Annotated in this window: 56 protein-coding genes (2 of these 56 running past the window's edge); 36 read left to right on the top strand and 20 right to left on the bottom strand. The window is 57.4% G+C overall.

Features of this window, described 5'->3' with window-relative positions:
• Positions 1 to 392, top strand: the 3' portion of a protein-coding gene (locus tag NAC44_RS11080; protein ID WP_250940768.1) for a type II toxin-antitoxin system RatA family toxin. Its footprint begins 61 nt before the window's first position; 392 of the gene's 453 nt are visible here — the last part of the coding sequence; its start codon lies beyond the left edge, outside the window; it ends in the stop codon at positions 390 to 392.
• On the opposite strand, the gene NAC44_RS11085 is transcribed toward NAC44_RS11080, so the two are convergent.
• The gene (locus tag NAC44_RS11085; RefSeq protein ID WP_250940770.1) at positions 377 to 883 is read right to left on the bottom strand and encodes a CinA family protein; all 507 of its coding nucleotides are present in this window, start codon (positions 881 to 883) and stop codon (positions 377 to 379) included. The two genes, NAC44_RS11080 and NAC44_RS11085, sit on opposite strands and share 16 nt — an antisense overlap.
• Positions 880 to 2,100 (bottom strand): bifunctional 2-C-methyl-D-erythritol 4-phosphate cytidylyltransferase/2-C-methyl-D-erythritol 2,4-cyclodiphosphate synthase, encoded by a 1,221-nt coding sequence (locus NAC44_RS11090; protein WP_250940772.1) that lies wholly within the window; start codon positions 2,098 to 2,100, stop codon positions 880 to 882. Before NAC44_RS11090 ends, NAC44_RS11085 begins: the two co-directional genes overlap by 4 nt.
• A gap of 176 nt (positions 2,101 to 2,276) precedes the next feature.
• Between NAC44_RS11090 and dusB the strand changes: the two genes are divergently transcribed.
• The 9 genes from dusB to NAC44_RS11135 all read left to right on the top strand — a co-directional run bounded on the left by dusB (position 2,277) and on the right by NAC44_RS11135 (position 14,099).
• Positions 2,277 to 3,266 carry a tRNA dihydrouridine synthase DusB gene (gene dusB / locus NAC44_RS11095; RefSeq protein ID WP_250940774.1) on the top strand — a complete coding sequence of 330 codons (990 nt, stop codon included), beginning with the start codon at positions 2,277 to 2,279 and terminating at the stop codon, positions 3,264 to 3,266.
• Entirely contained in the window at positions 3,266 to 4,402 is a 1,137-nt protein-coding gene (locus tag NAC44_RS11100; RefSeq protein ID WP_250940776.1) for a two-component system sensor histidine kinase NtrB, read from the top strand. Before dusB ends, NAC44_RS11100 begins: the two co-directional genes overlap by 1 nt.
• Entirely contained in the window at positions 4,399 to 5,850 is a 1,452-nt protein-coding gene (gene ntrC, locus NAC44_RS11105; protein ID WP_250940778.1) for a nitrogen regulation protein NR(I), read from the top strand. The genes NAC44_RS11100 and ntrC overlap by 4 nt, the downstream gene beginning before the upstream one ends.
• A 256-nt stretch (positions 5,851 to 6,106) precedes the next feature.
• Positions 6,107 to 8,329, top strand: a complete 2,223-nt coding sequence (locus NAC44_RS11110) for a sensor histidine kinase NtrY-like (protein ID WP_420839926.1) — start codon at positions 6,107 to 6,109, stop codon at positions 8,327 to 8,329.
• Positions 8,319 to 9,683 carry a nitrogen assimilation response regulator NtrX gene (gene ntrX, locus NAC44_RS11115; RefSeq protein ID WP_250940782.1) on the top strand — a complete coding sequence of 455 codons (1,365 nt, stop codon included), beginning with the start codon at positions 8,319 to 8,321 and terminating at the stop codon, positions 9,681 to 9,683. Before NAC44_RS11110 ends, ntrX begins: the two co-directional genes overlap by 11 nt.
• A gap of 157 nt (positions 9,684 to 9,840) precedes the next feature.
• A complete protein-coding gene (gene hfq, locus NAC44_RS11120) occupies positions 9,841 to 10,083 on the top strand; it encodes an RNA chaperone Hfq (protein ID WP_250940784.1) in 243 nt (80 codons plus the stop codon).
• A gap of 154 nt (positions 10,084 to 10,237) precedes the next feature.
• Positions 10,238 to 11,575 carry a GTPase HflX gene (gene hflX, locus NAC44_RS11125; protein ID WP_250940786.1) on the top strand — a complete coding sequence of 446 codons (1,338 nt, stop codon included), beginning with the start codon at positions 10,238 to 10,240 and terminating at the stop codon, positions 11,573 to 11,575.
• Between the two features lie 126 nt (positions 11,576 to 11,701).
• Positions 11,702 to 12,739 carry a tRNA dihydrouridine(20/20a) synthase DusA gene (gene dusA / locus NAC44_RS11130; RefSeq protein ID WP_274706862.1) on the top strand — a complete coding sequence of 346 codons (1,038 nt, stop codon included), beginning with the start codon at positions 11,702 to 11,704 and terminating at the stop codon, positions 12,737 to 12,739.
• 166 nt (positions 12,740 to 12,905) lie between these two features.
• Entirely contained in the window at positions 12,906 to 14,099 is a 1,194-nt protein-coding gene (locus NAC44_RS11135; RefSeq protein ID WP_250940788.1) for an MFS transporter, read from the top strand.
• A gap of 57 nt (positions 14,100 to 14,156) precedes the next feature.
• Here the strand turns inward: NAC44_RS11135 and NAC44_RS11140 are convergent, their stop codons facing one another.
• The 4 genes from NAC44_RS11140 to folE form a co-directional block, all read right to left on the bottom strand.
• Positions 14,157 to 14,369, bottom strand: coding sequence for a cold-shock protein (locus tag NAC44_RS11140; protein WP_250940789.1), 213 nt, complete (start codon positions 14,367 to 14,369; stop codon positions 14,157 to 14,159).
• Between the two features lie 367 nt (positions 14,370 to 14,736).
• Positions 14,737 to 15,690, bottom strand: coding sequence for a patatin-like phospholipase family protein (locus tag NAC44_RS11145; RefSeq protein ID WP_250940791.1), 954 nt, complete (start codon positions 15,688 to 15,690; stop codon positions 14,737 to 14,739).
• A gap of 224 nt (positions 15,691 to 15,914) precedes the next feature.
• Complete coding sequence (hisI, locus tag NAC44_RS11150; RefSeq protein ID WP_250940793.1) at positions 15,915 to 16,370, bottom strand: phosphoribosyl-AMP cyclohydrolase; 456 nt, start codon at positions 16,368 to 16,370, stop codon at positions 15,915 to 15,917.
• Between the two features lie 73 nt (positions 16,371 to 16,443).
• Positions 16,444 to 17,049, bottom strand: coding sequence for a GTP cyclohydrolase I FolE (gene folE / locus NAC44_RS11155; RefSeq protein ID WP_250940795.1), 606 nt, complete (start codon positions 17,047 to 17,049; stop codon positions 16,444 to 16,446).
• Positions 17,050 to 17,437: 388 nt separating this feature from the next.
• On the opposite strand from folE, the gene NAC44_RS11160 reads away from it, so the two are divergent.
• The 3 genes from NAC44_RS11160 to thrS all read left to right on the top strand — a co-directional run bounded on the left by NAC44_RS11160 (position 17,438) and on the right by thrS (position 20,482).
• On the top strand, positions 17,438 to 17,881 hold the full coding sequence (locus tag NAC44_RS11160) for an iron-sulfur cluster assembly scaffold protein (RefSeq protein WP_250940797.1): 444 nt from the start codon (positions 17,438 to 17,440) through the stop codon (positions 17,879 to 17,881).
• Positions 17,881 to 18,306, top strand: a complete 426-nt coding sequence (yidD, locus tag NAC44_RS11165) for a membrane protein insertion efficiency factor YidD (protein ID WP_250940799.1) — start codon at positions 17,881 to 17,883, stop codon at positions 18,304 to 18,306. Before NAC44_RS11160 ends, yidD begins: the two co-directional genes overlap by 1 nt.
• 172 nt (positions 18,307 to 18,478) lie before the next feature.
• On the top strand, positions 18,479 to 20,482 hold the full coding sequence (gene thrS / locus NAC44_RS11170) for a threonine--tRNA ligase (protein WP_250940800.1): 2,004 nt from the start codon (positions 18,479 to 18,481) through the stop codon (positions 20,480 to 20,482).
• A 68-nt stretch (positions 20,483 to 20,550) separates the two neighbouring features.
• On the opposite strand, the gene NAC44_RS11175 is transcribed toward thrS, so the two are convergent.
• The 3 genes from NAC44_RS11175 to NAC44_RS11185 all read right to left on the bottom strand — a co-directional run bounded on the left by NAC44_RS11175 (position 20,551) and on the right by NAC44_RS11185 (position 22,367).
• Complete coding sequence (locus NAC44_RS11175) at positions 20,551 to 21,048, bottom strand: BON domain-containing protein (protein WP_250940801.1); 498 nt, start codon at positions 21,046 to 21,048, stop codon at positions 20,551 to 20,553.
• An 83-nt stretch (positions 21,049 to 21,131) separates the two neighbouring features.
• Complete coding sequence (locus NAC44_RS11180; protein WP_250940802.1) at positions 21,132 to 21,623, bottom strand: peptide deformylase; 492 nt, start codon at positions 21,621 to 21,623, stop codon at positions 21,132 to 21,134.
• 12 nt (positions 21,624 to 21,635) lie between these two features.
• A complete protein-coding gene (locus NAC44_RS11185) occupies positions 21,636 to 22,367 on the bottom strand; it encodes a Crp/Fnr family transcriptional regulator (RefSeq protein WP_250940803.1) in 732 nt (243 codons plus the stop codon).
• A gap of 183 nt (positions 22,368 to 22,550) precedes the next feature.
• Between NAC44_RS11185 and hemN the strand changes: the two genes are divergently transcribed.
• From hemN to NAC44_RS11220, 7 genes are all read left to right on the top strand, one after another.
• Complete coding sequence (gene hemN / locus NAC44_RS11190) at positions 22,551 to 23,915, top strand: oxygen-independent coproporphyrinogen III oxidase (protein ID WP_250940804.1); 1,365 nt, start codon at positions 22,551 to 22,553, stop codon at positions 23,913 to 23,915.
• 105 nt (positions 23,916 to 24,020) lie between these two features.
• Complete coding sequence (locus NAC44_RS11195; RefSeq protein WP_112831921.1) at positions 24,021 to 24,299, top strand: acyl carrier protein; 279 nt, start codon at positions 24,021 to 24,023, stop codon at positions 24,297 to 24,299.
• Between the two features lie 55 nt (positions 24,300 to 24,354).
• Positions 24,355 to 24,828, top strand: a complete 474-nt coding sequence (locus NAC44_RS11200; protein WP_250940805.1) for a 3-hydroxyacyl-ACP dehydratase FabZ family protein — start codon at positions 24,355 to 24,357, stop codon at positions 24,826 to 24,828.
• A gap of 238 nt (positions 24,829 to 25,066) precedes the next feature.
• Positions 25,067 to 26,272 (top strand): beta-ketoacyl-ACP synthase, encoded by a 1,206-nt coding sequence (locus NAC44_RS11205; RefSeq protein ID WP_250940806.1) that lies wholly within the window; start codon positions 25,067 to 25,069, stop codon positions 26,270 to 26,272.
• Positions 26,273 to 26,281: 9 nt separating this feature from the next.
• Positions 26,282 to 27,571, top strand: coding sequence for a beta-ketoacyl-ACP synthase (locus NAC44_RS11210; RefSeq protein ID WP_250940807.1), 1,290 nt, complete (start codon positions 26,282 to 26,284; stop codon positions 27,569 to 27,571).
• Positions 27,572 to 27,653: 82 nt separating this feature from the next.
• The gene (locus tag NAC44_RS11215; protein ID WP_250941093.1) at positions 27,654 to 28,682 is read left to right on the top strand and encodes a zinc-binding dehydrogenase; all 1,029 of its coding nucleotides are present in this window, start codon (positions 27,654 to 27,656) and stop codon (positions 28,680 to 28,682) included.
• 4 nt (positions 28,683 to 28,686) lie between these two features.
• Entirely contained in the window at positions 28,687 to 29,619 is a 933-nt protein-coding gene (locus NAC44_RS11220; RefSeq protein ID WP_250940809.1) for a lipid A biosynthesis lauroyl acyltransferase, read from the top strand.
• 132 nt (positions 29,620 to 29,751) lie between these two features.
• Here the strand turns inward: NAC44_RS11220 and NAC44_RS11225 are convergent, their stop codons facing one another.
• The 4 genes from NAC44_RS11225 to NAC44_RS11240 form a co-directional block, all read right to left on the bottom strand.
• Positions 29,752 to 30,765: a hypothetical protein gene (locus tag NAC44_RS11225; protein ID WP_250940810.1), complete on the bottom strand. Its 1,014-nt coding sequence runs from the start codon at positions 30,763 to 30,765 to the stop codon at positions 29,752 to 29,754.
• 807 nt (positions 30,766 to 31,572) lie between these two features.
• A complete protein-coding gene (locus NAC44_RS11230; protein WP_250940813.1) occupies positions 31,573 to 31,977 on the bottom strand; it encodes an NUDIX domain-containing protein in 405 nt (134 codons plus the stop codon).
• A gap of 7 nt (positions 31,978 to 31,984) precedes the next feature.
• Positions 31,985 to 33,460, bottom strand: coding sequence for a DEAD/DEAH box helicase (locus NAC44_RS11235; RefSeq protein ID WP_250940815.1), 1,476 nt, complete (start codon positions 33,458 to 33,460; stop codon positions 31,985 to 31,987).
• Positions 33,461 to 33,711: 251 nt separating this feature from the next.
• Entirely contained in the window at positions 33,712 to 34,389 is a 678-nt protein-coding gene (locus NAC44_RS11240) for an alpha/beta hydrolase (RefSeq protein ID WP_250940817.1), read from the bottom strand.
• A gap of 215 nt (positions 34,390 to 34,604) precedes the next feature.
• Here NAC44_RS11240 and NAC44_RS11245 point away from each other — a divergent pair, with 215 nt between their 5' ends.
• From NAC44_RS11245 to sufA, 9 genes are all read left to right on the top strand, one after another.
• The gene (locus tag NAC44_RS11245; protein ID WP_250940818.1) at positions 34,605 to 35,771 is read left to right on the top strand and encodes a cysteine desulfurase family protein; all 1,167 of its coding nucleotides are present in this window, start codon (positions 34,605 to 34,607) and stop codon (positions 35,769 to 35,771) included.
• 148 nt (positions 35,772 to 35,919) lie between these two features.
• The gene (gene sufB / locus NAC44_RS11250; RefSeq protein WP_250940820.1) at positions 35,920 to 37,389 is read left to right on the top strand and encodes a Fe-S cluster assembly protein SufB; all 1,470 of its coding nucleotides are present in this window, start codon (positions 35,920 to 35,922) and stop codon (positions 37,387 to 37,389) included.
• A gap of 87 nt (positions 37,390 to 37,476) precedes the next feature.
• Complete coding sequence (locus NAC44_RS11255; protein ID WP_250940822.1) at positions 37,477 to 37,818, top strand: GIY-YIG nuclease family protein; 342 nt, start codon at positions 37,477 to 37,479, stop codon at positions 37,816 to 37,818.
• A 180-nt stretch (positions 37,819 to 37,998) separates the two neighbouring features.
• Entirely contained in the window at positions 37,999 to 38,481 is a 483-nt protein-coding gene (locus NAC44_RS11260) for a cupin domain-containing protein (RefSeq protein WP_250940823.1), read from the top strand.
• Positions 38,482 to 38,494: 13 nt separating this feature from the next.
• Positions 38,495 to 39,250 (top strand): Fe-S cluster assembly ATPase SufC, encoded by a 756-nt coding sequence (gene sufC, locus NAC44_RS11265; RefSeq protein WP_250940824.1) that lies wholly within the window; start codon positions 38,495 to 38,497, stop codon positions 39,248 to 39,250.
• Between the two features lie 24 nt (positions 39,251 to 39,274).
• The gene (gene sufD / locus NAC44_RS11270; protein ID WP_250940825.1) at positions 39,275 to 40,549 is read left to right on the top strand and encodes a Fe-S cluster assembly protein SufD; all 1,275 of its coding nucleotides are present in this window, start codon (positions 39,275 to 39,277) and stop codon (positions 40,547 to 40,549) included.
• Positions 40,542 to 41,789: a cysteine desulfurase gene (locus NAC44_RS11275; protein WP_250940826.1), complete on the top strand. Its 1,248-nt coding sequence runs from the start codon at positions 40,542 to 40,544 to the stop codon at positions 41,787 to 41,789. Before sufD ends, NAC44_RS11275 begins: the two co-directional genes overlap by 8 nt.
• A gap of 9 nt (positions 41,790 to 41,798) precedes the next feature.
• Positions 41,799 to 42,179: an SUF system Fe-S cluster assembly protein gene (locus NAC44_RS11280; protein ID WP_250940827.1), complete on the top strand. Its 381-nt coding sequence runs from the start codon at positions 41,799 to 41,801 to the stop codon at positions 42,177 to 42,179.
• Between the two features lie 88 nt (positions 42,180 to 42,267).
• Positions 42,268 to 42,648, top strand: coding sequence for a Fe-S cluster assembly scaffold SufA (gene sufA, locus NAC44_RS11285; RefSeq protein ID WP_250940828.1), 381 nt, complete (start codon positions 42,268 to 42,270; stop codon positions 42,646 to 42,648).
• Positions 42,649 to 43,073: 425 nt separating this feature from the next.
• Here sufA and NAC44_RS11290 read toward each other — a convergent pair whose 3' ends face one another.
• Positions 43,074 to 43,967 (bottom strand): hypothetical protein, encoded by an 894-nt coding sequence (locus NAC44_RS11290; protein WP_250940829.1) that lies wholly within the window; start codon positions 43,965 to 43,967, stop codon positions 43,074 to 43,076.
• A gap of 164 nt (positions 43,968 to 44,131) precedes the next feature.
• Between NAC44_RS11290 and NAC44_RS11295 the strand changes: the two genes are divergently transcribed.
• Positions 44,132 to 44,776, top strand: coding sequence for a winged helix-turn-helix domain-containing protein (locus NAC44_RS11295; RefSeq protein WP_250940830.1), 645 nt, complete (start codon positions 44,132 to 44,134; stop codon positions 44,774 to 44,776).
• Positions 44,773 to 45,999: an MFS transporter gene (locus NAC44_RS11300; RefSeq protein ID WP_250940831.1), complete on the top strand. Its 1,227-nt coding sequence runs from the start codon at positions 44,773 to 44,775 to the stop codon at positions 45,997 to 45,999. Before NAC44_RS11295 ends, NAC44_RS11300 begins: the two co-directional genes overlap by 4 nt.
• A gap of 4 nt (positions 46,000 to 46,003) precedes the next feature.
• Here NAC44_RS11300 and NAC44_RS11305 read toward each other — a convergent pair whose 3' ends face one another.
• From NAC44_RS11305 to NAC44_RS11315, 3 genes are all read right to left on the bottom strand, one after another.
• Positions 46,004 to 46,255 carry a hypothetical protein gene (locus NAC44_RS11305; protein WP_250940833.1) on the bottom strand — a complete coding sequence of 84 codons (252 nt, stop codon included), beginning with the start codon at positions 46,253 to 46,255 and terminating at the stop codon, positions 46,004 to 46,006.
• Between the two features lie 5 nt (positions 46,256 to 46,260).
• Positions 46,261 to 47,523, bottom strand: a complete 1,263-nt coding sequence (locus NAC44_RS11310; protein WP_250940835.1) for a Y-family DNA polymerase — start codon at positions 47,521 to 47,523, stop codon at positions 46,261 to 46,263.
• A gap of 257 nt (positions 47,524 to 47,780) precedes the next feature.
• Positions 47,781 to 48,497: a TetR/AcrR family transcriptional regulator gene (locus NAC44_RS11315; RefSeq protein WP_250940837.1), complete on the bottom strand. Its 717-nt coding sequence runs from the start codon at positions 48,495 to 48,497 to the stop codon at positions 47,781 to 47,783.
• Between the two features lie 136 nt (positions 48,498 to 48,633).
• Between NAC44_RS11315 and NAC44_RS11320 the strand changes: the two genes are divergently transcribed.
• Entirely contained in the window at positions 48,634 to 49,890 is a 1,257-nt protein-coding gene (locus NAC44_RS11320) for an HlyD family secretion protein (RefSeq protein ID WP_250940838.1), read from the top strand.
• Positions 49,887 to 51,473, top strand: a complete 1,587-nt coding sequence (locus NAC44_RS11325; RefSeq protein ID WP_250940839.1) for a DHA2 family efflux MFS transporter permease subunit — start codon at positions 49,887 to 49,889, stop codon at positions 51,471 to 51,473. Before NAC44_RS11320 ends, NAC44_RS11325 begins: the two co-directional genes overlap by 4 nt.
• Positions 51,474 to 51,602: 129 nt before the next feature.
• On the opposite strand, the gene NAC44_RS11330 is transcribed toward NAC44_RS11325, so the two are convergent.
• Positions 51,603 to 53,138: a sensor histidine kinase gene (locus NAC44_RS11330; RefSeq protein ID WP_250940840.1), complete on the bottom strand. Its 1,536-nt coding sequence runs from the start codon at positions 53,136 to 53,138 to the stop codon at positions 51,603 to 51,605.
• Positions 53,139 to 53,289: 151 nt separating this feature from the next.
• Between NAC44_RS11330 and NAC44_RS11335 the strand changes: the two genes are divergently transcribed.
• From NAC44_RS11335 to NAC44_RS11345, 3 genes are all read left to right on the top strand, one after another.
• Positions 53,290 to 53,799 (top strand): thermonuclease family protein, encoded by a 510-nt coding sequence (locus tag NAC44_RS11335; RefSeq protein ID WP_250940841.1) that lies wholly within the window; start codon positions 53,290 to 53,292, stop codon positions 53,797 to 53,799.
• Positions 53,796 to 54,416 (top strand): uracil-DNA glycosylase family protein, encoded by a 621-nt coding sequence (locus NAC44_RS11340; protein ID WP_250940842.1) that lies wholly within the window; start codon positions 53,796 to 53,798, stop codon positions 54,414 to 54,416. Before NAC44_RS11335 ends, NAC44_RS11340 begins: the two co-directional genes overlap by 4 nt.
• A 66-nt stretch (positions 54,417 to 54,482) precedes the next feature.
• A complete protein-coding gene (locus tag NAC44_RS11345) occupies positions 54,483 to 54,971 on the top strand; it encodes an Lrp/AsnC family transcriptional regulator (RefSeq protein ID WP_250940843.1) in 489 nt (162 codons plus the stop codon).
• 56 nt (positions 54,972 to 55,027) lie between these two features.
• Here the strand turns inward: NAC44_RS11345 and NAC44_RS11350 are convergent, their stop codons facing one another.
• Both NAC44_RS11350 and NAC44_RS11355 read right to left on the bottom strand, forming a co-directional pair.
• Complete coding sequence (locus NAC44_RS11350; protein ID WP_250940844.1) at positions 55,028 to 55,897, bottom strand: NAD(P)-dependent oxidoreductase; 870 nt, start codon at positions 55,895 to 55,897, stop codon at positions 55,028 to 55,030.
• A gap of 34 nt (positions 55,898 to 55,931) precedes the next feature.
• Positions 55,932 to 56,175, bottom strand: partial view of a LysE/ArgO family amino acid transporter gene (locus NAC44_RS11355; RefSeq protein ID WP_250940845.1) — the 3' end only. Its footprint extends 350 nt past the window's final position; 244 of the gene's 594 nt are visible here — the last part of the coding sequence; its start codon lies off the right edge, out of view — the gene reads right to left on this strand; it ends in the stop codon at positions 55,932 to 55,934.

The raw sequence follows: 56,175 nt of genomic DNA on the forward strand, positions 1-56,175 counted from the left end.
TCGCGGATATCGAGCGCTATCCGGAATTCGTGCCGCTTTGTGAGGAACTGACCATCCAGTCGAAAAAGGAACGGGATGGCAAGACCCTGCTGATCGCTCATATGAGCGTCGGCTATAAGGCGATCCGCGAAAGCTTCCTCTCTCAGGTTTTGCTTAAGCCTGCGGAGCGGGTGATCGAGGTGAAATATCTCGAAGGCCCGTTCAAATATCTCGACAATCGCTGGCGCTTCGAGGAGGTCGACGGGGACAAATGTGCCGTCACCTTTTTCATCGATTACGAATTCAAGAGCCTTATCCTGAGCACGCTGATGGGCTCGATGTTCGACCGGGCGTTCCGCATGTTTTCCGAGGCTTTCGAGAAGCGGGCGGATGCGGTTTATGGGGCGTCCTGAGCGGCTTGTTTCACCATCTCCAGCGCGGTTTCAAGCGTCGCCAGCCGCACGCCCTCACGCCCCAGATCACCATAGCGCATTTGCCGGTGCAAAGTTGAGCCCTTGCGGCTCATGGCTGCGAGATGCACCAGTCCCACAGGCTTTTCCGCCGATCCACCACCCGGTCCGGCAATGCCGGTCACGGCAATGGAGATCTCAGCGCCGGAACGGTAAAGCGCGCCTTGTGCCATGGCGAGCGCCGTCTGCCGCGACACAGCGCCGTGAGTTTCAAGGGTCAGGGCAGGCACGCCCAGCATGTCCATCTTCGCCTGATTGGAATAGGTGACATAACCGCACAGCACCACAGCGGAAGAGCCGGAAATCTCGGTCAAGGCGCCTGCAATCAGGCCACCGGTGCAGGATTCTGCGGTGGCGATGGTCAGGCCGCGCCGGGTGAAGTCTTCAATAATGGCCTTGGCGACGGTTTCGATCTCTGCGGCAAACAGGCTCATGCGGGTTTGCCCTGATAAACCACCGTGGCGGTGGCAATGGCGGCAATGCCCTCGCGGCGACCGACAAAGCCGATCTTTTCATTGGTCGTCGCCTTGACCGAGCAGCGCTCCAGCGCAATGCCGAGGATTTCGGCGAGCTTTTCCCGCATGGCCTGCCGATGCGGGCCGATTTTCGGCGCTTCGGCGATGATGGAAACATCGGCATTCATGATCGTGCCGCCGGCATCGCGGACGATTTTTGCCGCATGTTCGAGAAAGATGCGCGAGGGCGCGCCGCGCCATTGCGGATCGGACGGGGGGAAATGATCGCCGATATCGCCTGCGCCGCAGGTGGCCAGCAGCGCGTCGGTCAGCGCGTGCAGGGCGGCATCGGCATCGGAATGGCCTTGCAGCGCCTGATCATGGGCCATGAAAATGCCGCAGAGCGTAACGCCGTCGCCGGGGATCAACGGATGCACGTCATAGCCATTGCCGGTGCGCACATCCGGCAGCAGGTTTTGCGAAAGACGGGCATCGGCCATGGCGAGATCTCTTTTCAGCGTCAGTTTGACATTGTCGGGTGAGCCTTCAATGAGCTTTACCGGAATGCCCGCCCATTCGGCAATGGCGGCGTCATCGGTAAAATCATGGCGACCGCTCCCTGCCGCCTGTTCATGGGCGGAAAGAATGGCGTCATACACAAAGCTCTGCGGGGTCTGTGCTGCATAAAGCTTCTGGCGCGACACCGTGTCTGCCACGAAACCCTCATCGCTTGCCCGCTTCAATGTGTCGGTGACCGGGATGGCAGGCAAAACAGCCTGGGCGCCTGCGGCAAGCGCTTGCAGAATGCGCTCCAGCATAGGCTGGTCGAAGAAGGGGCGCACGGCATCGTGGATCAGCACATGGTCCGGTTTCACATCGCTGAGCGCCTTCAAACCAGCCAGAACCGATTGCTGCCGTTCCTTGCCGCCATGGGTGACAATCAGGCCATCGCGCAGCTCAGGATAGGGTGCAAGCGCCTGCGCCAGAAGCGCTTCGTCATCGGCGTGAATAACCAGGGCAATCGTCGCATCCGGCAGAAAATCCCGATAGCGCAACAGCGTCTGCACAAGAACCGGCTTGCCGCCGATCTGCCGATATTGTTTCGGCCCTTCGCTCGATGAGCCAGCGCGTTCGCCACGGCCCGCGGCCACAATGACAATGGCGGTTGATCTTGCATCTTCCTGTCTTTTCTTCACTGTTGCGCCTCGATATAGCCATGACAGCCATGGTTCCTATCGTCGGTTTTGCCCATTTTCCAGCACCTGCCTAAAATTTCTCTGAAATCGGTCCGGAAGACCTTGGCAAGGGAGATGTTTTGTGTCTAAAAATCAGGCAAATTGATCAAATGCTTGAAAGATAGCCATTGCCATCCATGAGTCTTGAGAAAAGCTTTGCCATTGGGCCGGTTGCCATTCGCAATCGGGTCGTGCTTGCGCCGATGTCGGGCGTGACCGATCTGCCGTTCCGGCAACTGGCCTTCCGTTTTGGTGCGGGGTTGGTGGTGACGGAAATGGTGGCCAGCCGCGAGCTGGTCTTCAATGCGGCGGAAAGCTGGTCGCGGCTCAAAGGGGCGGGGCTCTCGCCGCATATGGTACAGCTTGCCGGGCGCGAGCCGCACTGGATGGCGGAGGCGGCGAAAATCGCCGAGGCCAATGGCGCCGATATCATCGATATCAATATGGGCTGTCCGGCCAAGAAGGTCATCGGCGGCTATGCCGGGTCTGCGCTGATGCGCGAGCCGGAGACGGCACTGGCCATCATTGAGGCAGTGGTGAAGGCGGTCAGCGTGCCGGTCACTGTGAAGATGCGGCTTGGCTGGGACGAGCAGTCGCTGAATGCGCCAGAGCTTGCCGCCCGCGCCGAACAGGCAGGCGTTCAGGCGGTGACGGTGCATGGCCGCACGCGGATGCAGTTTTATGAAGGCCGGGCCGATTGGGATGCGATTGCCCGCGTGCGTGAGGCCATTGCCATTCCGCTGATTGCCAATGGCGATGTCGCTAGCCCTGAGGATGCAGAGATGTGTTTACGCCGCTGCGGCGCCGATGCGGTTATGCTTGGCCGTGCCTGTCAGGGGCGCCCCTGGCATGCGGGTGTCCTGGCGGGGCATAAGGCACCCGACCCGATGGATATTCCCGCCATCGCCGTCGAACATTACCGGCTGATGATGGCGCATTACGGCGAGGCTGTCGGTGTGCGTCATGCCCGCAAACATGTCGGCTGGTATCTGGAACGCCATGGCGTGGCGTTGTCACCCGAAGAAAAGGCACAGATCATGACATCGCATGATCCTGAAGCCGTGGCGGAAAAACTTTACGCAGCGCTGCATCAGGCGTCGCTCCGTGACATGGAGGAGGCAGCCTGATGAAAGAGGGCGCAAGCGGCAATGACATGGCCATGGCCATGCTCAACGCCATACAGAACCCGGTGGTGATGGTCGATGCCGAAGGGCTGATCGTCTTTGCCAACTGGGAAGCGGAAGCCTTTTTCGGCGCAAGCGCCAGCCATCTGGCCCGCTACAAGATTTCTACCTTCATTCCCTTCGGCAGTCCGCTTCTGGCACTGATCGATCAGGTGCGCGAGCGCCGCGCCCCGGTCAACGAATACCGGGTGGATCTGAGTTCACCGCGGCTCGGTCAGGACAAGCTGGTGGATATTTATGTTGCTCCGGTGATGGGGGAGAGCGGTTCGGTTGTGGTGGTGTTTCAGGAACGCTCCATGGCCGACAAGATTGACCGGCAGTTGACCCATCGCGCCGCCGCCCGCTCGGTCACCGGCCTTGCCTCCATGCTGGCGCATGAGATCAAGAACCCGCTCTCGGGCATTCGCGGTGCTGCCCAACTTCTGGAAAGTTCGGTCTCGCAGGAAGACCGGGCGCTGACACGGCTGATCTGCGACGAAACCGACCGTATCGTCTCGCTGGTCGACCGGATGGAAATCTTTTCCGACGAGCGTCCGGTAGACCGCATGGCGGTCAACATTCATTCCGTGCTCGACCATGTGAAGGCGGTGGCCAAGGCCGGCTTTGCCCGCAATGTGAAGATCACTGAAAATTACGATCCCTCGCTGCCGCCGGTCTATGCCAATCGCGATCAGCTGGTGCAGGTCTTTCTCAATCTGGTGAAAAACGCCGCCGAGGCCGTTGGCGACCGGGCGGATGGCGAAATCCAGCTCACCACCGCTTATCGTCCCGGCATTCGCCTTTCTGTCGCCGGATCGCGGGAAAAGATTTCGCTGCCGCTTGAATTTTGCGTGCATGACAACGGTCCCGGCGTGCCGGCAGACCTGCTGCCGCATCTTTTTGATCCCTTCATCACCACCAAGACCAATGGCTCCGGCCTTGGTCTTGCGCTGGTCGCCAAGATCATCGGCGGCCATGGCGGTATTGTCGAATGTGACAGCCAGGGCAGCCGCACCACCTTTCGCGTGCTGATGCCGGTGTCGCGACAAACTGCCGACGACAGCGAAGACATTGTCCGATCCACAGGAAAATCCCGATGAAAGCCACGATCCTCGTCGCCGATGATGATGCCGCCATCCGCACCGTGCTGAACCAGGCGCTGAGCCGTGCTGGCTATGATGTGCGCATCACCTCGAATGCCGCGACACTCTGGCGCTGGATTTCCGCCGGCGAGGGCGATCTGGTGGTCACCGATGTGGTCATGCCGGATGAAAACGCCTTCGATCTGTTGCCGCGTATCAAGAAGGCGCGGCCGGAGCTTCCGGTTCTGGTGATGAGCGCCCAGAACACCTTCATGACCGCGATCCGGGCTTCTGAAAAAGGCGCTTACGATTATCTGCCCAAGCCTTTTGACCTCACCGAACTCATCGCCATCATCGGGCGTGCGCTGGCCGAACCGCAGAAAAAGCCGAGCCGTCTGGGTGATGACATGCAGGACGGCATGCCGCTGGTCGGACGTTCCGCTGCCATGCAGGAAATCTACCGGGTGCTGGCGCGGCTGATGCAGACCGACCTGACGCTGATGATCACCGGCGAATCGGGCACCGGCAAGGAACTGGTCGCGCGCGCCCTGCATGATTATGGCAAGCGTCGCAACGGACCCTTCGTGGCCATCAACATGGCGGCCATTCCGCGCGATCTGATCGAATCGGAATTGTTCGGCCATGAGAAAGGTGCCTTCACCGGCGCCCAGACCCGCTCAGCCGGTCGTTTCGAGCAGGCCGAAGGCGGCACACTGTTTCTCGACGAAATCGGCGACATGCCGATGGACGCCCAGACGCGGCTGTTGCGCGTGCTGCAACAGGGTGAATATACCACCGTTGGTGGCCGAACTCCGATCCGCACCGATGTCCGCATCGTCGCCGCCACCAACAAGGATCTGAAACAGTCGATCCATCAGGGCCTGTTCCGCGAAGACCTGTATTACCGCCTCAATGTCGTGCCGCTGCGCCTGCCGCCACTTCGGGATCGTGCCGAGGATATTCCTGATCTTGTGCGCCATTTCATCCAGACCGGCGAGAAGGAAGGGCTGGATGCCAAGCGTTTCGAGCAGGAAGCGCTGGACCTGATGAAATCCTATGCCTGGCCGGGCAATGTGCGCGAACTGGAAAACCTGGTGCGCCGTCTGATGGCGCTTTACCCGCAGGATGTCATCACCCGCGAAATCATCGAGCAGGAACTGCGTTCCGATATTGCTGACAGCCCGATGGCCAAGGCTGGCACCGCCAACGGCTCGATGACCATTGCCCAGGCGGTTGAGGAAAACATGCGCAGTTATTTCGCCTCTTTTGGCGACAATCTGCCGCCGCCCGGCCTTTATGACCGGGTTCTGGCGGAGATGGAATATCCGCTGATTCTCGCAGCCCTTACCGCAACCCGCGGCAATCAGATCAAGGCTGCCGATCTTCTTGGCCTCAACCGCAACACTTTGCGTAAGAAAATCCGCGAGTTGGGTGTCTCGGTCTATCGCAGTTCCCGCAGCGCTTGACATCGCTGCCCCGGGCGTTGCAATTTCGCCACAATGTGTTGCTCAATGGCAACCAGCGACATGGTTATACGAGCCATGCGCCTTGAGGAAGGCACATGATCGATTGTCGGTTGGGCGAGGCCGGGGAAATAGAGACAGGCATCGTCCGACGGCGCGGGGGTAGGGGCTGCGCTATCAAAGACGCCCTGGGGAACGATATATCATGAGACGACGCCATTCGGCACGACAGTCCGAACAGGAAGCAGCCGCTGCCCTGATGCAGGAACGGCAGTCGGTCTTTGCCGTGCCGGGGCTGGTTCTGGCTGGCGGCGCGTTCGTCTGCGCTGTTCTCACCCTGCCGATCCTTCTGGGCCTGACGCCGATTGCCCCGACCTCTCAGGTCCTGATCGGTTCGGCTGTGATCAATTCACTCTTCGTCCTCGGTCTGATGTTCCTCATCGGCCGAGAGGTCAGCCGTCTGGTCAAGGCGCGCCGCAGGGGGCGTGCGGCTTCAAGGCTGCATGTGCGCATTGTGGTGCTGTTTTCCATTGTGGCGATCACACCTGCCATCCTTGTCGCCATCTTTGCCAGCATCACCCTGAATGTCGGTCTAGACCGATGGTTTTCCATCCGCACCCAGGCCATCGTTAATTCCTCGATGAATGTTGCTCAGGCCTATATGCTGGAAAATGCCAGCTATTTGCAGGGCCAGACCATTTCCATGGCCACGGATCTGGAGCGCAACCGCGCGCTTTATTATCTCGACCGGGCCGGTTTCGTCGATTTGATGACACGGCAGGCCAAGGGGCGCGGGCTTCTGGGCGCGTTTCTGGTGCGCAAGGATGGTTCGGCCATCGTGCAGGCGGATATCAAGACGGAAAAGCCGCTGCCCGCCATTCCCAAGGACGCGCTGGAAAAGGCCGCCGCCGGCCAGCCGACCCTCATTCCGCCGGGGGTGACCAATCTCGTCGGGGCGATCATCCGGCTTGAGGCGATCAATGGCGCGTTTCTCTATACCGTGCGCGCTGTCGATCCCAAAGCGATGACCGCCATGCGGGAGATGGAAGACAACACCATCGAATACAAATCGATGGAAAAGGGCCGGACCACCTTGCAGATTGCTTTTGCCGTTCTCTATCTCGGCTTTGCGCTGATCGTGCTGCTGGCTGCCATCTGGACGGCCATTGCCGTGGCGGACCGGATTGTCCGGCCAATCCGGCTTCTGATCGGTGCTGCCGATAATGTTGCCTCGGGCAATCTCAATGTTGTCGTGCCGGTGCGAACCGCAGACGGGGATGTCGGCAGTCTGGCGCGCACCTTCAACAAGATGATTTCGCAGATCAGAACCCAGCGCGATGAAATTCTTGATGCCAAGGATGAGGTCGATGATCGTCGCCGCTTCATCGAGGCTGTGCTTTCGGGCGTCACGGCGGCTGTGATCGGTGTCGAGGATGATGGTCGAATCACCATCGTCAATCCGTCGGCGGAGGTGTTCCTGGCGCGCGGCCATGACAGTCTGATCGGTGAACGGCTGGAAACGATCGCGCCGGAGATCAACAGCGTCTTTGCCGAAGCAGCCATTCGCCATCGCGGCAATCTGCGTCAGCAGATCAATCTGGTGCGCGGCGGCAAGGAGCGCAAACTCTCGGTGCAGGTGACGCGCGAGGAAGCCCGCGACGCGACCGAATCCTATGTCATCACCCTGGATGACATTACCGATCTGGTGATTGCCCAGCGCTCGACCGCCTGGGCCGATGTGGCGCGGCGCATTGCCCATGAGATCAAGAACCCGCTGACACCGATCCAGCTTTCGGCGGAACGATTGAAACGCCGTTTTGGGCGCCAGATTGATGACGCCGACCGCCCGGTTTTCGACCAGTGTACCGACACCATTGTCCGTCAGGTGGAGGATATAGGTCGCATGGTGGATGAATTCTCCTCCTTTGCCCGCATGCCGAAGCCGGTGAAAAAAAAGGCCGACCTGCGCGATGTGCTGAAAGATGCCGTCTTCCTGCGGGAAATGGGCGATACCGGATGCAGCTTCATTCGTGATGTCGGCGATGAGCCGCTGGAAGGCTCGTTTGACGAGCGCATGCTGGCACAGGCTTTTGGCAATCTGATCAAGAATGCGGTGGAGGCCATCGAGGCCGTGCCGGACGATCAGCCGAAGCGGCCGGGACGCATCTGGGTCAGAGCCGGTGCGGATGAGAGCCGGGACAGTTATGTTGTTGATGTCATCGACAATGGCAGAGGACTGCCCGTCGAAAACCGGCATCGCATTCTCGAACCCTATATGACGATGCGGGAGAAGGGGACGGGTCTCGGTCTCGCCATCGTCAAGAAAATCATTGAAGAACATGGCGGTCAGCTTGAATTGCACGACGCACCGGCTGATTTCGACGACGGACGTGGCGCGATGATTCGCGTGATTCTGCCGAAAACGGCCGATGCCGCACTGACTGCCGAGGAAAATGGTAAGGAAGCAGCCTATGGCCTCTGACATTCTTGTTGTCGACGATGAAGCGGATATTCGCGATATCGTCTCGGGCATATTGAGCGATGAAGGACACGAAACCCGTACGGCTTTCGATGCCGATAGCGCGCTTGCGGCGATTTCCGACCGGGTGCCGCGGCTGATCTTTCTCGATATCTGGATGCAGGGTAGCCGTCTCGACGGTCTGGCGCTGCTGGATGAGATCAAGACACGCCATCCCGAAATTCCCGTGGTGATGATTTCCGGCCATGGCAATATTGAAACGGCGGTCTCGGCGATCAAGCGCGGTGCTTTCGATTTCATCGAAAAGCCGTTCAAGGCCGATCGGCTGATCCTGATCGCCGAGCGGGCGTTGGAAAACTCCAAGCTGAAGCGGGAGGTGTCCGAGCTTAAGCGGCGCGCCGGAGAAACCAATGAACTGGTTGGCACCTCTGTCGCTATTTCCCAACTGCGCCAGACCATTGACAAGGTGTCGCCCACCAACAGCCGGATCATGATCGTCGGCTCCTCCGGCAGCGGCAAGGAGCTGGTGGCGCGGATGATTCACAAAAAATCAACGCGGGCAAATGGTCCCTTCGTCACCCTGAATGCCGCCGCCATTACCCCGGACCGTATGGAGGTGGCGCTGTTCGGCACCGAGGGTGGCCCCGGCCAGGCACGGCGGATCGGTGCTCTGGAAGAGGCGCATCGCGGCATTCTCTATCTCGATGAAGTGGGTGAAATGCCGCGCGAAACGCAGAACAAGATCCTGCGCGTGCTGGTCGATCAGCAGTTCGAGCGCGTCGGCGGCTCGAAGCGGGTCAAGGTGGATGTGCGCATCATCTCTTCAAGCGCCTATAATCTGGAAAGCATGATTGCCGAGGGCCGGTTCCGTGAGGATTTGTTTCATCGGCTGGCGGTCGTGCCGGTCAGGGTGCCGCCGCTTTCGGAGCGGCGCGAGGATATTCCCTTTCTCGTCGATATGTTCGTCAAGCAGATTTGCGATCAGGCGGGCATTCGTCCGCGCCGCATTGCCGACGACGCCATGGCTGTGCTGCAGGCGCATGACTGGCCGGGCAATACGCGGCAATTGCGCAACAATATCGAGCGTCTGCTGATTCTGGCTCAGGGCGATGGCAATGATCAGCCGATTACAGCCGATATGATGCCGAGCGATCTGGGCGAAATGCTGCCGAAAGTCTCCGGTCGCAATGATTATCAGATCATGACCCTGCCGCTGCGTGAGGCGCGGGAAATGTTTGAGCGGGACTATCTGATTGCCCAGATCAACCGTTTCGGCGGCAATATTTCCCGTACAGCGGAATTTGTCGGCATGGAACGCTCTGCCCTGCACCGCAAACTGAAATCGCTTGGCGTGTAATATATCTATCGCATTTCAGCCGGTTTGCAGATTGCGGAACGGTTGGCAATTTGATACCACACTATATCTCAAGGGGCAGCGGGACGTAACGTCCGGAAAATCAGATAGAAAAGTGAAACCGGCATCCCCGGCCGGCAAGAAAGAAAGAAGCGGCGCCATGGCGGAACGTTCTCAGAATTTGCAGGACCTTTTTCTCAATACGGTTCGCAAGCAGAAGATCTCGCTGACCATTTTCCTGATCAACGGTGTGAAGCTGACCGGCGTGGTCACCTCCTTCGATAATTTCTGCGTTTTGTTGCGCCGGGACGGTCATTCCCAGCTTGTCTACAAACACGCGATTTCGACCATTATGCCGGGCCAGCCGATGCAGATGTTTGAAACCGAGGAAAGCGCCGCCTGATTGTCAGGCTCAAGGTGGGTTTATGCATAAGCGCTTCCCCTTTCTTCGGATCGGGGAAGACTTTTGCGTTTGAGAGACAGGGAGAAAGATCATTTCCAGCCGGGACACGAGTTCTGAGTCCATCATACCGGAGAGCGAAAAGCACCGCGACGACATGCGCGCGCTGGTGTTGGTGCCGGTGCTGAAACAGGTCAGGTCGCAGGATAAATCCGGCGATGGGTTGCGCGCGCCTGAACGAAGTCAGGAAAGCCGTCTGGAAGAGGCCATCGGCCTTGCTCGCGCCATCGATTTGGAGATTGCCGAGGGTTTGATCGTCGCCGTCAATCAGCCGCGCCCGGCCACGCTGATCGGCACCGGCAAGATGGATGAAATCAAGGCCAGGCTGGACGCGGAAAATGCCGGTCTGGTCATTGTCGATCATCCCTTGACCCCGGTGCAGCAACGTAATCTGGAAAAGGAATGGAACGCCAAGGTCATCGACCGCACCGGCCTCATTCTGGAAATTTTCGGCCGCCGCGCCTCCACCAAGGAGGGCACGCTGCAGGTTGAACTGGCGCATCTGAATTATCAGAAAGGCCGTCTGGTCAGAAGCTGGACCCACCTTGAACGTCAGCGCGGTGGTGCAGGTTTCATGGGTGGTCCCGGTGAAACCCAGATCGAGGCCGACCGGCGGCTGTTGCAGGAGCGCATTCTGCGGCTCGAGCGCGAGCTGGAACAGGTGGTCAGAACCCGTCAGTTGCATCGCGCCAAGCGCCGCAAGGTGCCGCATCCGATCGTGGCACTGGTTGGCTATACCAATGCCGGAAAATCGACTCTGTTCAATCGCATCACCGGGGCAGGTGTGCTGGCCGAAGATATGCTGTTCGCCACGCTCGATCCGACGCTCCGGCGGATGAAACTGCCGCAAGGCCGCACGGTCATTCTCTCCGATACGGTCGGATTTATTTCTGATCTTCCCACCCATCTGGTTGCCGCCTTCCGCGCCACGCTGGAAGAGGTGCTGGAAGCCGATCTGATCCTGCATGTCCGTGACATGTCCGATGCTGATAATGGCGCGCAGGCTGGTGATGTTCTGCGCATTCTCGATGATCTCGGTATCGATGAGAAAGAACGGTCGGAGCGGATTATCGAGGTCTGGAACAAGATCGACCGGCTGGAGCCCGAAGCCCACGACGCCGTGGTGCAGAAAATTGCCGGGAGAGAAGACATCATCCCGGTTTCTGCCTTGAACGGCGAAGGTGTCGACGATCTGATGGCGCTGATTTCAAACCGGCTGTCCGGGGTTTTGACCGAAGCGACGATCACCATTCCGCCGGATAAGCAGTCGATTGTTTCCTGGGCCTATGAAAATGCCGTTGTCGATGGTCGGGAAGATCACGATGACGGTTCTGTGAGCCTCGATGTGCGGCTGACGGAACGGCAGGCCAATGAACTGGAACGAAAGCTCGGGCAACAACAGGCGCGGCCAAAGGAAGACTGGGAGCGGGATTAACCTATCGAGCGAAACCTGTTGAGCGGTTTCCTGATCAAGGCAATTGTGCACAAAGTAATTGAAATAACTCTGCAACGGCATGACACGGGGTCGCACGAAATAAGCCGAACATGAAAGTCAGCCACGATGACCACGATATGTGAACAATCCGCAGATACGGGATTTTCCCCTTACACGTCTGGCAAGGTCTTTGCCGTCGCCCCGATGATCGACTGGACGGATACGTTTTGCCGCCGGTTTCATCGGTTGTTGACGCGCCATGCGCTGCTTTATACCGAGATGATCGTGGCGGATGCCATCCTGCATGGCAAGCGTGACAAGCTTTTGAGTTATGATGCCAGCGAGAATCCGCTGGCGCTGCAACTGGGTGGTTCGGACCCGGTCAAGCTGGCAGAAGCGGCAAGAATTGCGCTCGATTACGGCTATGACGAGATCAATCTCAATGTCGGCTGCCCTTCAGACCGGGTGCAGGCGGGCACATTTGGCGCCTGTCTGATGCGCGAACCGGAAACGGTTGAAGCCTGTGTCAAAGCGCTCAAGGCTGTTTCCAGCGTAGCAGTCACCGTGAAATGCCGGATCGGGGTGGATGATCAGCAGCCGGAAGCGGTCCTGCCGGATTTTCTGCGGCGCATGACCGGGGCGGGCGCGGACGCGATCTGGATTCACGCCCGCAAAGCCTGGCTGCAAGGTCTTTCGCCCAAGGAGAATCGGGAAATCCCGCCGCTGGATTATGACCTCGTTCACGCGATGAAACGGGAAAATCCCGATGTCTTTTTGGGGATCAATGGCGGTATTGCCAGTATGGAGGCCGTCAGGGCTCATCTGGCGGTCATGGATGGTGTCATGGTTGGCCGGGCTGCCTATAACAATGCCACGCTTTTGACCACGGTCGATAGCGCCGTCTATGGCGAGACAGCCCGGCCAGTCGATTGGGATGGGGTGCGTGATGCCATGATGGAGCATGCGGCGCGCCACATTGCCGAAGGCGGGCGGCTGGTGCATCTCACGCGCCATATGGTCGGCCTGTTTCAGGCCTATCCGGGCGCGCGCCGTTTCCGCCAGATTCTCTCGGCTGATGCCACGCGACCGGGCGCTGGACCGGATATCATCGCGGCGGCCTTTGCGGCTGTCGATATCGACGCAGGCCCGAAACAGGCTGCCTGAAAAGCCTCCGGCATTCTTCCGCAATCTGCAAACGCCCTATTCTATAGGGCTATGCGTGCATTGGCATGTGTGAATAGCAGGCCGCGTTTGTGCTGTCATCAAACCCATATAGTCAGAAAATATGATCACAGACTGGGATATTGTATTGCACGGATAATTCTGAAAAATGTTTGATCGCAAAACGATAATATCGCTCGCCGTTTTGTCGGTCACTCAGATCATCGGCTGGGGAACTTTATCACTTCCTGCCGTGTCCGGCAGGCAAATGGCTGCTGAAACCGGGCTGAGCTTACCTGAGATATTCTCGGGAAACTCGATCCTTTATGTGGTAATGGGGATTTGCGCACCGTTTCTCGGCACATATTTCGTTAGATATGGTGCGCGCAGGGTCATGATTCTTGGCACAATGATCATGCTGCCCGGATATGTGTTGATCTCGCTTGCACATGGACCGGTCTTTTATCTTTTAGGCTGGCTCGTCTTAGGTGTCGGTGGAAGCGCTACTCTCACGACAGCCGCCTATATTCAGCTCAATGAGATTGCCGGTGCCAAAGCCAAGAGCGCCATCGGCGCTTTGATGTTGCTGACGGGGTTGTCCAGCAGCATCTTCTGGCCGATAAGCTGGACATTGTCCGAGCATTTTGGCTGGCGCGCCACAGCGCAGATGTTCAGCCTGACGCTTCTGGTTTGTTCGCTGCCTTTGTATCTCTTCTGCTTGCCGAAGTTTGAGAAGCCTGCCGGTCTGGCGGGAACACCCGTGCCCAGGAGAGATGTCACGGCACGCCGGTTCAACAGCGTCTTTGTTATGATTGTCAGCGCCATTGCGCTCAACAGTTTCGTCACGTTCGGCTTGGCGGCCATCATGATTGAGCTTTTGAAAGCAATCGGACTGTCGCCGTCAGAGGCAACCGCTTTTGGCTCTCTGCTTGGCGTGCTTCAGGTCTCTGCCAGAGGAATGGATTTTATCGGCGGTGGACGATGGGATGGCATTTCAACGGGGATTACAGGGGGATGTGCGCTGCCGCTTTCCATGCTGCTATTGCTTTTCGCGCCGCATACCCATGGCACGATTGTTGTGTTCCTGATTATTTACGGTCTTGGTAGCGGTGCGCTTGCCGTGGCGCGGGCAACCATTCCTTTGGTTTTTTACGAGAAAGCGGACTATGCGCAAGCCTCCTCGAAAATGGCACTGCCATTGAATATCATCAGCGCGCTCGCAGCGCCCGTTCTCATCGCTGTGTTGAGTTCTGTCGGCATCGCTGCCTTGCTGACACTGACACTTGCCTGCTCTTCAACAGCTCTTCTTCTGCTGCTGTTTTTGGCCAAAGCGCGCCCAGTCAGTCCGGTTTTAACCGTTTGACATAAAAATGGCGTCTGCGCGAACGCAGACGCCATCGAAATATTCAAATCTCGACGCTCAGGCAGCGCGGATGTTGACGGCCTTCGGGCCCTTGCCCATGCGATCCGGTTCGGTGTCGAAGGTCACTTCCTGACCGTCGCGCAGCGTCTGGATACCAGCAGCCTGCAGAGCGGAGATGTGAACGAAAACGTCCTTTGCACCGCCATCCGGGGTGATGAAGCCGAAGCCCTTGTCCTGATTGAAGAATTTTACCTTGCCCTTGGTGGCCATGAAAGAAGTCCTTATCCCTTGGACGTGTGCCGCTAAACGATCTGGCGCCACGTTCACATTACAACTTAAGCGCAGTCTTCCATGATGGAAAATGCACTCTCTTAGGTTTGGTATTCCACCCGCAAAACGGAGGGAATGGTGATCGATCCTTCCAAAAAAGAAGGAACCGGTCGGATAGTCAGATAACGGGGAAAGAACGTCTACCAGTGAGAGCAAGCTCTCTATTCACGCAGGCTCAAGCGCGGCGCGATGATACAATCAGTCCAGTCTCCGGGATCGTAAACGCCCGAACAACTTTCATGTACAATAAAACGGCCTGACATGCAAGCGATTGTGGTTGTTGATCTTTTAATTTCGTGGAAAGGTTTTATCGGGTGAAACTTTCCTGCATCCGTCGTATTTCCGCAATGCGCGCCTTGGCTTCCAGATAGCCGCGCTCGATGGTTTCGTTGGCTCGGTGAAATTCTGACAGGCCGATATCATGAATGCGCGGCTGAAGCGCAAGATCGGGTGGGTCGCCGGCAAGTCGGGCCCGCGACATGCGGTCCTGAATGATGTTGAAGGCCTGCACCATGACGCCGGTCAGCCCGAGACGGCCGGTGGGTTTTGCCGGATGCGCCTCGGCACTGGTTGCAGGCATCCTGTGCTTGACCACGGCGGAACGTCCGTAAAGATCATAGTTGAGATTGACGGCCACCACCAACGGCTGCTCATGCGAGCGGCAGACCGAGACGGGCACCGGATTGACCAGGGCGCCATCGACCAGAACACGGTTTTCGCTGCGGATCGGCTCAAAAATGCCGGGCAGGGCATAGGAGGCCCGCAAGGCGGTGATCAGGTCGCCGCCATCGATCCAGACTTCATGACCGGTATTGAGTTCTGCCGCAACCGCGACGAAAGGCTGGGGCAGGTCTTCGATGGTCAGGCCCTGCAAATGTTCCTGCATCCGCTTTGTCAGGCGCATGCCGCCGAGAAGCCCGCCGCCGCCAATGGTCAGGTCGAGAAGCGTGGCGATCCGGCGCATGGTGAGCGAACGGGCGAAATCTTCCAGTTCATCCAGCTTGCCAGCAAGATAACAGCCGCCGACAAGCGCACCGATCGAGGTGCCGGCGATCATGCCCACCTCAATGCCCGCCTCGTCCAAAGCCCGAAGAACGCCGATATGGGCCCAGCCGCGTGCCGCCCCGCCACCCAGCGCCAAGGCGATCTTCGGCTTTTCGACGACAGGTGGGGCTGGCAAATGTCCACTTCCATCTTCACCATGTCCACCGGACTGGACCGGACGGTGCGGAAACGGGGGCTTGAGACTCCAATTGAGCATTGCTGCGGCTCCTTCCAACATCAGTGAAAAGGTTCAGCACATATTCACGCGTCTCCCCCCGTGATATCTGCAAAACAGATCGTGGTTCAGGCTGTCAGGCCGCTCCCCCTTAACATAGTCTGCGCCTTGATGTTTACCAAAGTCTTGCAGACTACAGAGCGAGCCGCAGACGGCAAAGCACGTTTTTTGACATGGCGTTAAAGTCAGTGTCGCAATGGCATCGGTCACGATGCTCCATAGACCTCATGCGGATCGAAATGGCGGTGATCATCGACGATCACGGTTTTGGCCTCGCCACCGTCCAGCGTGACACTGCGGTAAAAACACGAGCGACGTCCCGTGTGGCAGGTGGCGTCGTGGCCCGTCACTTCGACCTTGAGCCAGATGGCGTCCTGATCGCAATCGACCCGGATCTCCCTGACCTTCTGCATGTTGCCGGAGCTTTCGCCCTTCTTCCACAGCGCCTTGCGTGAGCGGCTGTAATAATGGGCAAGGCCGGTTTCGATGGTCAGCGCCAAAGCCTCGGCATTCATATGGGCCACCATCAGCAATTCGCCATCACGGTGATCGGTGACGACCGCCGTTACAAGGCCATGGGCGTCGAATTTCGGCGTTAGAGTGCCTGCATCTTCAAGGCGCGTTTTGTCGGTGGGCGGCGGGGCAAAATCGATCATGGTCATCTCGCAAAAAAACGCGGAACCGAAGCGGTTCCGCGTTATATCGTTACACCATTCCTGTGTCTGGCAAAACCGTTCAGCGGCCACGAACCATGGTCATGAAGCGCACCTGTTCGGCGGCGTTGTCTTTGAACTCGCCGGTGAACGTGGTGGTCAGTGTGGTGGAACCGGAAACACGGATGCCGCGCATGGCCATGCACATATGCTCGGCCTCCAGCATTACGGCAACACCCCGCGGCTTCAGGCTGTTATGCAGCGTTTCGGCAATCTGTGCCGTCATGGTTTCCTGCGTTTGCAGGCGGCGTGCGAACACATCCACCAGACGGGCGATCTTGGACAGGCCAACCACGCGCCCGGAGGGAAGATAGGCGACATGCGCCTTACCGATTACCGGCAGCATATGGTGTTCGCAATGGGAAAAGAAGGCAATATCGCGCACCAGAACGATGTCGTTATAGCCGCCGACTTCTTCAAACGTGGTGCCGAGAACATCCTCGACATTGGCATGATAACCACCAAAAAGTTCGCCATAGGCTTTGGCGACACGCTTAGGCGTGTCCAGCAAGCCTTCACGCGTCGGATCGTCTCCTGCCCATCTGAGCAGGGTTCGCACGGCATCCTCGGCTTCTTCGCGTGTGGGGCGGGTTTGCTCCGGCGATAGTTTTTTCAAGCTGGCGTCCATGCCTTTCGTCTCCTGATCGGCCCCTTTATCCGGCAGCCTTGATGAGAACCTGTCTTCAGACTGTCGATCGTCGTTCATAAGATCGACCCCCGTTTCAGCCCGGTCTGATTATGCTCTAAATGCGTTTTTCATTCCGGGATTCCAAGATGTCGCTTTGATCACCATCGAATGTTTTGCGCATTTGATGATCTGAGATACGCATCCGACGATCATCTGGATCATGTTTTCACAATCGCAAGACAAGGCTATTTTTATAAATTTCCAGATTGCTATAAAATAACCTTTTGGCGACGTATAGAGTGGAAATGACGACGCAGTGTCGCTGAAAGCAGGATGATGCGACAGACTGCATTTTCCACGGGATAAAGTGGCGGGAGAAAATTTGGCGATGGATGACATCTATAATAGCAAAATTCTCGATTTCGCCGGTAACATCACCCGGATCGGCCCGATGGCGGATGCGGATGCGAAGGCGGAAAAACACTCCCGCCTGTGCGGATCGCGTCTGACGGTCTATCTCAAGGCGAAAGATGGCGTCGTGACCGATTTTTCCCACGAATTGCGGGCCTGTGCGCTTGGTCAGGCCTCCTCCTCGGTCATGGCGCGCTGTATCATTGGCGCAGGCTTTGCCGAACTCCGTCAAGCGCGCGCCGATATGCTTGCCATGCTGAAAGAGGGCGGCGAAGGGCCATCGGGCCGTTTCGAGGACATGCGCTATCTGAAGCCGGTCAAGGACTATCCCGCCCGCCATGCCTCGACGATGCTGACCTTCGAGGCGGTTTCAGCCTGTCTCGATCTCATCGAAGCCAATGAAAAGGCGGATGCCTGCTGATGTGCCTGCTCTGTGAACGCGATGATGAGGAGGATGGCGGTGCTGCCCCGTCACGATCGGTGCGGTTGCGCTACAGGCATGATGTCGGGACGGACACCCCAAAGGCGACATCGCGCAATTATGACGGCCCTTTCCGCAAAACGCCCGGCAGGCTGCTGGCCATGGGCTTCATCCGCCTCTATCAGCTGACCTTTTCCAGCCTGATCGGCAATGCCTGCCGCCATATGCCCACCTGTTCCGAATATGGCTATGAGGCGATTGCCCGCCACGGACTGTGGAGCGGCGGCTGGCTCACGCTGTTTCGTGTGGGTCGCTGCGGTCCGGGTGGCACATGGGGCGTGGACCCTGTGCCGCAATCTCTGGGAGAGGATTATCGTTTCTGGCAGGTCTGGCGGCTCATTCGTTTTGGCCGCAAGCGGGCCTAAAGCCCCTCTCAAGACAGTTTCATCTCGGGTGCTGAATCTCCAGGGTCTCGATGGTGCTGAATAAGCTTTACTGGCCGGGCGAATTTCAGTATCCAGCCACTTCATTTTGGTGCTGTCGCACCGTTTCACGTCACCACCCGCATTCGTTGGCGGGACTGGATCAGGAGCTATCATGTCTGAAGCCGTTTCCCTTACATTTCCCGATGGTTCGGTGCGCAGTTTTCCGGCTGGCGCAACGGGCAAGGATGTCGCCGAATCGATCTCCAAGTCGCTTGCCAAGAAGGCGCTGGCGATTGCGCTCGATGGTGAATTGCGCGACCTTGCCGACCCGGTCACGGATGGAAAGATCGAGATCGTCACCCGCACCGATCCCCGCGCGCTGGAATTGATCCGTCACGACACCGCCCATGTGATGGCCGAAGCCGTGCAGGAATTGTGGCCCGGTACGCAGGTCACCATTGGTCCGGTGATTGAAAACGGCTTCTATTACGATTTCGCCCGCAGTGAACCCTTCACGCCTGACGATCTGCCCAAGATCGAAAAGAAGATGAAGGAGATCATCCAGCGCAACCTGCCGTTCCGCAAGGAAGTCTGGCCGCGCAACAAGGCCAAGGACGTTTTCGCCGCCAAGGGTGAAAATTACAAGGTCGAGCTGGTCGATGCGATCCCGGAAGATCAGGACGTCAAGATCTATTATCAGGGCGACTGGTTCGACCTCTGCCGTGGTCCGCATATGGCAAGCACCGGACAGATCGGCACGGCCTTCAAGCTGATGAAGGTTGCAGGTGCTTACTGGCGCGGCGACAGCAACAATCCGATGTTGACGCGCATCTATGGTACCGCCTGGGCCGAGCAGGCCGATCTCGATAATTACCTGCGCCTGCTGGAAGAGGCTGAAAAGCGCGATCACCGCAAGCTGGGCCGCGAAATGGATCTCTTCCATTTTCAGGAAGAAGGTCCGGGCGTCGTCTTCTGGCATGGCAAGGGCTGGCGCATGTTCCAGACCCTGACCGCCTATATGCGTCGCCGTCTTGCCGGCACCTATCAGGAGGTCAATGCGCCGCAGGTGCTGGACAAGTCGCTGTGGGAAACCTCCGGTCACTGGGGCTGGTATCAGGAAAACATGTTTGCCGTGAAATCGGCCCATGCCTTTACCCATCCCGATGACGAAGAGGCCGATCAGCGCATCTTCGCGCTGAAGCCAATGAACTGCCCCGGCCATGTGCAGATCTTCAAGCATGGATTGAAGTCTTACCGCGATATGCCTGTTCGCCTTGCAGAATTCGGCCTCGTGCATCGTTATGAAGCCTCAGGCGCGCTGCATGGCCTGATGCGTGTGCGCGGCTTTACCCAGGACGATGCCCATGTCTTCTGCACGGAAGAGCAGATGGCGGCGGAATGCCTGCGCATCAACGATCTCATCCTGTCGGTCTATGAGGATTTCGGCTTTCAGGAAGTGGTGGTCAAGCTCTCCACCCGGCCGGAAAAGCGTGTCGGCTCCGACGCGCTGTGGGATCGCGCGGAAAGCGTGATGATGGAGGTGTTGAAAACCATCGAGGCGCAATCCGGCGGGCGGATCAAGACCGGCATTCTGCCGGGCGAGGGTGCTTTCTACGGTCCGAAGTTCGAATATACGCTGAAGGATGCAATCGGGCGTGACTGGCAATGCGGCACGACTCAGGTGGATTTCAATTTGCCGGAGCGGTTCGGCGCCTTCTATATCGACCAGAATTCGGAAAAGACCCAGCCGGTGATGATTCACCGCGCCATTTGCGGCTCAATGGAGCGTTTCCTCGGCATTTTGATCGAAAACTTTGCCGGTCACATGCCGCTGTGGTTCGCGCCCCTGCAGGTGGTGGTTGCCACGATCACGTCCGATGCCGATGATTATGGCCGTGAAGTTGCCGAAGCTCTTATCGATGCCGGGCTCCATGTCGAAACCGATTTCCGCAATGAAAAGATCAATTACAAGATCCGCGAGCACTCGGTGACCAAGGTTCCGGTGATCATCGTCTGCGGTCGCAAGGAAGCGGAAGAGCGCACGGTGAATATCCGCCGTCTGGGTTCGCAGGCGCAGGTCTCGATGACGCTCGATGAGGCCGTCAGCCAGCTTGCCGGTGAGGCGACACCGCCGGATGTCAAACGCAAACAGGCGGCCCGGTCTTCGGCGGTCTGAAAGACGCCTATCTTGCTATGATAAAGCCTCGCGCCTGTCATCAAGCGCGAGGCTTTTCTGATGATGCTCTATTCGTCATCGGGTTGATGGGTATCGACGCCCAGTGTTTCGATCTTGTTGAGCACATGGCGAACGCCTGCGGTGCTCAGTGCCACCATCACCGCGGTATGGCGTTCCTGGGTGGTATCAACCACGCCGGTAAGCGTCACCGTATGATCCTCGACTGACACGGTCACGTTGGAGAAATCGCCGTTCTGGCTTCTGTCCAGTCGTTCGTAAATGCGGTTTTCAATCTCATCCGCCAGTTCCTTGCCGCGAGTGCGGGACAGAATTTGCGGTATCGGGGAATTTTCCATTCCGGCCTCATTGACGCCGGTAATCTGATAGCCCTGATTGCTGTCTCGATCGAAATTGCCGGGCGTCGAGCCGTAGGGCCTGTTTTCGGGCGATATGGAAGATGCCCCAGGCTGATCGGCATAGGGCCAGCCGTCGCGTAGATCGCGTTCTTCCTGATCGCGAAATCCATCTTCATCGGAAACGTGGTTACTGTGCTTGTCCAAAGCCATGGCGATATCTCCCATTGGATTTGGGAAAACAACGCTCGATCCGGCAATTTGTTCAAAATTCCTGTAGGTCGCAGTGTGTCCTCTCAGGATTGGACTTTGCGCCATTTTTTCAGCAGTCGCTCCCGTTTCAGCCGCGACAACCGGTCGATCCAGAAAATACCGTTCAACTGATCAATTTCATGCTGCATGCAGATGGCAGGAAATCCCTTGAGCGACGTTTCGTGAGATACGCCATCAAGTGTCTGGTAACGGATCAGAACTTCGGCAGGGCGTGTGAGGCTTTCGGTCATGCCGGGCATGGAGACGCTGCCTTCGACATGGTCCATAGTGTCAGAGGAGACCGACAGGATCTCTGGATTGACATAATCCTGACGCCCGCCCAGTTCCGGCAGATCGATAATGACCAGCCGTAGAAGTCGTCCGACATGGGCGGCGGTGATACCGACACCCGGCGCTTTCAGCATGGTCTGATAAAGTGCATCGGCAAAATCCTGCAAATCCCTGTCAAAAACCTCCACAGGCGCTGAGGGCTGTGTAAGGCGCGGATCGGGATAGCGGACAATTGAAAGAGACATTCAGGCTGTCGCTCAGTCGATGCCGGCCGCCTCGCGTAGCCGTCTTGCCTCTGGCACGCTGACATGGCGGTTGTTTTCGATGACGATAATGCCTTCCTTGCGCAGCTTGGTCATCTGACGGCTGACGGTTTCGATGGTCAGGCCGAGAAAATCGGCAATATCGGCGCGCGACAAGGGCAGATCGAAGGTTTTGCGGAACGGGGTCAGCGGATCGATATGGGTGGCGATGAGATAAAGAAAGCTGGCCACCTTTTCCTGTGCGGTTTTTCGGCCCAGCGTCAACATCCATTCGCGTGCTTCATCCAGCTCCTTTAGCGATTGCTGGTGCAGCTTGTGCTCGAAATCCGGAGCATCGTTGACGATCCTGTCAATCACGGCACGCGGAAAGAGGCAGATTTCCGCATCGGTGGCAGCCTCCGCCGTCAGGCTGCTTTCCTTGAGGAAGGGGCGGCCCATGAAATCGGGAGCAAATTGCAGGCCGACGATCTGCTGGCGCCCATCAGCCATCATCTTCGACAGCTTGACCACACCATTGAGAATGTTGCTGTAGCTCTCGATCTCTTCGCCCTGACCGATAACCTCTTCGCCGGATTCTATTTTGCGACGATTCGAATGACGGTTGAGCTCGATCAACTGGTGTGTCGTCAAGGTGGAGCATACTCCTCCATGCCGCGCCTCACAGGCCTTGCACACTGCTGGCGGTTCAAGGTCGTGGCCTTTGATCGTCTTGCCTTGCGTGTCCATGTTTACCCCGCCCACTGCCGTGATGGTCTGTGTGAAAGCAGTTTGATTGCGCTGCCTTCCTCTTTGCATTTGACAAGAATTTTCTACCCTCACGAGCGTAGCAAGAAATTGATCGAAATCAAAGCTGCCAATTCTTATTCTGCCTAAACTGTCGCATAATTGCTCGTTTAGAGAAGAAAAAACATGACAGCGACCGCTTCTCACAATCCATTGCTTGCCCGATATGCCTCTGCCGCACCGCGTTATACCAGCTATCCTACTGCGCCGCATTTTCATACCGGGATCGACTGCGGCAAATATGCACAGTGGCTTTCTGCGCTGCGTCCCGGCATGACGCTGTCGCTTTATTTGCATATTCCCTTTTGCGATCGGCTTTGCTGGTTTTGTGCCTGTCACACCAAACATACATTGAAATATCAACCGGTTGCCGCCTATCTTCAGGGGCTTTACCGTGAGATTGAGGCTGTTGCGCGGCTCGTGCCGGATGGGGTGAGGGTGACGGCGGTGCATTTTGGCGGCGGCTCACCCACCATGCTGAAACCTGAGGATATGGTCGAGCTTAATCGCCATCTGCGTCAGGGATTTTGCTTTGCAGCAGATGCCGAAATCAGCGTCGAGATGGATCCCAACGACATGGATGAGGCGCGTTACGATGCGCTCGCTGAAATCGGCATGACCCGCGCCAGTCTCGGCGTGCAGGATTTCGATCCTGTGGTGCAGAGGGCCATCAACCGGATACAGACATTCGAGCAGACACAAAGTGTGGTTGCGGCGGTGCGCAGCCGTGGTGCCGCTTCGGTCAATTGCGACATTCTTTATGGACTTCCCCATCAGACGGTCGCGCGTCTGGAGAAGACTGTGGAAAATATCCTGTCTCTCAAGCCCGATAGAGTGGCGCTTTTCGGCTATGCGCATGTGCCCTGGATGAAAAAGCATCAAACCATGATCGATGAAGCCGTATTGCCCGGGCTTGATGAGCGCTATGCCCAGATGACGGCGGCAGCGAGCTTGCTGACGCATGCGGGATATGACGCCATCGGCATCGATCATTTTGCTCTTCCTGACGATTCGCTTGCAGTTTCGGCACGTCAGGGCCAGTTACGGCGCAATTTTCAGGGCTACACCACGGATGCTGCTGATGCGCTCATCGGTTTTGGTGCATCCTCCATCGGGCGCCTTCCTCAGGGCTATGTGCAGAACGCGCCATCTACCTCTGACTATCTGCGGATGAGCGAGGAGGGCGGTCTCGCCGTGCGCCGTGGCATCGCCTTGTCCGTTGAGGATCGCTTGCGCGCAACAGCCATCGAAGAGCTGATGTGCAATTTCTTCTTTTCTTTTGAGGAGTTGCGCCGGGCCTTTCCGCAGACGTCAGAGGGCCTGATCGACGAAGCCCGTCTTTATGCCAGCTGTGATGAGGATGGCTTGACCAAGGTTGAGGATGACTGTTTTATCGTCACCGGTGACGGTCGTCCTTTCGTGCGCACCATTGCGGCGGCCTTCGATCCTTACTTTTCAACCGGAAAAGCCCGCCATTCGATTGCTGTTTAGGCAACAGCGCGCGAAATTTGCGTGAAGCTCGCGTGACAGGCCATTGGCTTTTGCCGGAGTTTTGCCTATGTGGGGGCAGATTTGAATTTGTAAAGGAAGACTGGCGTGAGCGCTACATTCGACAAAGTCGCCGATATCATTGCTGAAACCAGCGAAATCGATCGCGAAACCATCACCCCCGAAAGCCATACGATCGACGATCTCGGCATCGACAGCCTCGATTTCCTCGATATCGTCTTTGCTATCGACAAGGAATTCGGCATCAAGATTCCGCTCGAACAGTGGACGCAGGAAGTCAACGAAGGCAAGGTTTCTACCGAAGAATATTTCGTGCTGAAAAATCTCTGCGCCAAAATCGATGAACTGCGCGCAGCCAAGGGCTGAGCCAGAGATCAAACCTTCGTTTTCCCGCATGAGCGGCGGCAGATAAGGAATCCCCATGCTGCTGGAATATTTCCAGATGATCGATGAGGTCAAAAGTGTTGACCTTGCGGCGTCTTCGCTGAAAGCGCAATCCATTGTTCCGGAACACTCTCCGGTTTTCGAGGGGCATTTTCCCGGAATGCCGCTCGTTCCTGGCGTGCTGCTGATCGAGACCATGGCACAGGCATCCGGCCTTCTGGTGCTGGCGGTGACAAAATTTGCCGCCATGCCCTTCCTGATGTCGGTGGATGGGGCGAAAATGCGCAGCTTTGTCGAGCCGAAGGCTGTGCTCGACATCGAGGCCGAGCTGGAACATGAAGGTTCGGGCTTTGCCGTGACGCGGGCGAAGATTTCCTCTGCTGGCAAAAAAGTTGCCGATTGTCAGCTCAAGCTCAGGACCATGTCCTTCGCCGAAGTGCCGCTTGGCGATATCGTTCGCGCTCGTGCCGAGGAAATCGGGCTGATGTCGGCTCTGGCCGCCGGAAACTAGAGCATGTCACGCATGGGCGATGACGGCTTGACGAAAATCAAAAACGTGAGACGCGCTGATCGCAATCGGTCAGATATAAATGCGGTTTAAGTGAATTTTTGTTTGATTCATCAATAAGGCCGCAGCTTTTCAGCGCGGCCTTATTGCGTAAAACGATGTTCGGCGTTAACGGCAAGTGCAGAGATCCGGCCTTGCCGTGCCTTGCCCATGCAGGCTGACCGTGTGTAAGAGGTAACCTATGCAAAAGACGCCCAAGGATGTGGTCATTACCGGAATTGGCATTGTGACATGCCATGGCACTGGCAAGGAGCCGCATATGGCGCTGCTGACGGCGAGGTCTGCGTCGCAGCCGCCGACAGAGACGGAAAAATTTGCCCCCTATCCGCTGCATCCGATGCCCGAGATCGACTGGTCCAGCCAGATCCCAAAGCGCGGTGATCAGCGGCAGATGGAAAACTGGCAGCGTCTCGGTGTGTATGCCGCCGGTCTGGCTCTGGATGATGCCGGCTTGAAAGACAATGCCGATGCCTGCGCCAGCATGGATATGATCGTGGCCGCAGGCGGCGGTGAGCGTGACATCAATGTCGATACGCTGATCGTCAATGAGGGGCTGAAGCACAATGACCGCGCAAGGCTGGTCAATGAAAAGCTGACGACGGAACTGCGCCCGACGCTGTTTCTGGCGCAGCTGTCCAATCTGATGGCGGGCAATATTTCCATTGTTCACAAGGTTACCGGCTCGTCGCGCACCTTCATGGGCGAGGAAGCCGCAGGCATTTCCGCCGTGGAGACCGCCTTTGCCCGCATTCGCGCCGGTCAGTCCAGCCACTCTTTGGTTGGCGGCGCGTTTATTGCCGAGCGGGACGATATTTTCCTTCTGGTCGAAGGTATTCAGGCGCATGCGACGGGCAGTTGGGCTCCGTTATGGCAGCGCCAGCCGGAGGCGGGCGGCGGCATGATTTTTGGAACGGTCGGTGCCTTTCTCGTGCTGGAATCCCGCGAGTATGCCGAAGCGCGTGGTGCTCATATCTATGCGACCGTCGATGCGATCGAGGGCGATCGTGGCAGCCGCGAAAGTGGTGCGTTTGAGCAGCGTCTTGCCCGTCTGGCCGACAGTGTCGGCGGCAAAGATGACAAGGATCTGCTGGTCTTGAGCGGCGCAAGCGGCCTGCATGACATTACGGCTCGTGAAAAGACGGCTTTGATACAGGCTTATCCGGGTGCTGTTCTGCGTGGTTTTGGCGGTTTGACCGGCCATTCGCTTGAGGCGCAGTTTCCGCTCGGTCTGGCATTGGCGGCACTGGCGCTGGACGTAAAAGCAATTCTTCCGACCTTCGACCCTGAATGCGAAACGGAAATGACCAGCCCCGCAGCCGCGGCGGTGGTGACCACTGTCGGCTATGTGCGGGGTGAGGGCATGGCCCACCTGTCCGCCGAGGCGTGAGGAAAGACAATGAGCGATAATCGTTTCAAGGATCATCTGGGCCGTCCTCTTGTTGCCGTCACTGGTATGGGCGTGATCACGTCGCTTGGACAGGGGCTGGATGATAACTGGGCAAAGCTGACCGGCGGCGTTTCCGGCATTCACAAGATCACCCGTTTCCCGACGGAAGGACTCAACACCCGCATCAGCGGCACGGTGGATTTCATCGATGTGCCGGCGGTCAATGCCGTCGAGCGTTCCTATGCCATGGCGCGGGAAACCACGCTGGAGGCTCTGGCGCAGGCTGGCCTTAGCGGCGATTTCGGCGGTCCGCTGTTTCTGGCCGCTCCGCCGGTCGAGCCGGAATGGGAAGACCGCTTCCGTCTGGCCGAACGCGCGCCGAAGGAGAGCGAAGAGGGCCATGCCTATAAGCGCTTCCTCGCGGCGATGCGTGCCGAGGCCGATCCGGTCTTTCTCGAAGCCGTGCAGTTCGGCTCGATTTCCGAGCGTCTTTCCGACCGTTTCGGCACACGCGGCCTGCCGGTAACGCTGTCGACTGCCTGCGCTTCTGGTGCCACCGCCATCCAGCTCGGCGTCGAGGCCATTCGTCAGGGCCGCACCGACAGGGCGCTGACGGTCGCTACCGACGGGTCAGTTGGGGCCGAAGCGCTGATCCGCTTTGCCCTGTTGTCGGCGCTTTCCACCCAGAACGATCCGCCGGAAAAGGCCTCCAAGCCGTTCAGCAAGGATCGCGACGGCTTTGTCATTGCCGAAGGTTCGGCGACGCTGGTGCTGGAATCGCTGGAAGCAGCCATTGCCCGCGGCGCAAAAGTGCTTGGCATCATCAAGGGCTGCGGCGAAAAGGCCGACCATTTCCACCGCACCCGCTCCTCGCCAGATGGTGGACCGGCCATTGCGACGATCAGGGCCGCTCTCGAAGATGCTGGCATTGCCGAGGACGGCATCGGCTATATCAATGCACATGGCACGTCGACGCCGGAAAACGACAAGATGGAATATGGCGCCATGCTCTCCGTCTTCGGCGATCGGCTGAAGGATCAGATTCCGGTGTCGTCGAACAAGTCGATGATCGGCCATACACTGACGGCGGCAGGCGCGGTGGAGGCGGTCTTCTCGCTCCAGACCATGCTGACCGGCACGCTGCCGCCGACGATCAATTATACCAATCCCGATCCGGCCATTGTTCTCGACGTGGTGCCGAATGTAAAACGGGATGCACAGGTGTCGGCGGTTCTGTCCAACAGTTTTGGTTTTGGTGGACAGAATGCCAGCCTGGTCATGACACGTGAGCCGGCCTGATCGGAGCCGGGACAAAAAATAAGGCATGGCTGTTCATTGGCTTGCTGATGAATGGCTGTCTTGCATGAATAAAGGACTGACTATGCGCGCCCTGCAGCTTTTGGATGACCGCAAGCTTGAAATCGTCGATGTGCCGGAACCGGAGGAGCCAGCGCCGGGTGAGGTGACGCTTCGGGTCAAGGCCGTGGCCTTGAACCACATCGATGTCTGGGGCTGGCGCGGCATGGCCTTTGCCAAGCGCAAAATGCCGCTGACCATTGGCGCGGAAGCCTCCGGCGTGGTCGAGGCGATCGGTCCGGGTGTTGCCAATGTGCTGCCGGGCCAACTTGTGTCGATCTATGGCGCGCGGGTCTGTGGCTTGTGCAAGCCCTGCCGCGAGGGACGTGACAATCTGTGCGAACATGTCGGCGGCGTGCATGGCTTCCATCTGGACGGCTTTGCCCAGGAAAAGGTCAATATTCCGGCCCGACAACTGGTTCCGGCCCCGCCTGGCGTCGATGCCATCGGTGCGGCTCTGGCGCCGGTTACCTTTGGTACGGTTGAACATATGCTGTTTGACAATGCGAAGCTTGAGCCGGGCGAGACCATTCTCGTGCATGCGGGCGGTTCCGGCATCGGTTCGGCGGCCATCCAGCTTGCCAAGAAAATCGGCTGCACGGTCATCACCACTGTCGGCTCCGATGACAAGATCGAACCGGCCAAGGCGCTGGGCGCCGATCACGTCATCAATTACCGCAAGGACCGCTTCGAAGGCGTTGTGCGCAAGCTGACGAAGAAAAAGGGCGTCGATGTGGTGTTTGAGCATGTCGGCAAGGATACCTGGGCGGGGTCCATGCTCTGCATGAAGCGCGGCGGGCGTCTCGTCACCTGCGGCTCGACCTCCGGCGTTTCGACCGAAGTCAATCTGATGATGCTCTTCCAGCAGCAGTTGAAGCTGCTCGGCTCCTTCGGCTGCCGTATGGAAAACATGGCCAATGCCATGCAGAAAATGGCCCGTGGCATTGTCCATCCGGTGATTGACACGCAGGTGACGCTGGACGATATCGAGCGTGCGCTTGAGCGTATGGAAGGCCGTCAGGTCTTCGGCAAGATCGTGCTCGTGATGGATTGAGCCGGTGGTTCGGCGCATTGTCACCAAGCTCGTTCTGGCTGGCCGGAATTTTCCGCAATGGCTGGTGGCGAGGCTGCTGTTTCTGCTGTTGATGTTGCTGAAACTTCTGCCGGCGGATGCGGCGATCAATTTCACCGATCGGATGGTGCGTCTGATCGGGCCGAAGCTGTCGCGGCATCGGTTGATGCTGACCAATCTCACCAACGCCTTTCCTGAAAAAAGCGCCGAGGAGATCGAAACCATCGCCATCAATGCCTGGGGCCATATGGGCCGTCAGATGGCGGAATATGTGTTTCTTGACGAATTGTTCGACTTTGATCCGGCCCGTCCAGGCGAGGGCCGCGTCGAGGTGTCCGGCATTCCGGTCTTTACCGATCTTCTGGAAAATCGCCGTCCCTTCATCGTCTTTACCGGCCATACCGGCAATTTTGAAATGCTGCCTGTGGCAGGAGCGGCTTACGGCCTTTACGTCACGGTGCTGTTTCGCCCGCCCAACAATCCCTATATCGCCGATATGGTGTTCAATTTCCGCAAGGAAAGGATGGGTAAGCTCGTGCCCTCCCATGCCGGTTCGTCTTTTCATCTGGCGCGCCAGCTCGAAGCGGGTGAGGGCGTTGGCGTGCTGGTTGACCAGAAGTTCAAGAAAGGCCAGCCAACGCAGTTTTTCGGGCGTGATGTGCGCACCAATCCGCTGCTGGCCAAGCTGGTGCGGCAATTCAATTGCGATGTCTATCCGGCGCGCTGCATCCGGCTTCCTGGCAATCGCTACCGGCTGGAGATCGAGCCGAAAATTTCGCTGCCGCATGATGCGGCTGGCCGCCTCGACGTGCAGGCGACAGCGCAGCTTCTCAATGACAAGGTGGAAAGCTGGGTGCGGGAATATCCGGAGCAGTGGCTCTGGTACCATGACCGCTGGAACATCAAGGACAGTCTCTGAACTGTCTTGCGGGGTGATCCAATAAAATCTATTTAATTCATTGGTTTATCTGCAATATTTGAAGTGTTTTGCTGCACGATTCCTGAGATCGGGTGAGATTGAAGGTGAAAATGATTCAGCAGATTAAAACTGTTACAGCGAGTTTTGTGCGCCATATTTGGCGAACGGCGCTGTCATATCTTTTGCACTTGATTGAACGCTGGATGCAAACATATGTTTTGCGTCACCAGTGTCTGCGATGGCATTGCGGTTGATGCCAAGCTGATTGCAGGACGCGACAAAAGCGGTGTTGATCAGTTCAAGCTTTGCCGCCTGCCACTCTATTGTGCTCTTTACGAACTGTGGTGACAGCCACAGGTCACCGCGTCGACGGCTCTGCTCCCACCCAAGCAGGCCCTCATTTTCCGAGATTTTGAAGATCCGCTTTAGCGTGGTGGTCGATACCAGATACTTGCTGCTCAGCATGCCCAGAGACACCGGCCCGAGAGTGTAGCGATCGTTTATCAGCCTTTGCGGAAGGCGATGAAATAAATCGTGCAGGATCATAATTCCCATGTCGGAGGAGAGGAAAGAATTGATGCTGTCGGGTGGCTTATTCCAGAGGGGATCTTCAAACAGCAGTTTTGTCAGCGCCGACTGTGAATGGACGAACAGCGCATCACATCCCTGGAACTGACGGCACCGATGTCCTCTATCCAGTTTGTCCAGAAAGTGCAGATGCCCGAGAAACCAGTTGACCATTGCCGTTCGGCTGACATCCGTCAGGATCAGAACCCGCAGCCGCCTGTCGGTGACACCGTCAGCCTCCTGCAGTAGTTTATAAGCAACCAGTTCAGCCAGATAGGATGTGGCGGTATTGCGACTGGCTGTGCCCGTCCTTGACATGATTTCTGCATATCTTGCTGCCGTCAGGCCGGAGAGAGGCTCCGTATGTTGCCGCTGAAGCGCCAGACTATACAAGGCTTGCGTCATAAGCGTCTTTCGCAGCGATGACTGCAAACGAGACAGTCTGGGCGATTTTGTATGCAGGTCGATAAAATATCCGGACAGGCAACGTTGGACAGAGACAAATAGGGGATGTGCGGCAATGTCATAACGGCTAAGTTTCCCACAAGACGGATGAATGGGAAAAGAATGATCGAACATGCCCCTGTCATTCCTTTTATGCTCACAGGATAGGACGACGAAACTTATCGTCTGGTTCGGCTTCCTTTTGTCTTTTGCATCGGCTTTGCGAAAAGCTGCCCTACATTGGCGACCGCTGTGCCGTTTGCATCATCACGGATGAAACCGCAGAAAATCCTTTCCATCCTTTTGGCTTTGTCTAATCCAGACATGTTTTTTAAAAGCGGATATCAACTGAAATCGTCATTCCGCGCATGACTTAACGGAAATGTTTCGTATTCAATCCTTGCTTGCATTTCACTTTACGAATTTTATTGGTGGGGTCAATATGGAGATTTATATCCCTTCAAAAATTTACAGTTATGTTTTTTTGTTCGATTTTGTATATCTATGGCAATGTTGATGATCATTTTGTTGTCGTTTCAATTTTCAAAATCGGACCACTTTCGGCTGTTTGTAGCCCAAAAATTTATTATAATGATGCCTGGAAGAAAGAGAGGCAATTTTAAAATGATCTGTATTTAATTTAAATATTTTTTTAAAAATATATATTTTCTCTGGTATGCTAAAATTTGTCTCTTTTTGTCGAAACTGCATTCATTTAAGATGCACAACTATCGCGATATATTGTGTGCTGCTGATGAAATTCAGTTATGATTTTGCAGCCGATATTCTTCTGTCGTTCCGACAGGATGAGAATACAGGCTTTATCAATCCGTTCCGGTGGTGAGTTCAGAGAGTGGGCGGTAAAGGCATGTATCGCTTCCTTGTCCTCCATGAACGATCGGGTTCAGGGGGCAAAAAGAAGAGATAAAAAGAAACGGAGGATCAGTCGAGAAATGGCAAGATCGTTTTGGTGAAAACGGAAAGTGGTTCAGGCAGATCCTTAAGATCGAACCACCCGAAATCGGAGAGCTTGTCCGGTTCGGTGAGTCGTGCTTCGCCACTGAAATCATGGCAGACATACAGCAGGGAAACCCAATGCTGTTGATCGGCTTCAACGATCTGTTCGGTTACGCCGACAAAAGTCAGAGAGTTGATCGTTAACCCGGATTCCTCTTCTGCTTCACGTCTCGCTGCATCGATGGACGGTTCCATCACATCGACCTTGCCGCCGACAATATTCCAGAAATCAATTTCCGGCGGCTTTTTCCGTTTGTAGAGCAGTAGTTTTCCGTCTCGGACAATGGCCAGGCCAACGCCGACACCTGGAAAATCTACGCCAGGTCGCATGAGCGTATCAGCCCTTGGAATTGACGGTGATCAGCATAAAAGCGGGTATATCATCGCCAAAGCCGACGGGCGTGGGGCCATCGTCATAGTCATGGTAACGGTTGCGGCGGCGCTGATTGTCGTCATTGGCAGGGTTGGGGGCAGTGTTGTGGCGCTGGTCCCGATTGTTGTTCTGTGTCCGCTTGTCGGACCTGCGGTCTTGCTTCACCTGCTCCATCCTGTCTGCCGTTTCCTCGGTCGTATTCTGCCCGTTGCGCGTGTCAGTCTTATGACTTGCGTTCTTGTTGCGCCCGCGGTCCTTGCCGCGCCCGCGCCGCTCTTCCCTGTCGTTTTCTGTTGGCGCCGGGAGAGTGGAAAGGTCGCCATTCAGCCATTCGATCTTTTGTCCGATCAGCTTTTCAATGGCATCGAGGAATTTGGTGTCGTGACGGGTCACGATCGAGAAGGCGCTGCCGGAGCGCCCTGCGCGACCCGTACGGCCAATGCGGTGGACATAATCCTCCGCATGGATGGGAAGATCGAAATTGAACACATGGCTGACATCGGGAATGTCGAGACCACGGGCCGCAACATCCGATGCGACCAGCAGCGTGATGTTGTTGTCCTTGAAATTGGCCAGCATGGTCGTGCGCGAGCGCTGATCCATGTCACCATGCAGTGCGCCAACGGAAAAGCCGTGACGGTCCAGCGAACGGAACAGCTCTGCCACATCCTTCTTGCGATTGCAGAAGATAATGGCGTTCTTCAGATCGGTCTGCTCTTTGATGAGGTCGCGAAGAACGGCGCGCTTGTCCCAGTCCTTGCTGTTGGATGCAACAAGCCGCTGTGTCACCGTCTTGGCGGTGGAAGACGGTGGCGCGACTTCGATGCGCTCCGGATTTTGCAGGAAGCGGTCAGCCAGCTTCTGGATTTCCGGCGGCATGGTAGCCGAGAAGAACAGCGTCTGTCTGGTAAAGGGAATGAGCTTGGCAATGCGCTCGATATCGGGAATGAAGCCCATATCCAGCATGCGGTCGGCTTCATCGATCACGAGAATTTCAACGCCGGTCATCAGCAGTTTGCCGCGTTCGCAATGGTCGAGCAGGCGACCGGGTGTGCAGATCAGCACGTCGGCGCCGCGTTCCAGCTTGCGATCCTGCTCGTCAAACGACACGCCGCCGATCAAGAGAGCAATGTTCAGCTTGTGATTCTTGCCGTATTTCTCGAAATTCTCGGCCACCTGCGCTGCCAGTTCTCGCGTCGGCTCCAGAATGAGCGTGCGCGGCATGCGTGCCCGCGCTCGGCCCTTTTCCAGCAGCGTCAGCATCGGCAGCACGAAAGATGCCGTCTTGCCGGTGCCTGTCTGGGCTATGCCGCAGATGTCGCGGCGCATCAGCGCTGGGGGAATGGCACCTGCCTGGATCGGCGTCGGTGTGGTGTATCCGGCGTCGGTAACAGCAGAAAGAACTTTTTGGCTCAGGCCAAGATCGGCAAATGTGGTCAAAGGGAAAAGATGTCCATATTGTTCGGGCGAACACACGTGATAAAGCCAAATTGGCTATTCGCTAGCGCGCAATAGGCCCAAACTGCCTCAAAGTCAATAAATGCAGAGCGAACTGCCTTGTAATTGTCAATAAACTCTGAATTTTACAGAAGCCTGTTGCGCAAAGGCAAATTTTTTCACAGGTCCTGCAAGATTTCTGACATAAATCAGCCAGCGTCATCAGTTCTGATCTTTGACGCTGGCCGTCATGGTTAGCGCAGGCGCTTGGCTGCCGGTTCCGGCACCAGGTCGCCGTCGAGCCTGCGGTCGAGATAGTCTTCGCATTCGGCCAGCAGCGTATCCACCTGATTGGTGAAGAAGTGATTGGCGCCCGGAACGGTTTTCTGGGTGATCAGAATGCCTTTCTGGGTTTTCAGCTTGTCCACCAGACCCTGAACATCGCGCGAGGGGGCAACCTTGTCGGAATCCCCGTGAATGATAAGGCCGGATGAGGGGCAGGGCGCCAGGAAGGAAAAGTCATAGGTGTTCGGTTGCGGTGCAATCGACATGAAGCCTTCGATTTCCGGACGGCGCATCAGAAGCTGCATGCCGATCCAGGCTCCGAAAGAATAGCCGGCAACCCAGCAGCTTTTCGAATCGGGGTGCAGGCTCTGCACCCAGTCGAGTGCCGATGCCGCATCGGACAATTCACCTGCGCCATGGTCGAACTCGCCCTGACTACGACCGATGCCACGGAAATTGAACCGCAGCGTGGTAAAGCCGCGCTTCTGGAACATGTAGAACAACTGATAGACGATCTGGTTGTTCATCGTTCCGCCGAATTGCGGATGCGGATGCAGGATGATGGCGATCGGCGCACTCTTTTCCTTCGAGGGTTGATAACGGCCCTCGATGCGGCCTGCTGGTCCGTTGAAAATGACTTCGGGCATGTAGTCTCCGGTCTTGCTGTCTTTTTTAATGTCCGAACCCGTCCTGGCCCATGAGATGACTTGACGGGAGCAGTCAGCTTTTCTAAAACGCAGTTTAGAACCATTACAAAAATTATGGTCAATCCACGTCGTTGGATTGTCATAGTGCAGTCGCCGCCGAAATTTCAAGGAAAATGCATCCTGATTGGAAGATGAGGCGAGGAAGCTGAAGAAATATGGCCCACAAGCGCATCTATATGGACTGGAACGCCACCGCGCCGCTGATGGATGCTGTGCGCGAAGCCATGATTGATGCCTTTGCCATGCCGGGCAACCCGTCCTCTGTGCATGGTGAGGGCCGTGCAGCCCGTGCGCTGGTTGAAAAGGCGCGACGGCAGGTGGCAGCACTTGTTGGCGCCAATCCGCAATCGGTTGTCTTGACCTCCTCCGCCACAGAAGCCGCCAATCTGGTGCTGACGCCTCATTGGCGCATGGGGCGTTCGCCGCTTTCGCTGGGCAGGCTTTATGTTTCGGCCATCGAGCATCCGGCCGTGCGTCTCGGTGGACGGTTTGCACCCGACAGGATTACTGAAATTCCGGTGACGCCGAGAGGCGTTACCGATCTTGCCCGGTTGGAAACACTTTTGGCAGAGCATCCGGTCGAGGCGGGTCTGCCGCTTGTGGCGGTGATGCTGGCCAATAACGAGACCGGCGTTGTTCAGCCTGTTGCTGAGGCTGCGAGGCTGGTTCATGCCAAAGGCGGTCTCATCGTTGTCGATGCTGTGCAGGCTGTTGGACGTATGGCCGTGGAGATGGATGCTCTGGATGCGGATTTCCTGCTGATCTCGGCGCATAAGCTCGGCGGCCCCAAGGGGGCGGGCGCCCTGATTGCCCGTGGCGAGACATTGATGCCGGAGCCGTTGATCCGTGGCGGCGGCCAGGAAAAAGGCCATCGCGGCGGCACGGAAAATCTGGCGGCGATTGCCGGTTTTGGCGTTGCGGCGGAGCTGGCGCAAAAAGACTTGATCAATCGCAATTTACACGTCACATCCTTGCGCGACAGACTGGAGGCGGGCATGCGCGCGGCAGCGCCCGATCTTATCATTCACGGGCATGATGTGGCACGGATCGGTAATACCTGCTTTTTCACCCTGCCAGGCATGAAGGCGGAGACCGGCCAGATCGCCTTCGACCTTGAAGGGCTGGCGCTGTCGGCGGGAGCGGCTTGCTCTTCGGGCAAGGTTGGGCAAAGCCATGTGCTCACGGCCATGGGACAGGATGCACAGATGGGTGGTCTGCGGCTCTCGCTGGGTCCTGCCACGACGCAAGAGGATATTGACGCGGCGATTGCGATCTTTGCCCGCATTGCCGCACGCAGAAGGCCAGCCGGTCAGGCGGCCTGAGTAGATAGATAAACCCGGCTGGAAAACCCTCTTCAAGGGGTGAATTCCGGGCGATGAAGACTTACATAGGAATGGGACATGAAAACGGCGCGCCGTTTTGTCCTGTGACAAGCTGCCGGACCTTGACCCGGCAAGATTGGAGAGACACATGCCGGCCGTACAGGAAACGATCGATCAGGTCCGCCAGATCGACGTCGATCAGTACAAATATGGTTTTGAAACCATGATCGAAGTGGACAAGGCCCCCAAGGGCCTGTCCGAAGACATCATCCGGTTCATTTCCGCCAAAAAGCGCGAGCCGGACTGGATGCTGGAATGGCGGCTCGACGCCTATCGCCGCTGGCTGACCATGGAAGAACCGACATGGGCACGCGTCGATTATCCGAAGATCGATTTCAACGACATTTATTATTATGCCGCGCCGAAGACAGCGGAAGGCCCGAAGTCGCTGGATGAGGTCGATCCGGAGCTGTTGAAGGTCTATGAAAAGCTCGGCATTCCGCTGAAGGAACAGGAAATTCTGGCGGGCGTGCAATCCTCGAAGATTGCAGTCGACGCCGTGTTCGATTCCGTTTCCGTCGTCACCACCTTCAAGGACGAGCTGAAGAAGGCGGGCGTGATCTTCATGTCCATTTCCGAAGCCATCCGTGAATATCCGGAGCTGGTGCGGCAATATCTGGGCTCGGTGGTGCCGACCACGGACAATTATTATGCAACGCTGAACTCGGCGGTGTTCACTGACGGTTCCTTCGTCTTCGTGCCGAAGGGCGTGCGTTGCCCGATGGAGCTTTCCACCTATTTCCGTATCAATGAGAAGAATACCGGCCAGTTCGAGCGTACGCTGATCATTGCTGAAGAAGGTGCCTACGTCTCCTATCTTGAAGGCTGCACCGCGCCGCAGCGCGACGAAAACCAGCTTCACGCCGCCGTGGTCGAACTGGTGGCGATGGATGACGCCGAAATCAAATATTCCACCGTGCAGAACTGGTATCCCGGCGACAAGGATGGCAAGGGCGGCATCTACAACTTCGTCACCAAGCGTGGCGATTGCCGCGGCGCCCGCTCGAAGATTTCCTGGACGCAGGTGGAAACCGGCTCGGCCATCACCTGGAAATATCCCTCCTGCATCCTGCGCGGCGACGACAGCCGCGGCGAGTTCTACTCGATTGCCGTTTCCAACGGTCATCAGCAGGTCGATAGCGGCACCAAGATGATCCATCTCGGCAAGAATACGTCGAGCCGCATCATCTCCAAGGGGATTTCGGCAGGCGTGTCGAACAACACCTATCGCGGTCAGGTATCGATGCACCGCCGCGCTGAAAACGCCCGCAACTTCACCAATTGCGACTCGCTTCTGATCGGCGACACCTGCGGTGCGCATACCGTGCCTTATATCGAGGTGAAGAATTCCACCGCCAAGGTCGAGCACGAGGCCACCACCTCGAAAATCTCCGAGGACCAGAAGTTCTACGCCATGCAGCGCGGCATTCCGGAAGAAGAGGCTATCGCCCTGATCGTCAACGGCTTCGTCCGCGACGTCATTCAGGAACTGCCGATGGAATTCGCCGTCGAAGCGCAGAAGCTGATCTCGATCAGCCTTGAGGGGAGCGTGGGGTAAACGCGGTTTCGGGTCTGGTCAGGACGTATCGGTTTTCACCGTCATCCTCGGGCTTGACCCGAGGATCTGCCAAGGGTGACCAGTTTCATGAGTGCTTTTGTCTATATGCTCTCCGAGAAACCGCGCGGTGTCATTTACACGGGCGTCACAGCGGATTTAACTGGCAGGATATGGGAGCATAAAAACGAGGTTCATGAAGGTTTTACATCCAGATACAAGGCAAAAAATCTTGTCTGGTTTGAAACGCATCCGAACATCGTTCTGGCCATTCAGAGGGAAAAATCTCTGAAACGATATCTGCGGGAATGGAAGATTGCGTTGATTGAGGGTTTGAACCCGACCTGGCTCGATCTTTATGAACGTGTTGATGAGATCGAGAATGTCTATAAGCCCAACAAGAATACGAGAATGTGGAATGACTATAACTGATAGGTAGAGGCAGACGGAAATCCCGGCAGATCCTCGGGACAAGCCCGAGGATGACGTGATGATGAGGCAGTGTCTTCCATTATGATCATCGCTCTTGTGAAAGAGATATTGGGGCGAACCTGAAGTATATCGATCAACGGAGTGCCGGGCTGCTTGAGGAAAAACGATGGAGTGTTTCGTATGAAGCCAGTGATGAACATCGATGAAGTAGAGCTTGTGGCCAGCTCGGCCGGCAATGTGTTTGCCGATCGCTGCGGTTCGCTCAGCGATGTCATCGGTGCGCGTCAATTGGGTTACAATCTGACGGTCGTGGCGCCTGGAAAACGTTCCTCCCCCTTTCACAATCACCATGCCAATGAGGAGATGTTCTTCATTCTGGAAGGTGAGGGAACCTATCGCTATGGTGATGCCTATTTTTCGGTGCGTCCGGGGGATGTGATGGCGGCACCGGCAGGTGGTCGTGAAACGGCGCATCATATCATCAATACCGGTCGGCATGACCTGAAATATCTGAGCGTTTCCACCAAACGGACACCGGATGTCTGCGAATATCCAGAGTCTGACAAGTTTCAGATTCTCTCCAGCACTGAAGAAAACACGAACCAGTTTCGTTACATTGGCCGTATGGCCTCCAGCCTCGATTATTTCGATGGCGAGATTTGACAGGAATTTGACCATGCTTGAAATCAGAAACCTCCATGCCCGTATCGCCGAAGATGGCACGGAAATCATTCACGGGCTGAACCTCACCGTCAAGGCGGGCGAGGTGGCCGCGATCATGGGGCCGAACGGCTCGGGAAAATCGACGCTGTCCTATATTCTCTCCGGCCGTGACGATTATGAAGTGACCGAAGGTGAGATCATCTACAACGGCGAGAACATCCTTGAGCTTGACCCGGCAGAACGGGCCGCCAAGGGCATTTTCCTGGCTTTCCAGTATCCGGTGGAAATTCCGGGTGTTGCGACGATGCAATTCCTGAAAGTGGCTATGAACGAGCAGCGCAAGGCGCGTGGTGAGGCGGAATTGTCCACGCCGGATTTCATGCGTCGGGTCAAGGAAGCCGCCGCCGAGCTGAAGATCAACCCGGACATGCTGAAGCGTCCGCTCAATGTCGGCTTTTCCGGCGGCGAAAAGAAGCGTGCAGAAATCCTGCAAATGGCGCTGTTGGAGCCGAAGCTCTGCATTCTCGACGAGACAGACAGCGGCCTTGACATCGATGCGCTGAAAATCGTTGCCGATGGCGTCAATGCGTTGAAATCGCCGGATCGGGCAACATTGGTCATCACCCATTACCAGCGTCTGCTGGATTATATCGTGCCGGATACGGTTCACGTTCTCTACAAAGGCCAGATCGTCAAGACCGGCGACAAGAGCCTGGCGCTGGAGCTGGAAGCCAATGGCTATGCTGATATCACCGGCCAGGCGGCCTGAGCGGGCAGCAAGAGGAGTGGTGCAATGAATCTGCAAGCTGCGAACCGGCCGACGGCGGCCGAGACCGCGCTGATCGATGCCTATTCTGCCCAGATCGGTGATCTGCCGGGCGATGGGGCAGTTCTTGGCGCGCGCGACATTCTGTTTGACGATCTGAAAAAGGCTGGTCTGCCAAGCCGTCGCATCGAGGCCTGGCATTATACCGATCTCAAGGCCCAGTTGCGCGGCCTGCCGGAGGCTGCACCCGTTGTGACCACGAAGGCGGTGATGCCGCTGGTCGAGGGCGCGCGTCTTCTGGAACTGCGTCAGGGCGAGAGCCGTGAGAATGCGGGACTGGAGGGCGTAACCGTGTCCTCCTATGCCGAAAGCCTGCACAGCGGCACGGCGGCTGAAGCGCTTGCTGCCCGTGGCAAGGATGACGCTATTGGCCGTATCAATGGCAGCTTCGTGCGTGACGGCTATGTGTTGACCGTGGCAGCCCATGCCGCGCCGGACAAGCCGATTGAAATTCAGGCATCTCAGGGTGGCGGTCAGGTGCATAGCCGGTTTCCGGCACGCTTTGGCCAGGGCTCGAAGGCAACCGTGATCGAGCGTCACCGCAATGCCGGTGAGGCGACTGCTTTCGTCACCTCGGTCAGTGATCTGGTGCTGGATGATGGTGCTGAAGTTGTCTGGATCATCGTGCAGCAGCAGGGGCCGTCCGATACCCATCTTGGCCAGATCAAGGTGAAACTGGGCGCGGATGCAAAGCTTCGGCTGTTCGTCATCAATACCGGCGGCAAGCTGGTGCGGCAGGAAGTTCATGTGGTGACGGCAGGTGAGGGTTCGGATTTCACCCTGCGCGGCGTCAATCTGCTCGGCGGCGACAGCCATACCGACGTTACCATGACGCTTGGCCATGACGTGCCGAACACCACATCGACGGAAATCATCCGCAATGTCGTGTTCGACAAGGCGCGGGGCGTGTTTCAGGGCATGATCCGGGTGGCGCCCGATGCCCAGAAAACCGATGCGCGCATGGCCTGCAACACGCTTTTGATGTCCGACGACGCCGAGTTTTCGGTGAAGCCGGAGCTGGAAATCTTTGCCGATGACGTGCAGTGCGCCCATGGCGCGACGGTTGCCGACATTCAGAAGAACCACCTCTATTATCTGATGTCGCGCGGGATCCCGGAAAAACAGGCCCGCGGCCTGCTGATCAACGCCTTCGTGGCCGAGATTGTCGAGGAACTCGAGGATGAGGCGCTGGTCGAGGCCCTGGAAAAGGTGATCTCCGGCTGGCTGGATCACCATGGCTGATCAGGCAAAGCCGTCTGGCGCTTATGATGTCGATGCAGTGCGGCGGGATTTTCCGATCCTGTCGCGCATGGTGCATGGCAACAGGCCGCTGGTCTATCTCGATAATGGTGCTTCCGCCCAGAAGCCGCAAATGGTGATCGATGCGATCACCCATGCTTATTCGCAGGAGTATGCGAATGTGCATCGCGGCCTGCATTTTCTCTCCAATGCAGCCACGGATGCCTATGAGGCGGCGCGCGAAAAGGTGCGGCGGTTTTTGAATGCCGGATCTGTGGACGAGGTCGTCTTCACCAAGTCCTCGACCGAGGCGATCAATACGGTCGCCTATGGCTATGGCATGAAGGAGATCGGTGAGGGCGACGAGATCGTTCTGTCGATCATGGAACACCATTCCAACATCGTGCCCTGGCATTTCCTGCGCGAACGCAAAGGTGCGAAACTGGTCTGGGTGCCGGTGGATGACAATGGCGCCTTCCATATTGAAGAGCTGGAAAAGCGTCTGACCGAGCGGACAAAGCTGATCGCCATCACCCATATGTCAAATGCGCTCGGCACAGTGGTGCCGGTGAAAGAAGTCTGCCGTATTGCCCGCGAACGCGACATTCCGGTGCTTGTCGATGGTAGTCAGGGTGCTGTGCATATGCCTGTCGATGTGCAGGATATCGGCTGCGATTGGTATGCGATGACCGGCCACAAGCTGTATGGCCCCTCTGGCATCGGTGTGCTTTTCGGAAAGACGGAGCGGCTTGCCGAGATGCAGCCCTTTATGGGCGGCGGTGAAATGATTGCCGAGGTAACGCAAAACATCGTCACCTATAACGATCCGCCGCATCGTTTCGAGGCGGGTACGCCGCCGATCGTGCAGGCCATCGGACTGGGTTTTGCCCTGGATTATATGGAAAGCCTTGGTCGCGAAGCGATTGCCGCCCATGAGGCGGATCTGACGGCCTATGCCCGCGAGCGGCTGTCGGCAATCAATGCGCTGCGGATCATTGGCGATGCGCCGGGCAAGGGGGCAATCTTCTCCTTCGAGATTCAGGGCATCCACGCCCATGATGTCTCGATGGTGATCGACCGGCGCGGCGTGGCCGTGCGGGCCGGAACCCACTGCGCCCAACCTTTGTTGAACCGTTTTGGCGTGACATCGACTTGCCGCGCCTCGTTTGCTCTCTACAATACAAGGCAGGAAATCGATGCGCTGGCCGAAGCGCTCGACTATGCCAGAGATTTCTTCGCCTGAGGATCGATCATGAGTGTCAGTGAGAATGATCAGAAGCCGGATGTCCGTGAAGGCATCGTCCAGTCCAGCATTCCGCAGGAAGAACTGGCGCGCCTGTCGGATGACATCGTCGCGGCCCTGAAAACCGTCTATGATCCGGAAATTCCGGCGGATATCTTCGAGCTTGGCCTGATTTACAAGATCGACATCGAAGACGACCGCATGGTCAAGATCGTCATGACGCTGACGGCGCCGGGCTGTCCGGTGGCCGGAGAAATGCCGAGCTGGGTGCAGAATGCCGTTGGCGCGGTCGAGGGCGTGTCCGGCGTCGATGTGGATCTGACCTTCGATCCGCCGTGGACGCCTGACCGCATGTCGGAAGAAGCGCAGGTGGCTGTCGGCTGGTATTGAGTGCCGGCTTGTCGTAACCTGTTCAGCAGATTATATTTCTTCAATGAAAGCGCCGGATCTTGACCCCGGCGGTGAAAAGGAGACGAACATGGGCTTCGCTGTGATGACCATGACCGATGCGGCAGCAAACCGCGTCAAGGATATTCTCGAAAATGCCGGGCCTGAGGCCAAGGGCATCCGCGTCGGCATCAAGAAGGGTGGCTGCGCCGGAATGGAATATACCATCGATATGGTCACCGAACCCAATCCCAGGGATGATCATATCGAGCGCGATGGCGCCCATGTCTGGATCGATCCGGCGGCTGTGCTGTATCTGCTGGGCACCGAGCTTGATTTCGAGACGACGAAATTACGTTCCGGCTTTACCTTCAACAATCCCAACCAGACATCGGCCTGTGGCTGTGGTGAATCGGTGGAACTGAAGGCTGCCGATCTCGCCGAACTGGCGAAGCGCCGTGAGCCGGTCTGAGTGATTTTACAGCGGCATGCGGCAGATGTGGCGCATGCCGCTGTAACGCTTTAAATTGCCTGAATCATTTTACGGATCTTCGTTTTACTCTCGTCGGTGTGTACTCTTAAGCCCGTCTCGTTTCAGAGAAGACAATGAAACGAGACGGGCTTTTGGCTTAGAGCACCGTGCGATCAATATGACGCATTCTGCCGCAATGAATTTATGGGCTGATCAAGATTTTTGCCGAAGGGCATACCCCTCGGTACGTCCGAGGGAAAAATCTTGATCAGGACGTAAAGACATGCGGCCCTTCGGGTTTGCTGAAACTTGCCCCCCACTGCGTTGGATGGCTTGCCCGATGACACAGCATCGCGCTGCGCCATCCGTCTTGTGGGGCGGCAAGTTTGAGCAAACAGAATGCATCATATTTATCGCACGATGCTCTAAAACATGGACGATGAGCCGGAGTTTGAGCCACGCATCTTGCTCAAGAATTTCTTGATAAAGCTATCCTTGGTCATGCTTTGCGCCTGAGGCGCACCTTCGATCTGTTCCATTTCGCTTGCGCCGGTGGAGTTGGCCATGGCGGGCATGGCAGTCGGCATGCTTGCTTGAAGGCGTGCGGCAATGGCCGGGTTCATCATGGCGCCCGGCGCACCGGCAACCTGACGTCTGGTCGCGGTGCGGCGCTGATGCGGGTCCGGGGCGAGGCCGGCAAGAATTTCAGCCTTGGTTGGCGGACGGGGTGCGCTGGATTGCGGCGTGACCACAACGACGGGCGGCGTTTGAGGCTTGGCCTGCTGGGGAACCTCGACCTGCGGCTGCTGGGTTTGAAGACTGTAGACGCTGGCGACGGTTGCCTGGAACGGTCGGCCGGGCAGGGCTGAAGGAGCCGGACTCTGGCCATTGCCAGCGACTGCATCAGCCTGAACGCTTGGAGCAGAAAACAGGCTGTGCGGTGCAGCACTCTGCTGCGCCATTGCGGCAGCCGTTTCGGCGTCGGCGACCTGCACCGGCACGCCGTTTTGCAGCAGCACCGCCTGTGCCTGCCCATTGCCGGGAGGGGCGAGGCGATAATCGAAGGTCTTGCGATTGTGCGTGCTGACCCGTGGGTCGTGATAGGCAAGCCTGTCGGCTTGCGCTGCAAGACTTTGATTTGGTGCCGCAACGGATGCCGTCTGGACGGGATCGGGCGTCGTTTGTATTTGTGCCGCCGCCTTTGTCTCCGGTTTTGCGCCGGAGCCCAGCCCCATGCAGCCGGACAGCAGCGATAGCGACACGACGGCCAGAAGGCCGGAAAGGGCCGGGCGAAAAACAACGGGCTGATGAGACGTCATGTCATCCTTCCTCTGTAGCAGGCAATGCCTCAATCACGGCATCGGTAAGAGTAAGGGCAGGATGACAGCTCTGGCTTGCGTCAGGCCGGAGGAATGATTTCATCATAACTGGCAATCTGCAAAGAAAAGTTTGCAAAACTATTTTTGCAATCTATCATTCCTCTATGAAGACATCTGAGCCCACCGCCGATTCCGCTGATGCGCGCAATGTTCGCCGCGTCGTTCCCGACATTGTTGCGCTCAAGGCGCTTGCCCATCCGGTGCGGCTACGCATGTTGGGTCTGTTGCGCCTTGAGGGGGCGGCGACGGCAACGCAGCTTGCCGCACGTCTTGGGCTGAACAGTGGAGCGACCAGCTATCATCTGCGGCAATTGGCCCGGCATGGGTTTATTGAAGAGCAGCCCGGTCCGTCACGGCGGGATCGTTTCTGGCGGGCTGTGCATGAGGTAACGGAAATTTTCCCTGTGGAGGGCGATGACAATCCCGAGGCGCTGGAGGCGGGCTTTGCTTTCACCCAGGCGGCGTTGACCTTGCAGGTCGATCTCATGCAGCGGTCTGTCGAAGAATTGGCAGACCTGCCGCCTGCATGGCGACAGGCCTCTACAGCGAGCGACTTTACGATTCCGATGACACCCGAGCAGGCGACGGTGCTGACGAAACGGATTGAAGAGGTCCTTTTTGAGGCGATGCGCTCAGCCCCGCCCTTGGGCGAGCCGCTGCCGCCGGGCATGGCCGCTTTTTCCATTCTGTTGCACGCTTTTCCCTATCCAGGACGTCTCGCGCATGCCGAGGATGAGGAGCCGCTATGAAACGACACCATCGGCCCTTTTTTGCCCTGACGGCAGCGGAGCTTTTGTCCATCTCCGGTACGCGCCTTTCAGCCCTTGCCATTCCCTGGCTGGTGCTGAGTGTAACCGGAAGTCCCGTCTGGACCGGCCTTGCCGGACTTGTGGAAATGCTGCCCTATGTTCTGGCCAAGGCGCTGGCCGGGCCATTGATCGACCGGATGGGCGCACGGCGGATTGCCCTTGTCTGTGATGGCATGTCTGCTTTTGCTGCGGCAATGATACCGGTTCTGCAGTTGTTTCATCTCTTGACGATGGCGTCGCTTTTGCCGGTTGTCTTCATTCTGGGCTGTTTTCGTGGTCCCTCGGATGCGGCGAAGCAGGCGATGGTGCCGGATGTGGCCGAACAAGGTGGCCTGCCGCTCGAACGGGTGACAGGCGTTATCGCCTCTGTTGAACGGCTGGCTTCAACGTTTGGCGCTGCCGTGGCGGGCGCGCTCATTGCCGCATTCGGTCCCGGTCCTGCCCTTTTCGTCAATGCTGTGACGTTTTTGCTCGCTCTTCTCATTGTCAGCACGTTTATTCCAGTCGTCTCACGCAATACTGTGCTGCCGCCAGAGAAGCGTGCGGCTTACCTTGGTGCGTTTCGCGAAGGCTGGCGCTTCTTGCGCGGCGATGTGGTCCTGCGGGCAACCGTTCTCATGGTTGCCATGACCAATCTTCTCGATCAGGCATTTCAGGCCGTTCTCTTGCCCGTCTGGATCAGGCAGTCGGGATATGGACCGGAGATGATGGGCGCAATGCTTGCCTTTTTCATGGGAGCCTCACTGCTGGGCGCTGCCATGGCCGCGGTGATGGGGGAGAAAATGCCCCGGCTTGCGGTCTATACGGTGGCGTTCCTGCTTGCGGGCTTGCCGCGTTTTCTGATTTTTGCCGTGAATGCTCCCGTCCTGGCACTCTATGCCGTGTTGGGGATCAGCGGGTTTGCGTCAGGTTTTCTCAATCCGATTCTGGCTGCCATCCTGTTCGAGCGGATTCCAAAAAGGCTGCTCGGGCGTGTTACCTCCCTGAACGCGGCCCTCTGCTGGTCGCTCATTCCCTTCGGCGGTCTTGTCGGCGGCCTTCTCACGGACGGGGTCGGTGTTGATGCGGCCCTGTTTGTCGTCGGTCTGGTTTATCTTGCCGTCACCCTGTCGCCACTTTTCTTGCGGGGATTTCGCGAGATTGAGCGGCGGCCCGCGCCGTGATGCGTCACGCCAGCCCGCCGACAAAGGCGCTGGTGTCCTTGTTTCTGACCAGCGCCAGGCGCACCGCGCCGCGACAGCCGCGGGCTCGGCAGATGCTTTCGCGCTCGATTTCGTCGAGATAGAGAAAGCCGCGTTCGGGCGCGCGCAGAATAATTTCCGGCGTCAGGTAGTGAACATGGCCGCATTGCGTGCAGGTCAGCTCCAGTTTTTGATCGGGGTCGAGATCGCGGACCTGAATATTGGTTTTCCAACTCATGACACTCACCAGAAATCTTCAGCGGATGGGATGCGGGTATAGGAAATCTTGCCGCCGACATGGCCGCCGGCCGGGGGCGACCAAGGCCCGAGACTGACGGTGGTGCGGCTGTAGCGGGCATTCAGCGTGTCGATGGCGGCATTGGCCTGCTCCCATTTGCGGCGGGTGTGGTCGTCATCGACCAGCATGTCGAGTTGACGTTGTGAGGCATAGGAAAGATCGACCAGCGTGACGCCGACGCGAAAGACGGTTTCGGCCCCAAGGTCACGCTCGGCCTCGGCCCAGAGTGTGGCCAGTCCCGCCAGCACCGCAGCGTCGTCATGCACGACGGGCAGGCTGAGCTTGCGGCTCCACGATCCCTCGCGGATCGACAGCCAGAGGCAGACGCCGGAACAGTAATAGCCGGCACGTCGCAAACGCCGCGCCGCCTTGATCATCAACAATCGGGCAATCTCATAGGCTTTCGGCAGGCTGCGGCTTTCCGGCGGCAGAACGCGGCCATGGCCAAAGGCGCCGCGCTCTGCTTCCGGAGCCTGAATGTCATAGCCATGCAGCGCATACCACAGCCGTTCGCCGGTGACGTTGCCCCAGATCTTGCGCATCTGTTTGGGCTGCAACGCCAGAAGATCGCGTGTGTCATAAACGCCGATCTTCATCAGGTGGTGGTAGAGATTGCGGCCGACGCCGGGAATGTCGTCCAGCTTTATCTCCAGAAGCGGCCCGGGCATGATCTCCGGCGGCCAGATCGCCAGACCATTGCCATAGGTCGTGCCCTGCTTTTTTCCGGCCTTGCAGGCAATCTTCGCCAGTTGCCGGTTGGCCGCCATGCCGATGGAGGCGGTGATGAAGGGGCCGATAGTGCGGGCCAGACGCTCTTTCAACCGCGCCGCCAGCACTTGCGGATCGCGCCGCTGGCCCTCATCCAGACGGCAGGTCAGTTCATCGATGGATTTCACCGCATCGATCGGCAGCACCGCCTCGATTTCCGCCAGAAGCGTATTATGCGCCCGCCGGTAAAGATCCGGCTTTTGCGGCACGAGGATCAGATCGGGACAGACGGCGCGGGCTTCCCGGATGCCCATGACATTTTTCACGCCCATCGCCTTGGCTTCCCGGCTGCAGGCAATCACCGCCGTTCTGTCGGTTCCGGCAAAGGGCACCACGCCAATAGGCCGCCCACGCAGCGATGGATCGGCCTGCTGTTCGACGCTGGCGAAGAAGCCGTCGAAATCCAGATAAAGCCGCTCGATCGTCTCGGGCTTTCGCATGGCAAAAGACTCCTGTGGCGCGGTTAACGCGCGAAATTCAATAGAGTTTCAAAGAAGGTATAAGTCCCTTTGTTCTTTATTTGTTCTATTTTTGATCGAGAGTCAATTGGGAATGTGACAGAGTTTGCATAAAGCCACAGAAAGAGACGAATGATCTTTTTGTATGCAGAACACCCATCCTGATTGGGTTTTGACCCTACAGCGCCGTGCGTTTTATAAAAGGCACTGCGCTGTCGTGCCCGGTCGTTCGAAAAGCCTCAGCAATGTTCAGGCGCACGATGTGTGTCAAGCTGAGGTCTGTAACCGCATCCTTTGAGAAAAAAAGACGCCGCTTTGCAGGCGTGGTTTTCCAGCTGTTCACGCACCGGCGTCAGATCGGCGTGGAACAGCGAGGACACCATGATCGGCAGCAGGACGATATCGATGAAGCGGCGCGTGGTTTCTACCAGATTACCCGGTGCAAAGGCAGGCAGACAGCGGATGGCATCAGACTCGGCAATGTCCGACACCAGCTTCATCATGGTTGCTGTGCCATGTTCGCGCATGGCGTAGTGAATGGTCGTCGCCAGTTCTGGATGGCGTGTGGCCTCGGCGATAACGCTGCGCATGAGGCCGATTTTTTCTTCGCTGACAGCATTCTGCAGGATCATGAGAGCAATGGCCTGAAATCGCTTTTCGATATCGCCATCGCCGCAGGAGGGAATGTTTTCTGTGGTTTTTTGCGACCAGCGCAAAACCACTTCGCGAAACAGCGTTTCCTTGCCGGTAAAGCGGGCATAGATGCTGGGCTTTCCAGCGCGGGCCACTTCCGCGATCTCATCAATGCTGGCCCCCTCATAGCCGCGGGCGATGAAGACCTTGAGGGCGGCGTTGACAATCCTGTCCTCAACCTCTCCCGCCATCTCGCGCGGAGGTCTGCCGCGTCGCGGCGTAAGCGTCTTCGACGCCGTCTCCTTCCGCTTACTGGTATCCATGCTCAAGCCTATCCTCACTCTTTCGTTATTGCCGATTCTTTTTATCCCTGTCTCTTGACTAACACCAAGACTGGCTCTACGTCAATGTAAAATGAAACGTTTCATTTCATTTGTTGCAGGATAGGAGAGGTAGATCATGAATGCGCCTCAGGAGCGGAATTCGGCGAAGCTGATTGTGCTCGACGCTAAAGCCGGTGAGACCGACAGAAAAAAAGACAACCAGCCTGTGGAGGCGCGTGCCGATCAGCAGGAAGAGACATCCAAGGCCGATGATGGCGAGCGCCATGGTCAGAAAGGCAGCGCGTCGGCAGAGGGGCAGAAGCTGACCGGTTCCAGCGGCTCCCGGCGCAAGCGCCGGCTTCTCATCGGTGTCAGTGCGCTGGCGGTGATTGGTGTTGCCGCCTATATCTATTGGGATAACAGCGCCCATTATGAAAGCACTGACGATGCTTTCGTCGCAGCCCGGCAATTTGCCATCACATCGCGGGTGGCTGGCAATATCACATCGGTTGCCGTCACCGACAACCAGCATGTCATGGCTGGCGACGTGATTGCCCGCATCGATGATCGCGATTATCAGACATCGCTCGATGAGGCAGAGGCGCAGGTCGAACAGGCCAAGGCCAGCCTTGCGAATACAAAGGCGCAAAAAACCGTTCAGCAGGCGACGGTGGAAGAGCAGAAAGCCCAGGTCGAACAGGCCAAGGCCAATCTGGTCTTTGCCCAGCAGCAATATGACCGCTACGAAACCCTGATGAAAAACGGTTCCGGCACCATCCAGAACGCACAGCAATATACGGCAGAGCTCCATCAGGATCAGGCAGCCCTGACCACCGATCAGGCTTCGCTGATCGCTGCCCAGCGCCAACTGGACGCCTATCAGTTCCAGATCGCCAGCGCCGAAGCGACTGTGAAGCAGGATGAAGCTCAGCTGGAGCAGGCAAAGCTCAATCTCTCCTATACGACGATCACCGCGCCGCAGCCCGGTCGCGTCGTGCAGCTTTCTGCCGGTAACGGCCAATATGTGCAGGCTGGCACCAATCTTTCCATGTTCGTGCCGGACAAGCTGTGGATTACAGCCAATTTCAAGGAAACGCAGCTGAACCACATGCGCCCGGGGCAGCCGGTGACCGTGACTTTCGATGCCTATCCAGGCCGTGAAATTCATGGCCATGTCGCCAGTATCCAGCCCGGCTCCGGAACGGCCTTTTCACTTCTTCCGGCTGAAAACGCCACCGGCAATTACGTCAAGATCGTGCAGCGCGTGCCGGTCAAGATCACCCTTGATGATGTGCCCGAGGATGTGACGCTCGGGCCTGGCATGTCGGTGGAACCGACGGTGCGGGTTGATCCCAGCCCCTCGATTTATGAACGTCTGAGGAACGTGCTATGACCAGCGCTGCGGCCTCATCTCGTCCGGCCGTCAACCCCTGGATCATTGCTGTGGTCGTGGCGCTGGCCAGTTTCATGGAAGTGCTGGACACGACGATTGCCAATGTCGCCCTGAATTATATTTCGGGCGGCCTTGGCGTCGGTCAGGATGAGGCCTCCTGGGTGGTGACGACCTATCTCGTCGCCAATGCCGTTATTGTGACGGCAACAAGCTATATGGTGCAGCGTGTTGGCCGCAAGCGGTTCTTTCTCGGCTGTCTTGCGCTGTTTACCATCAGTTCGGTCATGTGCGGGCTGACACCCAATCTGCAATTCCTGCTGTTTGCCCGCATTCTGCAGGGTATTGGCGGTGGCGGCATGGTGCCGGTGGCACAGTCGATTCTCGCAGACAGTTTTCCGCCGGAAAAGCGCAGTCAAGGCTTTGCCCTTTTCGGAGTAGCGGTCGTGGTGGCACCGGTGGTCGGACCGACCCTTGGCGGCTGGTTGTCCGACAATCTGTCCTGGCACTGGTGTTTTCTGATCAATGCGCCGGTGGGCGCGCTGACGTTGCTTGCCGTCTCTCTGCTGATCCATGAGCCGGAAGGCAGCCGCGAGGAGCGTGAACGGCAGCTGAAAAAGACTGGCGGCTTTGACTGGATCGGTTTTGGTCTGGTCGCGACCTTTCTCGGCATGCTGGAACTGGTGCTCGACCGCGGCCTTGATGACGACTGGTTCGGCTCCAGCTTCATCCGTATTGCCGCAGTGATTTGTGCGCTTGCCTTTATCCTGACCATTCCCTGGGAGCTCAAACACAAGAACCCGGCCGTTGATGTGCGCATGCTGGCCACGCGGCAGTTTGGCGCCTGTTTTCTGGTGATGATGGCAACCGGCGCCCTGCTTCTGGCAACGACCCAGTATTTGCCGCAGCTGGTTCAGGAAAATCTCGGCTATACCGCCACCTGGGCGGGGCTGTTGCTGTCGCCGGGCGGCGTGGTCACCATGTCGATGATGTTTGTCGTCGGGGCGATCTCTTCAAAGATCCAGCCGAAATATCTGATTGCAGCGGGTGCGGCTTTTGTGGCGCTGGCGATGTATCTCATCACCAAAACCTATGCCGATACTGGCTTCTGGTATCTGGCCAAGGCCCGTATGGTGCAGGGGATCGGTCTGCCGCTGATTTTCCTGCCGATCACCTCTGCGTCTTATGACGGTCTGCCGCCGAGCAAGACAGATCAGGCCTCGGCTCTGCTCAATGCCGCGCGCAATACCGGCGGGTCTATTGGTGTATCATTGATTTCCAACATCATTACCCATCATGAGCAGACCCACCAGAGTCGGCTGATCGAGCATGTCATCCCTTCCGGGCAGGCCTATCAGCAGACCATGAGCCAGATGACCCAGTATTTCATGGGGCAGGGCAGCTCGCAGATCACCGCCCAACAGCAGGCACTGGCCTGGATCAACGAACAGGTGCAAAGTCAGGCGTCATTCCTCTCCTATATCGATGCGTTCTGGGTGCTGACGATCATTTCGCTCTGCGCCATTCCGCTGGCCTTGACGCTGCGCAATGTCAAGCTGGGCGGCAAGGTGTCCATGGGGCACTGAATATAAATCCGGCAAGCAGCATCTGCTTGCCGGATCGCTTCACTGCTGGCGCCACTCCTCATCTGGAACGATGAGTGACGGCCTTCTGCCGTCCAGTCGGAAGAAAGAAGAAGAGCCATGATCATGGTTTCAGGCGAAATAGCGCCGACGCGGCGGAATGGCCTGGGCGCTCGCAACAGCCGGCACCGTTTGCAGCACGCGTTTGGCTGGCAGGATGGCAATCACTTCCGTTCCTTCGCGCAGCTTGGATTTCAGTTTGAATTCGCCGCCGTGCTTGGCAAGGATCGCCTGCACGATGGGCAGGCCAAGGCCGGTGCCCTGCTCGGCGCTCTTGATGGCAATCGATCCCTGGCCAAAGGCCGACAGCACCACGGGAATTTCCTCTTCGGCAATGCCCGGACCATTGTCGCGGATGGCGATATACTGGCCGCCCCCCGCCGTCCATCCTGCCTTGACGGTGAGTTCGCCACCTTGCGGGGTGAATTTCACCGCATTGGACAGAAGATTGAGCACCACCTGCCGCATGGCCTTTTCATCGGCCCAGACCGGCGGCAGATTGGCCTCGTAATATTGGTTGATCTTGATATCCTTCGATTTTGCCCGAAGCTGCACCATGCCAACGCAATCTTCGGCAATATCCGTCAACAGCATCGAGTCTTCGGTGAGGTCGTATTTGCCAGCTTCGATGCGCGACAGGTCGAGAATTTCATTGATCAGATTGAGCAGATGCTGGCCCGAGCGGTGGATATCGGCGGAATATTCCTTGTAAAGCGGATTGTTGAGCGGCCCCAGCACCTCATGCGCCATCACCTCGGAAAAGCCGAGAATGGCGTTGAGCGGCGTGCGCAATTCATGCGACATCGAGGCAAGAAAGCGCGACTTGGCCATATTCGCCTCTTCGGCACGACGGCGCGCTTCGTCGGACAGGGATTTGGCCACCTCAAGCTCGGCGATCAGGTCATCCTTTTCGCTCTGGAACGACATCAGCTTGAGATTGGAAAGATAAAGACGTCCGTTGATATAGATGAAAAACAGCAGGCAGACGGCAAACAGGCCGGACAGGGCAATGTCTTCGACACGGCGGCTGACGAGAGCCTGCCCGGCCAGCGCGACAAGTGCCGGCAAAAAGGCATAGACGACCGCCTGACGCAAAAGAATGCTGGTCATGGCGGTGACGCAAAGGGCGACCAGCAGAATGGCGCCCTTCATCAGCATCAGGGTCGGAAAGACGGAGCTGGAGACCGGCTGGGCGGCAAATATGGCCCAGCATCCGCCCATGGCCAGTTGACCGGCCAGAAGGGCAAGACGCCAGAATTCCGGTTTTTGCGCGCTATCCAGCCTGCGTTCGGCTTTACGCAGCAAAATCAGGTTCAGCCCATGCACGATCAGGGTCATCAGTGCCCAGAACAGATAGGTCGGGTTATGCGAGACATAAACGCTGGTCACCGCGTCCAGCACAATCACGGCGGGAATGATCGCTGCGCCATGCAGATTGGAATGGATATGCATGGCCAGCAGGTCGCGCTCGAAAACGCCTGGGCCGCCATGACCGGATTGCAGCCTTTCGCGGGTCGCGCGCAAGGCTTTGGCCGCCGCCTGGCGACGATGGCGACGCGACAGGTCCAGAATATTCTTGTCTGTCGTACTGGAGTGGCGTTGACCCATGGTATGGTTGCATTTCGTCCGATGATGGACGGAGCCTAGCAAGAAAATCTTAAGAGTTACTTTCTGGAAAGGATTTATTTGCCATTCTCGAACACCACCTGTTATCGAAAAGGGCCAAAATGTGACAGGACAGCGCCGGATATGGAGCATAATGGCTGGTCTGGCCGCTGCAGGGCTGCTGATCGGGCTTGTATGCCTGTGGTTTTTCTGGAAGGAACGATCTCAGGTCTTCGAGGGGCCCTTCATCGTTGTCGATGGTGAAACCTTGCTGTCTGGCGGCCAGCGTTTGCATCTGAGCGGTATCGATGCACCCGAAATCGGCCAACGCTGCCGCGACGGTGAGGGCAGGCCGCGGCTGTGCGGGGCTGAGGCCCGGTCCGGTCTTGCCGCCCGCATGGCAGTCAGCGACGCCCGCTGCACAGGCACGGGCGCGCGCGATGAACTGGGCCGTCTTTACGTCAGTTGCACTGCCGCCGGTCAGGATGTCGCTGCCGATATGGTCCGCGCCGGTCTGGTGCTCAATGCCTCCGGCTATGACCAGCAGGAAAAAGAGGCACAGGCGAAGAAGCTCGGCCTCTGGTCCGGCAGTTTCGACCGGCCGGAAGACTGGCGCAAGCGCCATCCGCGTGCACAGATTTTCATGAACAGGAACGAACCGTGAGCCTGAAGAGCCCGCTTGATGTTCTGACGACGGAGATTGCCGCCTGCCATCTGTGCCGGGATAAAACAGAAACACCTTTGCCGCATGCGCCAAGGCCGGTTGTGGTCCTGTCTTCCACGGCAAAAATTCTGATCGCAGGACAGGCACCGGGCAAAAGGGTGCATGAAACCGGTCTTGCCTTCAACGATGCCTCGGGCGACCGTCTGCGCGACTGGCTGGGCGTGGATCGGGCCAGGTTTTACGATCCCGGCCGCTTTGCCATTCTGCCCATGGGTTTCTGCTTTCCCGGCTATGACGCCAAGGGCCATGACCTGCCGCCAAGGCGGGAATGCGCGCCGCACTGGCGAGGACGCGCTCTTGCGGTCATGCCGCAGATAAGGCTGGTCGTTCTGGTGGGCGCTTACGCTCAGACATGGCATCTTGGCAGGGCCAGACAGAAAACCATGACGGACACGGTGAAGCATTTCCGGGATTATGAGGGGTCGGAGGACGAGGTGGCTTTCATCCCCTTGCCGCATCCAAGCTGGCGCAATAGCGGCTGGCTGAAACGCAATCCCTGGTTTGAGGCGGAATTGCTGCCGCATCTGAAAAAGAAAGTGGATCATTTTGCTCCATGAAAGCATTTTGCTTTCGCGAAGCAAAAATTGCGCTATACCGGAAAAAAATTCCGAAGAGGTGCGCGCATGGATCGACTCGACCGAAAAATTCTTCGCATTCTGCAGGAGGATTCGACGCTGGCCGTTGCCGATCTGGCCAAGAAAGTCGGGCTTTCCACCACGCCATGCTGGCGGCGCATCCAGAAGATGGAAGAGGATGGGGTGATCAAGCGTCGGGTGGCGCTGCTCGATCCTGCGAAGATCAACACCAAGGTGACGGTGTTTGTCTCAATTCGAACCAACAGCCATTCGATCGAATGGTTGAAGCGTTTTTCCGAGGTGGTGGCGGAATTTCCCGAAGTGGTGGAGTTCTACCGCATGAGCGGCGATGTCGACTATCTCTTGCGCGTCGTCGTGCCTGATATTGCCGCCTATGATGCTTTCTACAAGCGGATGATCGCCAAGATCGAAATCCGCGATGTCTCCTCGGCCTTTGCCATGGAGCAGATCAAATATACGACCGAACTGCCGCTCGATTATATGGTGCTCGACAGCCAGAAATCCGGCGAGGAATAAGCTTCTCGTTGTATTGCCATCCCCCGGCTGGAAAGCCGGGGGATGGTTGACGAAAATCACTTTTCCAGGCGGGCGAGAAGGGCAGACGTGTCCCAGCGATTGCCGCCCATTTTCTGAACTTCCGCATAGAATTGATCGACCAGCGCCGTGACCGGCAGGGTTGCGCCATTGGCTTTGGCTTCGTTGAGGACGATGCCGAGATCCTTGCGCATCCAGTCCACGGCAAAGCCGAAATCATAGCGGCCTTCATTCATGGTCTTGTGGCGATTTTCCATCTGCCAGGAGCCGGCGGCACCCTTTGAAATCACCTCAACGACCTTTTCGATGTCGAGCCCGGCCTTTTTGCCGAAATGCACCGCTTCAGAAAGGCCCTGCACCACCCCGGCAATGCAGATCTGGTTGACCATCTTGGTCAACTGGCCGGAGCCGGCAGGCCCCATCAGGCCGATCATCCGGGCAAAGGCGTCGATCACCGGCCGCGCCGTGTCAAAGGTCGCCTGATCGCCGCCGCACATCACCGTGAGCACGCCGTTTTCCGCACCGGCCTGACCGCCCGAGACCGGAGCATCGATGAAACCGCAGCCTTTGTCTTTCGCGGCCTGATAAAGCTCGCGCGCCACATCGGCGGAGGCCGTGGTGTTGTCGATCAGGATCGCCCCCGGTTTCATCGCGGCCAGAACGCCCTCCGGTCCGGTGGTCACGGCACGCAGATCGTCATCATTGCCAACGCAGGTGAAGACGAAATCGGCGTCCTTCGCGGCTTCTGCCGGTGTCTTGCCCAGCGCGCCGCCATGTTGGGCGACCCATTGTTCCGCCTTGGCCGTTGTGCGGTTATAAACGGTGACGTCATGCCCGCCCTTGGCCTTCAGATGTCCCGCCATGGGATAGCCCATGACCCCCAACCCGATGAATGCAACCTTGGCCATCTGAGATGCTCCTTCTTTTCTGTCGTGGTAAGGGTTAAAGCAGCTTGATCGACAGTGCAATCATGATCACCCCGATGATGAGATCCAGCACCCGCCATGCGACAGGTCTGGCAAAGACAGGGGCTAAAAGCCGAGCGCCATAGCCGAGGGCAAAGAAAAACGCGAAAGAGGCTGTGATCGAGCCGAGGCCGAAGATGAAGCGATTTTCGCCGTAATGGGTGGAAACCGAACCCAAAAGCACGACCGTATCGAGATAGACATGTGGATTGAGCCAGGTG

It is taken from the genome of Allorhizobium sonneratiae (assembly GCF_023700755.1).
Lineage (GTDB): Bacteria > Pseudomonadota > Alphaproteobacteria > Rhizobiales > Rhizobiaceae > Allorhizobium > Allorhizobium sonneratiae.

Excerpts from the sequence above, each read along its gene's own strand:
- NAC44_RS11085 (WP_250940770.1), bottom strand. The coding sequence starts at position 883 with ATGAGCCTGTTTGCCGCAGAGATCGAAACCGTCGCCAAGGCCATTATT.
- dusB (WP_250940774.1), top strand. The coding sequence starts at position 2,277 with ATGAGTCTTGAGAAAAGCTTTGCCATTGGGCCGGTTGCCATTCGCAAT.
- NAC44_RS11100 (WP_250940776.1), top strand. The coding sequence starts at position 3,266 with ATGAAAGAGGGCGCAAGCGGCAATGACATGGCCATGGCCATGCTCAAC.
- ntrC (WP_250940778.1), top strand. The coding sequence starts at position 4,399 with ATGAAAGCCACGATCCTCGTCGCCGATGATGATGCCGCCATCCGCACC.
- NAC44_RS11110 (WP_420839926.1), top strand. The coding sequence starts at position 6,107 with ATGCAGGAACGGCAGTCGGTCTTTGCCGTGCCGGGGCTGGTTCTGGCT.
- ntrX (WP_250940782.1), top strand. The coding sequence starts at position 8,319 with ATGGCCTCTGACATTCTTGTTGTCGACGATGAAGCGGATATTCGCGAT.
- hfq (WP_250940784.1), top strand. The coding sequence starts at position 9,841 with ATGGCGGAACGTTCTCAGAATTTGCAGGACCTTTTTCTCAATACGGTT.
- hflX (WP_250940786.1), top strand. The coding sequence starts at position 10,238 with ATGCGCGCGCTGGTGTTGGTGCCGGTGCTGAAACAGGTCAGGTCGCAG.
- dusA (WP_274706862.1), top strand. The coding sequence starts at position 11,702 with ATGACCACGATATGTGAACAATCCGCAGATACGGGATTTTCCCCTTAC.
- NAC44_RS11135 (WP_250940788.1), top strand. The coding sequence starts at position 12,906 with ATGTTTGATCGCAAAACGATAATATCGCTCGCCGTTTTGTCGGTCACT.
- NAC44_RS11140 (WP_250940789.1), bottom strand. The coding sequence starts at position 14,369 with ATGGCCACCAAGGGCAAGGTAAAATTCTTCAATCAGGACAAGGGCTTC.
- NAC44_RS11145 (WP_250940791.1), bottom strand. The coding sequence starts at position 15,690 with ATGCTCAATTGGAGTCTCAAGCCCCCGTTTCCGCACCGTCCGGTCCAG.
- hisI (WP_250940793.1), bottom strand. The coding sequence starts at position 16,370 with ATGACCATGATCGATTTTGCCCCGCCGCCCACCGACAAAACGCGCCTT.
- folE (WP_250940795.1), bottom strand. The coding sequence starts at position 17,049 with ATGGACGCCAGCTTGAAAAAACTATCGCCGGAGCAAACCCGCCCCACA.
- NAC44_RS11160 (WP_250940797.1), top strand. The coding sequence starts at position 17,438 with ATGGATGACATCTATAATAGCAAAATTCTCGATTTCGCCGGTAACATC.
- yidD (WP_250940799.1), top strand. The coding sequence starts at position 17,881 with ATGTGCCTGCTCTGTGAACGCGATGATGAGGAGGATGGCGGTGCTGCC.
- thrS (WP_250940800.1), top strand. The coding sequence starts at position 18,479 with ATGTCTGAAGCCGTTTCCCTTACATTTCCCGATGGTTCGGTGCGCAGT.
- NAC44_RS11175 (WP_250940801.1), bottom strand. The coding sequence starts at position 21,048 with ATGGCTTTGGACAAGCACAGTAACCACGTTTCCGATGAAGATGGATTT.
- NAC44_RS11180 (WP_250940802.1), bottom strand. The coding sequence starts at position 21,623 with ATGTCTCTTTCAATTGTCCGCTATCCCGATCCGCGCCTTACACAGCCC.
- NAC44_RS11185 (WP_250940803.1), bottom strand. The coding sequence starts at position 22,367 with ATGGACACGCAAGGCAAGACGATCAAAGGCCACGACCTTGAACCGCCA.
- hemN (WP_250940804.1), top strand. The coding sequence starts at position 22,551 with ATGACAGCGACCGCTTCTCACAATCCATTGCTTGCCCGATATGCCTCT.
- NAC44_RS11200 (WP_250940805.1), top strand. The coding sequence starts at position 24,355 with ATGCTGCTGGAATATTTCCAGATGATCGATGAGGTCAAAAGTGTTGAC.
- NAC44_RS11205 (WP_250940806.1), top strand. The coding sequence starts at position 25,067 with ATGCAAAAGACGCCCAAGGATGTGGTCATTACCGGAATTGGCATTGTG.
- NAC44_RS11210 (WP_250940807.1), top strand. The coding sequence starts at position 26,282 with ATGAGCGATAATCGTTTCAAGGATCATCTGGGCCGTCCTCTTGTTGCC.
- NAC44_RS11215 (WP_250941093.1), top strand. The coding sequence starts at position 27,654 with ATGCGCGCCCTGCAGCTTTTGGATGACCGCAAGCTTGAAATCGTCGAT.
- NAC44_RS11225 (WP_250940810.1), bottom strand. The coding sequence starts at position 30,765 with ATGTTCGATCATTCTTTTCCCATTCATCCGTCTTGTGGGAAACTTAGC.
- NAC44_RS11230 (WP_250940813.1), bottom strand. The coding sequence starts at position 31,977 with ATGCGACCTGGCGTAGATTTTCCAGGTGTCGGCGTTGGCCTGGCCATT.
- NAC44_RS11240 (WP_250940817.1), bottom strand. The coding sequence starts at position 34,389 with ATGCCCGAAGTCATTTTCAACGGACCAGCAGGCCGCATCGAGGGCCGT.
- NAC44_RS11245 (WP_250940818.1), top strand. The coding sequence starts at position 34,605 with ATGGCCCACAAGCGCATCTATATGGACTGGAACGCCACCGCGCCGCTG.
- sufB (WP_250940820.1), top strand. The coding sequence starts at position 35,920 with ATGCCGGCCGTACAGGAAACGATCGATCAGGTCCGCCAGATCGACGTC.
- NAC44_RS11255 (WP_250940822.1), top strand. The coding sequence starts at position 37,477 with ATGAGTGCTTTTGTCTATATGCTCTCCGAGAAACCGCGCGGTGTCATT.
- NAC44_RS11260 (WP_250940823.1), top strand. The coding sequence starts at position 37,999 with ATGAAGCCAGTGATGAACATCGATGAAGTAGAGCTTGTGGCCAGCTCG.
- sufC (WP_250940824.1), top strand. The coding sequence starts at position 38,495 with ATGCTTGAAATCAGAAACCTCCATGCCCGTATCGCCGAAGATGGCACG.
- sufD (WP_250940825.1), top strand. The coding sequence starts at position 39,275 with ATGAATCTGCAAGCTGCGAACCGGCCGACGGCGGCCGAGACCGCGCTG.
- NAC44_RS11275 (WP_250940826.1), top strand. The coding sequence starts at position 40,542 with ATGGCTGATCAGGCAAAGCCGTCTGGCGCTTATGATGTCGATGCAGTG.
- NAC44_RS11280 (WP_250940827.1), top strand. The coding sequence starts at position 41,799 with ATGAGTGTCAGTGAGAATGATCAGAAGCCGGATGTCCGTGAAGGCATC.
- sufA (WP_250940828.1), top strand. The coding sequence starts at position 42,268 with ATGGGCTTCGCTGTGATGACCATGACCGATGCGGCAGCAAACCGCGTC.
- NAC44_RS11290 (WP_250940829.1), bottom strand. The coding sequence starts at position 43,967 with ATGACGTCTCATCAGCCCGTTGTTTTTCGCCCGGCCCTTTCCGGCCTT.
- NAC44_RS11295 (WP_250940830.1), top strand. The coding sequence starts at position 44,132 with ATGAAGACATCTGAGCCCACCGCCGATTCCGCTGATGCGCGCAATGTT.
- NAC44_RS11300 (WP_250940831.1), top strand. The coding sequence starts at position 44,773 with ATGAAACGACACCATCGGCCCTTTTTTGCCCTGACGGCAGCGGAGCTT.
- NAC44_RS11305 (WP_250940833.1), bottom strand. The coding sequence starts at position 46,255 with ATGAGTTGGAAAACCAATATTCAGGTCCGCGATCTCGACCCCGATCAA.
- NAC44_RS11310 (WP_250940835.1), bottom strand. The coding sequence starts at position 47,523 with ATGCGAAAGCCCGAGACGATCGAGCGGCTTTATCTGGATTTCGACGGC.
- NAC44_RS11315 (WP_250940837.1), bottom strand. The coding sequence starts at position 48,497 with ATGGATACCAGTAAGCGGAAGGAGACGGCGTCGAAGACGCTTACGCCG.
- NAC44_RS11320 (WP_250940838.1), top strand. The coding sequence starts at position 48,634 with ATGAATGCGCCTCAGGAGCGGAATTCGGCGAAGCTGATTGTGCTCGAC.
- NAC44_RS11325 (WP_250940839.1), top strand. The coding sequence starts at position 49,887 with ATGACCAGCGCTGCGGCCTCATCTCGTCCGGCCGTCAACCCCTGGATC.
- NAC44_RS11330 (WP_250940840.1), bottom strand. The coding sequence starts at position 53,138 with ATGGGTCAACGCCACTCCAGTACGACAGACAAGAATATTCTGGACCTG.
- NAC44_RS11335 (WP_250940841.1), top strand. The coding sequence starts at position 53,290 with ATGGCTGGTCTGGCCGCTGCAGGGCTGCTGATCGGGCTTGTATGCCTG.
- NAC44_RS11345 (WP_250940843.1), top strand. The coding sequence starts at position 54,483 with ATGGATCGACTCGACCGAAAAATTCTTCGCATTCTGCAGGAGGATTCG.
- NAC44_RS11350 (WP_250940844.1), bottom strand. The coding sequence starts at position 55,897 with ATGGCCAAGGTTGCATTCATCGGGTTGGGGGTCATGGGCTATCCCATG.